Here is a 55404-nt window from a genome sequence, read left to right as displayed (position 1 = left end):
CGCGTCGCCGCGGATATAGGCATCCAGCGTGTCGTTCAGCATGCCCTGCACTTCGCGGGCCATACGTTTCAGCGCGACATCGGACCCGCTGATCACGGGCATGTCGACCAGCACAGATGTGCGTTTCGCAATGTTCTTGGCGTAGTCGCCGATCCGTTCCAGCGATGCAGCCAGCCGCAGCACGGTCAGGATCGACCGCAGATCTTTGGACACGGGCGCGCGCAGCGCGATGGTGCGCGCCGCAGCATCGTTGATTTCCAGTTCCAGCGCATCGATGGCCTTGTCGCCCTTGCGGACCTTTTCGGCCAGTTCCAGATCGCGTGTCGCCATTGCTTCTGCGGTCTGAAGAATCGCTTCTTCGACCATGCCGCCCATTTTCACGATCAGCGTCGTGATGGATTCAAGATCGCGGTCGTAGGCGGATGAAATGTGTTCTTGCTCGGACATTATGGCTCCTTCACCCGATCCGGCCGGAAATATAGCTTTCCGTGCGCGGGTCTTCGGGGTTGGTGAAAATCTTGTCGGTATCGCCGAATTCGACCATGTTACCAAGGTGGAAGAAGGCGGTCTTTTGACTGACGCGTGCAGCCTGCTGCATGGAATGTGTGACAATCACGACCGAATAGCTGCGGCGCAACTCGTCGATCAGTTCTTCGACCTGCGCGGTGGCGATGGGGTCCAGCGCCGAACAGGGTTCATCCATCAGCAAGACCTGTGGTTCTGTGGCGACGGCGCGCGCGATACACAGGCGTTGCTGCTGGCCCCCCGACAGACCCGTGCCCGGCTCGTGCAGGCGGTCCTTGACCTCTTCCCAGATCGCACCGCGCCGCAGGGCGCGTTCGACGATTTCGTCCATGTCGGATTTATTGCGCGCCAGACCGTGGATCTTGGGGCCATAGGCCACATTTTCATAAATCGACTTGGGGAACGGGTTCGGTTTCTGAAAGACCATTCCGACCTTGGCGCGCAGTTGGACGGGATCGACACTGGCCGCGGTGATGTCTTCACCGTCGATCAGGATCTGACCGGTGACACGCGCAATGTCGATGGTGTCGTTCATGCGGTTGATACAGCGCAGAAAGGTCGATTTACCGCAGCCCGACGGGCCGATAAACGCAGTGACAGTCTTGTCCTCGATCTCGACTGAGACGTCTTTGAGCGCGTGTTTTTCCGCGTAATAGACGTCGACGTTTTGGGCCGAGATCTTGATGGCTTCGGTCATTGATGTGTCTTTCATGTCAGGTCACCAACGGCGTGCGAAGGTGTTTCGCGGCGAGAATGCGGCGGTGTCCCGGTCTGCAGGAACCGCTGTGCCATTGATGATAGCCCGTTGCGCCGCCGCGATAAAGGCCGGGGCGACCGTTCTATCGTGCTGCAGATCTGGGCAGGAACCGTAACGGTCAACGCGCAGGCCAGCCCGTTTCAAAACCGCCAAAGCGTTATCCTGAGGAATAGCGATGGCCACATCAGCAATCGCGAGTAAGCTGATCATGATTTTTGTAAGCTCCGGCCGGTTTTGTGCAGCGATGCGTCACTGCATCCTTGTCGGGGTGGATCTATTGGCGATCGACAACGCTTTTGTGACAGATTTGTAAAAGTAATATGACACGGATCACCAAAACCTAATCGGCCAAGGGCAGAATGACCGTACAGGTTGTCCCCTGCCCCAGTGTGCTGCTGATCGTCAGCCGACCCCGGTGCCTGTTCAGAATATGTTTCACAATCGCCAGCCCCAGACCCGTGCCGCCCAGCCCGCGGCTGCGGTGCGAATCCACCCGGTAAAACCGTTCGGTCAGGCGTGGCAGGTGGTGTGGTGCGATCCCCCGGCCATAATCGGTGACATGCAATGCCAACCCGTCACCGCGCAATTTGCGAAAATGACTGGGCGGATCGATCCGCAGCGCGATCCGGCCCCCATCGCTGCCGTATTTCAACGCATTCTGCACAAGGTTCACAATGACCTGGCGCAGTTGATTGGAATCGCCCAGCACATGCACGCCGGCGCTTTCATCGCTAAGTGTCACACTTAACCCCGATTGTTCGATAACGGGACCAAGGTCTTCGAGTGTTGCGCTGACCAGCTGGCCAAGGTTGATGGCCGCATTTGGGCGCAGTCGTTCGTTTTCTTCCACGCGCGACAGCGAAAGCAGATCATCGACCAGTTGCGTCATGCGCGTCGTTTCGCGTTCCATGATGGCCAGAAACCGTTCGCGGGCCTGTGCGTCGTCGCGGGCCGCACCGCGCAGGGTTTCGATGAATCCCTGCAGCGCTGTCAAAGGTGTGCGCAGCTCGTGGCTGACATTCGCCACGAAATCGCGCCGTAGCTGACCCACATCATGGGCGGCCGTACGGTCGTCGAACGTCAGGATCAGGGTGCCTCGATGCGGTGTGATGGTAACACCCCACGTGGTGTCCCTTGCGCCGTCGCGTCCCAGAAACTGCGATTGCCGTGTGTTCTGGCTGCGAAATGCGTCCTCGATCGCATCCAAAAGCGGGGGTTGACGCAGCGCTGTGACATAATGACGGCCCGCCAGTCTTGGCCCCAGCACATCCGCCAACGATGGGCTGACCGCCGCCACGATCTGATCCGGGCCAATCAGCATGACCGGGACCGGAAGCGCATCGACGGGCACCGTTGCGGGCATCTGCTTATCCTATGGTCGCGGCGGCGACGGCGGTGCCCAGTTCGGCAATCAACAGGTCCGGATCTTCGACCCCGACAGAGACCCGAAAGAAACCTTCGCTGATCCCCAGTGCGGCGCGGCCTTCTGGCGTCAGGCCGCGATGGGACGAACTGGGGGGATGCGACAGCGTGGTGCCGATGTCCCCCAATGTCGGGGCAAAGGCGATCTGCGGTGCGGCCCGCGTCAGGGCGTTGGCGGCATCACGTCCGCCATGCAGTGCAAACGACAGCATGTTGCCGCCCTGCCCGTTCAGCAACGCCACCGCACGATTGTGGTCAGGATGGTCGGGGCGGGTCGGATACAGCACCCGCGCAACGCCCGGCATATCGGCCAAGGCATCGGCCAACAGCCGCGCATTATCCTGTGCCGCGCGGTAGCGCAGGTGGAATGAATGCAGCCCGCGTTCTGCCAGCCAGCAGTCAAAGGGGCTGGGTGTCAGGCCCCAAGTCACATTTGCATCGTTGATCTGCCGCCGCAGGTCCGGGTCTTGCGTTGCGACGTAGCCCAGCGTTGCGTCGGAATGCCCGGCCAACAGCTTTGTCACCGAATGCACCGTAATGTCCGCGCCCGCCACCAACGGCAGATACCCGGCGGGCGTGGTAAAGGTGTTGTCGACAACCAGCAGGATGCCCCGGTCCCGGGCCAGCGCGATAATTCCGTCCATGTCGGCCACGCGAATGGTGGGGTTTGACACCACCTCGACCAGAATCATGCGGGTATTCGGGCGGATGGCTGCGGCCATAGCGGCTGCATCCGTGGGGTCGGCCAGCGATGTTTCGATACCCAGACGCGGCAGGTCCTGCCCCATCAGGCGCAGCGAACGCCCATACAGCTGATCGCCGCCCAGCACATGATCGCCGGCTTTCAGCAGGCCCAGAAACACGGCCCCAATGGCCGACATGCCCGAACCGGTGACGATCCCGCCACCTGACGCAGGGTCCACCTGTTCCAGCATGTCGATCTTTTCGGCCAACACCTGCGCGTTGGGGTGTCCTTCGCGCGCATATGTATAACCGGACGCATCGGCATATTGCGCATCCAGCGCATCGGGGTCCGGCGACGCGTAGACGACACTGGGTTGCAGCGGTGTCACGACGGGGCGCGACACCGATGTCGGCCAAGCAGTACGGCGCACGATGGATGTGGGTCGGGTCATTTCAGTTCTTTCAGGTCTTTGGAAAAGCGCGCGGCGTTCTGGACATAATGCTGTGCCGACAGCCGCAGGCCAGCGATGGCCGCCTCATCCAACTGGCGCACGACCTTACCCGGTGCGCCCATGACAAGGCTGCCATCCGGGATCGTCTTGCCTTCGGTGATCAGCGCGCCCGCGCCGATCAGGCAGTTTTTGCCGATTACGGCCCCGTTCAGCACGGTCGCCCCCATGCCGATCAGCGTGTTATCGCCCAGCGTGCAGCCGTGCAGCATCGCCTTGTGACCGATCGTGCAGCCTGTGCCGATGGTCAGCGGGAACCCAACGTCGGTATGCAGCACGCTGTTTTCCTGAATGTTTGTATCCGCGCCGATGATGATGGGATCATTGTCGCCCCGGATGACCGCGCCGAACCAGATGTTCACACGCGCACCAAGTGTGACGCCCCCCATCACATGCGCGCCGGGCGCAATCCAGACATCAGGTCCGAGGTCAGGTGTCGTGTCGGCCAAGGTATAAAGGGTCATAGCGTGCGGTCCTCAAATTCGGATTGCAGGCGGCGCACCACGTCCAGCAGACCCGGCTGTTGCGCGCGGCGCAGACGTTCGGCGCTGATAATCGTTTTAAGCTGCGATTCGGTCGTGTCTAGATCGTCATTGACCAGCACATAGTCATAGCCGTCCCAGTGGCTGATCTCGTCCCAGCTTTTTTGCATCCGGCGGGCGATCACGTCGGGATCGTCCTGCCCGCGACTGACCAGACGTCGGTGCAATTCGGTAATCGACGGCGGCAGGATAAAGATCGACAGCACTGAATCCTGAAGATCGGAATTGCTGATCTGCTGCGCGCCCTGCCAGTCGATATCGAACAAAACGTCGCGCCCCGCCTCTATCGCGGTCTGCACCGGTGCTTTGGGGCTACCGTAGTAATTACCAAAGACGCGCGCATGTTCCAGCATGCCGCGATCATCGACGATCCGGCGAAATTCGGTTTCGGGCACGAAATGATAATCATGGCCATCGATTTCGCCTTCGCGCGGGGCGCGTGTCGTCGCAGAGACCGAAAAACGCAGACTGTCGTCCCAACGCATCAGGCGTTTGGCAAGCGTCGATTTGCCCGCCCCCGACGGTGAGGACAAGATGATCAACAGGCCGCGACGGGTCATTGGTTATTCCACATTTTGAACCTGTTCGCGCATGCGTTCCAACGCCGCTTTCATGTCGATCCCCAGTGCTGCAAGCGCGGCGTTCTGCGATTTCGAACACAGCGTATTCGCTTCGCGTAACATTTCCTGAATGATGAAATCGAGCTTGCGTCCCGCCGGTGCGTCGTCGTCGATCACATCCCATGCCGCAGCCACATGACTGTTCAGGCGGTCAAGTTCTTCGGTGACGTCTTGTTTTATCGCAATCAGCGCCAGTTCCTGCGTCAGTCTGGCGCCGTCGGCATCAGTGACTTCGCTCATCACGCGGGCATAAGCATCGCGCAATGCGCGGCGTGCGTCCTTTTCACGATCCTTCAACAAATCGCGCGCCCGCTCGACCAGCCCGTGGACATCATCCAGCAGGCCAGAAATCAGCTTTTGCAGGACCGCACCTTCGCTGGTGCGCATGGCGTTCAGATCAGCCAGCAATGGCCCGATATCAGTTGTCATCGCGGCGATCAGATCGGGGCTTGCGCCGCTGTCTGTTCCACCGGTCACGACCCCGCGCTGCGCCAGCACGTCGGCGGCGGTGGGTTGCGCCAGTGTGACGCCCAGTGAAAACGCGCGGTCCTGCACCAGATCCAGCGCTCGCAGGACCGAATCCAGCCGCTCCGCGTCGATCTGGACGACCGATCCGGCGGCGGTCTGGTTGACGTGCAAGGCCACGGTCACGGTGCCCCGATGCAGCGCCTTTTGCAGCGCTGTCCGCACGGTGGATTCCAGCCGTTCAAATCCGTCAGGCAAGCGCATCCGCAGGTCAAGACCCCGTCCGTTGACAGAACGGATATCCCAGCGCCAGCTTGCGGCATCGGTATTGCGGGCGCGTCCGGCGTAGGCGGTCATCGAATGAGTCATAGCGGGCCTTGCGGTGAAATCGTTTCCCCATCTAACGGGTCCGGACAGGCGGAAACAAGGGCATAGCCACCGACATGGGCCGTTAACCTGATGTTAGGAATTGAACTGAATGTGGCGCAGCGATGCATTAGTCTTGCCTTAATGTTGCCTGATTTACGCCTTGGAAATTCCACGATGACAAAGCTCACACTTTTGATGCCAGGATTGCGACCGGATCCCGATCCATACGTCAGCGACGCTGACAGGCTACTGGACGTGCTGGAAACGGATTGGCGCGCGATCAGTCGCACCGGCCCGATCCCGCGTCATTCCGATATTGATCCCCGTGCGCTGCACGCGGCCCTGCCCCATGCCTTTGTCGCAGCGCGGACGGCCGGGGGGGCGCTGCGCATTCGTGTGGCGGGTCAGGCGCTGCATGATCTGCTGCAGTTCGATCCGCGCGGCATGTCGGTGACATGCTTTTTCCGCGACAGGTCTGCATCCACGATGCTTGCGATGTTCGATGACATGCTGTCGACGCCTGCGATACTTGGCGTGGCGCTGACGGCATCGCGTGGTATTGCGCGGCGCAGTATCACCGCCCGGCTGCTGGCGCTTCCGTTGCGTGACACGCAGGGCCGGGTGACGCGACTGATGGGGGCCATTGTCACCGACAGGCCCGTGTCCCTGGGGGGCGTTCGGTTCGATCTGAACGAAACAGCGCCGATCCGCCACGATGTGTTGGGACATGCTTTTCCGGACCCTGCCCCCCCAAAACCGATCACGGGATTTCGGCCCCGACTGGTGGTCAACAACACCTGAGCGGCGATGCTCGCGCGCCCTTGTCCGGCTGCGAACCCGTCAGCGGTCAGTGCGGCCAAAACGGACCCGTCACACCGGACCAGTCCCATAGAAAAAGGCTCTTCAAGTCACCTTGAAGAGCCTTTATTTGTTGTCCCGATACCAGATCAGCTGGCTTTTGCATCCGCCATCGCGGTGCGTCGGTCGCGCAGTTGTTCAGCGACCAGGAACGCCAGTTCCAGCGACTGACTGGCGTTCAGGCGCGGGTCGCAGGCGGTGTGATAGCGATCCGAAAGATCTTCGTCCGTGACTGCACGGACGCCGCCTGTGCATTCGGTCACGTCCTGACCGGTCATTTCGAAATGGACGCCGCCGGGGATGGTGCCTTCGGCTTTGTGCACGCCGAAGAATTCCGTGACCTCGCGCAGCACACTTTCAAACGGACGCGTCTTGTAGCCGGTCGACGATTTGATCGTGTTGCCGTGCATCGGGTCACAGGTCCAGACGACATTGGCGCCTTCTTCTTCGACGGCTTTGATCAGGCGCGGCAGATGTTCGCCAACCTGCCCTGCCCCAAAACGTGCGATCAGTGTCAGGCGGCCCGCCTCGTTCTTGGGGTTCAGCGACGCCATCAGCGCCTTGAGGTGGCCAGAGGTCATCGTCGGCCCGCATTTCAGCCCGATCGGGTTGATGACACCCTTGCAGTATTCCACATGCGCGCCGTCAGGCTGGCGGGTGCGGTCGCCGATCCAGATCATGTGACCGGACCCAGCCAGCGTTTGGCCGGTCAGGCTGTCCACACGCGTCAGGGCTTCTTCATATTCCAGCAGCAGCGCTTCATGGCTGGTGTAGAATTCCACCGTCTTCAGTTCGTGGTTGGATTCCGATGTCAGACCGGCGGCTTCCATGAAATCAAGGGTGTCGCTGATCCGCGTGGCCAGATCGCGGTATTTCTCTGCCTCTGGCGCTTGGGTAAAGCCCAGCGTCCACTGGTGGACCTTATGCACATCGGCATAGCCACCGGTCGAAAAGGCGCGCAGCAGGTTCAGCGAGGCGGCGGCCTGAAGATACGCCTGTTCCATCCGCGCGGGATCGGGAATCCGGCTTTCAGGTGTGAAATCGAATCCGTTGATGATGTCGCCACGGTAGCTGGGCAATTCGGTGCCGTTCAGCGTTTCGGTGGGTGCAGAGCGCGGCTTTGCCATCTGGCCCGCCATGCGGCCCACCTTGACCACCGGAACCTTGGCGCCGTAGGTCAGCACCATCGCCATCTGCAACATGACCTTGAATGTGTCGCGGATCGTGTCTGCGCTGAATTCCGCAAAGCTTTCGGCGCAATCGCCGCCCTGCAACAAAAACGCGTCGCCGCGGCTGACCTTTGCAAGATGATCGCGCAGCCGACGTGCTTCGCCCGCAAAAACCAGCGGGGGATAACCGGCCAGCTTTGATTCCACGGCCTGAAGCGCTGCGGCATCGGTATAATCCGGCATCTGGACGCGCGGCTTTGCGCGCCAGTCGGATTTCGTCCAGTTGGTCATGTCATCCCCTTCCCCGCACAGCGGGACTTGCCTTACGGTCGCGGCTTATAACGCGCACGATCCAGAGGTCCAACGCAAATATAGGCCAGCGCCTCTTGTTTCCGGCGTCTGTCTGGCGTTTTGTCGCGGGAACATTTTTGGAGAGTGTACGGATGGGTCAGACGTCATCAAAGCGCGATATGGACGCAGATCAGCGTCCGCGGCACTTCGTCTTCGTCCTGCTGGATAATTTCACGATGCTTTGCTTTTCGGCGGCCATCGAAAGTTTGCGAATCGCAAACAGAACAGCCGGTCGCCAGCTTTATTCGTGGTCGATTCTGTCGGAAGGCGGGACAGAAGCGACCTGTTCCAACGGCTGCGTGTTCAAGGTGGACGGCGATCTGTCGGATCTCAGCCGGGATGACACGGTCATGTTGTGCGGCGGCCTCGACATTCAGGACGCGACAACCAAACGCCTGCTGAACTGGTTGCGCAAAGAGGCAAGGCGCGGTCTGTCCGTCGCCGGGTTGTGCACCGCAGGTTACACGATGGCGCGCGCCGGGCTTCTGGATGGCAAGCGGGCCACGATCCACTGGGAGAATCAGGACAGTTTCATCGAAGAATTCGAAGACGTGAACCTGACCAGATCGGTGTTTGTCATTGATGGTAACCGGATCACGACGGCGGGCGGCACGGCATCAATCGATCTGATGCTGAAAATCATTGCCGACGACTATGGCGAAGAAATGGCAAACACGGTCGCTGATATGCTGATCTATTCTTCAATCCGGACCGATCAGGACACGCAGCGGCTGTCTATTCCATCGCGGATCGGCGTGCGCCACCCAAAGCTGTCCCGCGTGATCCAGTTGATGGAAAGCAACATCGAGGACCCGATATCGCCCGCCCTGCTTGCAAGAGAGGTCGGCATGTCGACCCGCCAGCTTGAACGTCTGTTCCGGCGCTATCTCGCACGGAGTCCAAAGCGGTATTACATGGAATTGCGGCTGTCCAAGGCGCGCAACCTGCTGATGCAGACCGACATGACAGTCATCAACGTCGCACTCGCCTGTGGATTTGCCTCGCCGTCGCATTTTTCCAAATGCTACCGCGCCCATTACGACACCACCCCCTACCGCGAGCGTGGGGCACATGCGGCGCGACAGCCGGTCTGACTCTCGATCTTGCAATATGACGTAGCGTCAGCAACTTTGTGCTGCGCTAAAACAGGCGATTTTCCTGCTTTTGCGAAATATGCGGTCCAAATCGACACGTCGAAGGCGCTTCACATCTCCCGTGCGACTGTTAATGTTTGCCGATAAAAATAATCAACCGGGAGATTAAAGATGAATAAACTAATGATGGCTACCGCTGCGACCGCATTGTTCGCGGGACAGGCATTTGCTGCCGCGCATACCGGCGACGTCAAGATCGGGATCGTTCTGGGCTTTACCGGTCCGCTGGAATCCATCACCCCCGCAATGGGCGCTGGCGCGGATCTGGCAATTGCCGAAATGAACGAAGCAGGCACGCTGCTTGACGGTGCATCCGTGACAGCCGTGCGCGCCGATTCAACCTGTATTGACGCAGGTGCCGCAACCGCCGCTGCCGAAGGTCTGGTGACCGGCGAAGGCGTCAACGCGATCATGGGCGCCGATTGTTCCGGCGTGACCGGCGCGATCTTGCAGAACGTAGCGCGCCCGAACGGTATCGTGATGATTTCGCCGTCCGCGACATCGCCGGGCCTGTCGGACGCCGAAGATGACGGTCTGTTCTTCCGTACAGCACCGTCGGATGCACGTCAGGGCGTTGTGATGACCGATATCCTGAACGACCGCGGCATCACCGAAGTGGCGCTGACCTACACCAACAACGACTATGGCAAGGGTCTGGCTGACAGCTTTCAGGCTGCATTCGAAGGCGCTGGCGGCACCGTGACGATTTCGGCCGCACACGAAGACGGCAAGGGCGATTATTCGTCCGAAGTCGCGGCACTGGCTGCTGCTGGCGGTGAAGTGCTGGTCGTGGCCGGTTACACCGACCAAGGCGGCAAGGGCATCATCCAGAACGCGCTGGATACCGGTGCATTCGACACATTCGTCCTGCCCGACGGCATGGTCGGCCAGCAGTTGGTTGACGATATCGGTGACGGCCTGACCGGATCGTTCGGTCAGTTCCCCGGAACCGACAGCGCCGGTGCGGAAATTTTTCAGACGATGGCCGAAGAAGCAGGCTTTGACGGTACCGGCGCATTCGCACCCGAAAGCTATGACGCCGCTGCCCTGATCATGCTGGCCATGGAAGCTGCCGGGTCCAACCAGTCCAGCGATTTCAAAGATCACGTGATGGACGTGGCGAACGCGCCCGGCACGGAAATCTTTCCGGGCGAACTGGCAAAGGCTGTCGAATTGCTGAAAGCCGGTGAAGATATCGATTATGTCGGTGCGACCGCCGTGGAACTGATCGGACCGGGCGAATCCGCAGGCAACTACCGCGAGATCGAGATCCAGGACGGCGAAATCACGACCGTCAACTTCCGTTGATCCCCAGCCGGTCCGTCGCACACCTGCGACGGGCCGGCCAACCGATTGATTACCCATGATCACAGTTGAAAACCTGCGCAAGACCTTTGGTGGTTTCCACGCCGTCGATGGTGCATCCCTGACGATCGAAAAAGGCACAATCACCGGCCTGATCGGCCCGAATGGCGCTGGAAAAACGACACTTTTCAACGTGATCGCCGGTGTTCTTCAACCGTCCGCCGGTCGTGTAACGATGGCGGGCGAAGACATTACCGGTCTGGCGCCGCACGATCTGTTCCATAAGGGACTGTTGCGGACGTTCCAGATCGCACATGAATTTTCGTCAATGACCTGTCGTGAAAACCTGATGATGGTGCCGGGCAATCAGGCTGGTGAATCGCTTTGGAACACCTGGTTCGGCCGCAAACGCATTGCCAACGAAGAACGCGCCCTGCGTGCCAAGGCCGACGAGGTTCTGGATTTCCTGACCGTCAGCCATCTGGCCGATCATAAGGCTGGGCAGATTTCTGGCGGACAGAAAAAGCTGTTGGAACTGGGGCGCACCATGATGGTCGATGCCCGGATCGTGTTTCTGGACGAAGTCGGCGCCGGTGTGAACCGCACGCTTTTGAACACCATCGGGGACGCGATCCAGCGCCTGAACCGCGAACGCAACTACACATTCGTCGTGATCGAACACGATATGGATTTCATCGGACGCCTGTGCGACCCGGTCATCTGCATGGCCGAAGGCAAGGTGTTGGCGACCGGCACGCTGGACGAGATCAAGGCCAATGAACAGGTGATCGAGGCCTATCTGGGCACCGGGTTGAAGAACAAGGAACAGGTGGCCACCGCATGACCGACAACGCCTATCAGGACGATCGCGGCAACAAGGATCGGTCGATCACGAAACCCGGTGGCGGCACCGCACAGCCTGTCGCAAAGGGTGGTAAGTCCACTGCAGTCACGGGCAGCGCATTTCTGGTCGGTCAGGGAATGACCGGCGGCTATGGCAAGGGGCCCGACATTCTGCACGACTGCACAATCGCAGTGGATCCCGGCGAAATTGCCGTGATCGTTGGTCCCAACGGGGCCGGCAAATCGACAGCCATGAAAGCGATGTTCGGCATGCTTGATGTCCGTCAGGGCAGCGTCGTGCTGGACGGCGAGGATATTACCCGGCTCAGCCCGCAGGACCGCGTGGTCAAGGGCATGGGGTTCGTGCCGCAGACGCAGAATATTTTTACATCTATGACGGTCGAGGAAAATCTGGAAATGGGCGCGTTTATCCGGCGCGATGATTTACGTGATACGATGGCCCAGATTTACGACCTGTTTCCCATCCTGAAAGACAAGCGCAATCAAGCGGCGGGCGAATTGTCGGGCGGACAGCGCCAGCAGGTGGCCGTCGGCCGTGCGCTGATGACGAAACCAAAGGTTTTGATGCTGGACGAACCGACCGCCGGGGTCAGCCCCATTGTCATGGACGAATTGTTCGACCGCATCATCGAAGTGGCCCGCACCGGTATTCCGATCCTGATGGTGGAACAGAACGCCCGGCAAGCGCTTGAAATTGCTGACAAAGCATATGTGCTTGTGCAGGGTCGCAATGCCCATACCGGCACCGGCAAGGAACTGTTGGCCGACGATGACGTCCGCCGCAGCTTTTTGGGCGGATGACACAACCGATCATCAAAATGACGACCGGGCGCGCATTGCGTTGCCCGATTGGGGGACACTGAATGGAATTCTTGAACGGTCTGGTGTTTCTGACCAACTTCGTCATCATCCCGGCGACAGCCTATGGCGCGCAGCTTGCGCTTGGGGCTTTGGGGATCACGTTGGTTTACGCGATCCTGCGCTTTTCCAATTTTGCCCATGGCGACACCATGGCATTCGGCACGGCGGTCGCCATCAAGATCACGGCGGGGCTTGTCGCCCTTGGTGTGACACTGGGGCCGTTGCCCACCGCGCTGCTTGCGCTGCCCATTGCGATCATCGTGACCGGCTTGCTGCTGCTGGGCACGGATTGGCTGATCTACAAATTCTACCGCGAACAAAAAGCCAAGCCCGTGATCCTTGTCATTGTGTCGCTGGGCGTGATGTTCGTGATGAACGGGCTGACGCGCGTTTTCATCGGCGTGCGGGATATCCAGTTCACGGACGGCGCGCGTTTCGTCATTACCGTCCGCCAGTTCCGTGACGCCACCGGCCTTGACGAAGGGTTGGCGATCCGCACCACGCAGGCGATCACCCTTGTCACCGCGGTCATCGTGATGGCCGCGTTGTTCTGGTTCCTGAACCGCACGCGGACAGGTAAATCCATGCGCGCCTTTTCCGACAACGAAGATCTGGCGCTATTGTCAGGCATCGACCCCGACCGCGTCGTGCGGGTCACATGGCTGATCGTCGCCGCATTGGCGACGACGGCGGGTGTGCTGTACGGTCTGGATAAATCGTTCAAGGCGTTCACATATTTCCAACTGCTGCTGCCGATGTTTGCCGCCGCCATCGTTGGCGGGATCGGCAATCCGGTCGGCGCCATCGTGGGCGGGTTCCTGATCGCGTTTGCCGAAGTCACGATCACCTACCCGCTGAAAAAAGTCCTGACCTACTGGCTGCCCGAAAGCATGGCGCCAGAGGGTCTGGTCCAGCTGATGAGCGGTGATTACAAATTTGCCGTCAGCTTCATGATCCTGATTATCGTTCTGTTGTTCCGGCCCACCGGACTGTTCAAAGGGCAATCCATATGACCGATACCCTGCGCACCGGCCTGTTTACGGGTCTTGTCGTTCTGCTGATCGTCGGCACGGGCGTGCTGGACAACTGGAACTTGGCCCTGATCATCGTGAACTATGGGCTGATCTCGGCCATCATGGCGCTTGGCGTGAACCTGCAATGGGGTCTTGCGGGCCTGTTCAACGTCGGTGTCATGGGATTTGTCGCACTGGGTGGTCTGGCATCGGTCCTGATTTCGATGCCACCCGTGCCAGAGGCGTGGTCTGCGGGCGGTGTGCAGGTGCTGGGTGCCCTCGCCTTTGGTCTGGCCGTGATCGTGGCTCTGGTGGCAAGCTACAAGCGCACATCGGGCCGTTTGCGCGCCGGGTTGATGATCGTGTTGATGATCGCGGGCTTTTTCATCTTTCGTAGCATTTTCGACGCAGGCGTCGCCGCGATCGAATCTGTCAATCCGGCCAGCACCGGGTTTCTGGGTGGTTTGAATTTCGGTGGTGACAGTGGCCGCGACTGGCCATGGATCGTGGTGATCGGCTGGCCTGTCGGCGGGCTGCTGGCTGCGGGCGCGGCGTGGGTCATTGGCAAGACTGCACTGGGTCTGCGGAGCGATTATCTGGCAATTGCGACACTGGGCATTGCGGAAATCATCATCGCCGTGCTGAAAAACGAAAACTGGATGTCGCGCGGCGTGATGAACGTAATCGGCCTGCCCCGACCAGTGCCATATGAAACCGACCTGCAAGCCGATCCGGGCTTTGTCGAAGCAGCGGCCAATCTGGGTGTCGATCCTGTCACAGCGTCGACCATATCGGTCAAACTGGCCTATTCGGGTCTGTTCGGCGTGTTTCTGATCGTCCTGCTGATCTTGGCGCAGCGCGCATTGCACAGTCCCTGGGGCCGCATGATGCGCGCGATCCGCGACAACGAAGTGGCGGCAGAGGCGATGGGCAAGGACGTCACGCGCCGGCATTTGCAGGTCTTCGTCATAGGGTCCGCAATTTGCGGTCTGGCCGGTGCGATGATGACGACACTGGACGGGCAGCTAACCCCGGCCGGGTATCAGCCGCTGCGATTTACCTTTCTTGTCTGGGTCATGGTGATCGTCGGTGGGTCCGGCAACAATTTCGGTGCTGCCCTGGGTGGTATGCTGATCTGGTGGCTGTGGGTCGCAGTTGGTGAATATGGGCCTGACCTGATGGTCTGGGCTACCAGCGCGTTGTCCGACGACAGTGCCCTGCGTCAAAGCCTTGTCGATTCTGCGCCGCAAATGCGGTTCTTGGTGATGGGCACCGTTTTGCTGTTGATCCTGCGATTTAGTCCGCGCGGCATTCTTCCTGAGAAGTGACCCCTTGCCACTGCGGGGGGGCACGCCTATCTATGGGATGTCCTTCGGGACTATGGACATAAACGCGCTCGTAATAAGCGGATCGGACCCGGGGGCGGTACCCGGCGGCTCCACCAACATCTGGTCATTTGCCAGCGATGGGGCCGAAATAGGATCGACGAACGTCTAAAGGGGTATTGCTTTGTCTCGGTGAGTTACCACCGTTATCGGTACGCAAAAGCTAGTTGCAAATGACAACCATGCTCCGGTCGCAGTTGCCGCGTAAGCGGTACCTAACACCGAAAACTTAAGTCCCTAGGCTTTGCAGCTTAGGGCGGGGTTCGCAGGCACCTGGCAACAGAAGCCTGCACTACCCCCCCTTCAATCTAAGATTTCACGGTGATGACCTGCCACGGGTGCAGTTCCACCGTGCCGCCCAGTGCCGCGTCTGCGCCGTCAAACACATCCCGCCCTGTCAGAGCCAAAGCGTCCGGCACGTTATAGGTCACGGTTTGCGACGACATATTGCCGACCACGGATAGCTGGGCATCGTTCAAATGTCGCGCATACGCCATCACCTGCGGGTGCGCTTGGTCATGGGCGGTGTAGTCACCGAATTTCACCAGATCGGACGTGCGGCGCAATGCAGCCAGATCCCGGTAGCGCGCGAATACGCCATCGGGGTCGGTGCGATCATCTTTGGCGTTGATGGTGATGTGGTTGGGGTTCACCTCGATCCACGGTGTGCCTGTCGTGAAACCGGCCTGCGCGCCTGCGGTCCATTGCATCGGCGTGCGGGCATTGTCGCGCCCGTTGTCGTTGGCGCCCGCGATAAACGCATCGGGGTCCACCCCTTTTTCAGTCTGGATACGATGGAAATTCAGCGTTTCGACATCGCGGAACTGGTTGATATGGGTAAAATTCACGTTGGTCATGCCGATCTCTTCGCCCTGATAGATGTAGGGTGTGCCTTTCATCAGATGCAGCAGCGTTGCCAGACAGCGGGCGGACGCAACACGATGCGCCCCATCGTCCCCGTATTTCGACACCGCACGCGGCAAATCGTGGTTGCCCCAGAACAGCGAATTCCAGCCGTCTTCCGCACAGACCTTTTGCCATTTGCCCAGCGTGCGTTTCAAGCGCGGCAAATCGAACGGTCGTGGTTTCCATTTCCCCAATTCAGGGTCCCAGCCATCGATTACGTGTTCGAATTGGAACACCATCGACAGCTCCTTGCGGTCGCGTCCACAGTACAGCAGCGCATTGTCGGGGGTGGCCGACCATGTTTCGCCCACGGTCACGACATCGCGGCCTGCCAGCGTCTGCTCATGCATTTCCTGCAAATAATCATGCAGTTTTGGCCCATCGGCCGTAATTCCGCGGTCGATATCCTTGCCGATCAGGTCGATCACATCCATGCGGAACCCCGCAACGCCCCGGTCGAACCACCAGTTCATCATGTCATAGACGTCCTGACGCATGCGCGGGTTTTCCCAGTTCAGATCGGGTTGTTTGGGATCGAACAGGTGCAGGTAATACTGGCCGGATGCGTCATGAAACGTCCACGCCGGTCCGCCAAAGTTCGATTGCAAATCATCGGGCGGGCCGCCATCAGGGGCGGGATCACGCCAGACATAATAGTCGCGGTAAGGATTGTCGCGGCTTGCGCTGGCCTGTTTGAACCAGTCGTGTTCGTCAGACGTATGATTGACCACCAGATCCATCACGATGCCGATATCGCGTGCGCGTGCTTGGGCAATCAGATCGTCCATGTCGGACAGCGTTCCGAATTCAGGCGCAATGTCGCGGTAATCTGAAATATCATAGCCATTGTCCGCCATCGGTGACGCGAACACAGGCGAAAGCCAGACAAATCCGACGCCCAGATCGGACAGGTAATCCAGCTTTGACACGATGCCGGGGATGTCACCGATCCCGTCGCCGTTGCTGTCACAAAAACTGCGCGGATAGATTTGATATGCTGTGGCAGAGGCCCACCACGGGGCGTTATCGGGTTGCATAAGCACTCCTGTTGCTTGGACCCGGTTACCTGTTGTCGCACCCCCGCAAAGTCAAATTCCGGAAATCCGGCTTTCGCTACAGCCGCCAGCACTGCAGTATGACCAGATGCTGTGCCGCCTGATCCTGTGTCTGATGCCCCTGCCCGCGCTGGCATGTGATACCGCGCTGATGCTGACCATCGACGTCAGCAATTCTGTGGATGTGGCCGAATACCATTTGCAAACCGACGGTCTGGCCGACGCGCTGGCCGATCCTGATATCATTGATGCGCTGGTGCAGGGGCAGTCTGCGATAACGGTCGTGCAATGGTCCGGCATCGACCGTCAGGCGACCGTCATCCCATGGACCCGCATCCGCACGGCGCGCGATGTGGCCAACCTGTCGGTTGCAGCGCGGCTTCAGGATCGTGCTTTTGTCCTGTCGGACACGGCGCCTGCGCAAGCTGTGTTGTTTTCTTTACGCAATTTTTCTGCGGTGGCAGATTGCAAACGCCGCGTGATCGACATTTCCGGTGATGGCACACCCAACACCGACGGTGATATCGCCGCAGCCCGTCGGCAGGCGGAACGCGATGGTATCACCATCAATGCCATTGCCATCGAATCGATGGGCCTGACGATTACCAATTTCTACCGTAATCAGGTCATCACCCGCGACGGTTTCGTCATCACGGCCCGCAGGCACAGCGATTACCCCCGTGCGATCCGGGCAAAGATTTTGCGTGAACTGGCCCGCGTCATTGGCTAGGACCGCCCTTTCACTCTGGTCCGAATGCGATATGCTGGTCGAAAGAAATGCAAGGAACGGCCACGATGTCACAGAAAATCGACTACGGAAACCTGATGCACCGCGCCATGCGGACGTTAATCCGGGACGTTCTGGCCGACGTGCAGAAAACCGGAAAACTGCCCGGCGATCATCGGTTCATCATTACATTCGACACGCTGCATCCGGATGTGGAAATGGCCGATCACCTGTCAGACCGTTATCCCGGCGACATGACGATCATCATGCAGCATTGGTTTGAAAATCTGGATGTCGGTGACGAAGGGTTCGCTGTAACGCTGTCGTTCGGGAATGTGCCGGAACCGCTGTATATCCCGTATGACGCGATCACGACCTTTGCCGATCCATCGGTTGAATTTGGCCTGCGCTTTGAAACCCAGATCCCCGATGACGAAGATGAAGCCGACGAAGCACCGATGGCGGAACTGGCCGAAACAGAAGATGATGAACCGCGCAAGGACGCCGAAGTCGTCAGTCTGGACAAGTTCCGCAAGTAGCGTTGATCAGGGCTGTCCATCGGGCTACTGAAGGCCGTCGCATTCAGGAGGCCCGACATGACACAGACCCGCACGGAAACCGACAGCTTTGGCCCGCTAGAGGTCGCCGCCGACCGCTATTGGGGCGCGCAGACACAGCGTTCGCTGATGAACTTTCCCATCGGCTGGGAAAAGCAACCTGTCGCCATCGTGCGCGCGCTGGGTGTGATCAAGCAGGCCTGCGCACAGGCCAATGCCGCACGTGGCAAGCTGGATCAGGACAAGGCCGACGCAATGATCAAAGCCGCCAAGGAAGTGGTGGCCGGTGATCTGGACGATCATTTTCCGCTGGTCGTCTGGCAGACAGGGTCCGGCACCCAATCGAACATGAACGCCAACGAGGTGATCAGCAACCGCGCGATCGAAATCATGGGGGGCGAAATTGGGTCGAAAACACCGGTGCATCCCAACGATCATTGCAACATGGGCCAATCGTCAAACGACACGTTCCCGACGGCCATGCACATCGCCGTGGCGCGCACCGCCCATGATGTGCTGTTGCCCGGGCTGGAACACCTGCACAGCGCGCTCAAGGCCAAGCAGGCTGAATTTGAAGACATCATCAAGATCGGCCGCACGCATACGATGGATGCGACCCCGCTGACGCTGGGTCAGGAATTTTCCGGCTACGTGCATCAGGTTGCAATGGGTATCCGGCGGATCAAATCCGCACTGCCCGCCATCTATGAACTGGCGCAAGGCGGCACCGCCGTCGGCACCGGGTTGAACACGCCCAAGGGCTGGGGCGAAAAGGTTGCACGCGAAATCGCAGACATCACAGGTCTGCCCTTTGTCACTGCCCCCAATAAATTCGAGGCGCTTGCCGCCCATGACGGTCTGGTCGAAATGTCCGGGGCACTGCGCACGGTCGCCGGTTCGATCTACAAGATCGCCTGCGATATCCGCATGTTGGGGTCAGGCCCCCGCTGCGGGCTGGGCGAGTTGATGTTGCCGGAAAATGAACCGGGGTCTTCCATCATGCCGGGCAAGGTGAACCCGACCCAGGTAGAAGCGATCACACAGGTCTGCGCCCATGTCATGGGCAACGATGCCGCCGTCGGGTTTGCAGGCAGTCAGGGCCATTTCGAACTGAACGTGATGAAACCGATGATGGCATACAATGTGCTGCAATCCATGCAGCTTTTGGGCGATTCCGCTGTCGCGTTTACCGATAACTGCGTTGTGGGCATCCGGGCGGACCGGGACCGGATCGAACGCCTGATGCGGGAATCGCTGATGCTGGTGACGGCGCTGGCGCCGGAAATCGGCTATGACAATGCGACGACAGTGGCCAAGACCGCCCACAAAAACGGGACCACGTTAAAAGAAGAAGCCGTCAATCTGGGTTTTGTCGACGCGGAGACATTTGAACGTGTCGTGCGCCCCGAAGACATGATCGGCCCGAAATAACGCGGCATAGGTCAAGCACACAATCAGCTGTCGCGCGGATTAATTTGCGCGGCAGCCGCTTGCCGGAACTCCTGCAAACCGTCACCTTGATGCGAATGCTCGACAGGATTCCCCCCATGACATCAAAAGTGATTTCTCTGAACAAAGCGCGCAAAACGCGGGATCGGGCTGACGCCAAGGCGCAGGCCGACGAAAACGCCGTCCGGTTCGGGCGGACAAAGGCCCAGCGTCTGCTGGAAGCAGCACAAGCCGATCTGGCGCGAAAGCGGCTGGATCAATCGCAATTCGAAGAATGACCGACCGTCCGGACGGTCGCCCGGTCAAACATTCGCTGACACTGCGGGGTCATCGCACCAGCGTTTCGCTGGAACGTGAATTCTGGGACGCATTTCGACAGATGGCCGCAATGAGAGGTTTGGCCCTGAACGCTTTGGCTGCCCGGATCGATGCCAACCGCGGCGACGTCGGGCTGGCATCGGCGATTCGTGTCGCAGTGCTACGTGATTTGCAGGATCAGATCAGCGTTCAGCGCGATTGTTAGTTATCGTCTGCATGGCGTTTGAAGCAGCGCCGCCATCCCGATATTGTGCTGTGCGGGCGACCGGGCGGTAGGATTCAGGCGTCTTTGAATAGACCACAGATCCCGGATTAATGATTTCACGAATCCAGCCGATCGCTTTTGATGAAGAGCCCTTGGAAGGCGGAAACTGATGCGACATTTTCGTATCCCATATGACCTGCCCCCGGGTCAAAACGTACAATCTCGACCGTTCCGCGTCATGCGTTTTTCACAATCATGCTTTACTAGCCAAGAAGATGGCGCCAATCACGTTCCCGCACCGCGACTGTTTCCAAAGGACGATCAACCGTCACGTTTCGTGATTCGAAGCCACATGCCGGATTTTGTCCGAACTGTCAGATGTGCCACTGGAACTGGGGGGCGGTCAGTGACCAGTTCGAACCGATACGCCGCCAACATCTGTGCCAGCAGCACCACGCCTTCGATCATGGCGAATCCTGCGCCGGTGCAAACCCGTGGTCCTGCGGAAAACGGCATATAGGCCAGCCGCTGCTGTGCCTTGCCGTCGTCCGTGCGCCAGCGGTCGGGGTCGAACGCGTCCGGATTGTCCCAAATCCGCGTCTGCCGGTGCAGGTGCCAAGGCGACAGTACGATCTGCGATCTGCGTCGCACCTTGCGGGCGCGAAATACCTCAGCCTGTGATGCTTCACGGACCATCATCGGGACGGGTGGATACAGTCGCAGCGATTCCCGGAACACGTCGCGCGTGTCTTTCAGCGCCGACAGCGCTGCAAAGCTGCCGTCCCACGCCCGCGCCTCTGCCGCGACGCGATCCTGCCAATCGGGGTTCAGCGCCAGCAGATACAACGTCCAAGCGAGCGCCGCCGCCGATGTTTCATGCCCCGCCAAAAAGAAAATGGCGACTTGATCGACCATTTCGTCCAGATCGAATGTCTGCCCGGTCTGGGGGTCCGGCGTCGTCATGATCTTTGTGGCCAGATCGTCGGGCGCGCTGCCATCGGCGATCTGTGCCAGACGGGCACGGGTCATGTCCGTGATCAGCGTCCGTATCCGGCGCGCCGTGGTGCGCGTTTCAGACTTGAAAAACCGTGGCATCCAGCGCGGCCCAGGAATAAAGGCGGCAAGGTTCAAAATAGGTTGCGTGCGCTGATAGCGCCGGAATTCTTCAAAAACCTCTGCTGCGATACGATCCTCGATCGGGATGGAAAACAACGTCCGAAAGATCACATCGGCAGCGGCATGGCTGGTTTCAGGTTCCAGATCCTGTGGCGCGCCGTCTGCAAGCGGCGCCATCCGCACCACGGCAGCCCGTCCCGCCGCGACCATCGCCGGGAAGGTATCGCGCAGGCGTCCCCCTGCAAATGCGGGATCGATGATACGTCGCTGGCGTTTCCACGTCTCGCCATTTGTCAAAAAGACGGACTGTCCAAGCAGTGGCCGCAGCCCTGCGCTGATCCGGTCCGATTTCGGGAAATCGTCTGGCCGTTCTTTCAGTACCAAATCAATTAGTTGCGGATCGTTTATCATGTAACTGCGAAAGAACGGCGTACGGAATTCCGCCATCCACGCCCGATACAGCTTGGCAGGCTGCGCCGATAGAATATCGGCCCGGAACAGCCGCAGATACCGCCGCAACGATACATGTTCGGGTCGACTGTCGGGTTTGACCGGCTGTGTCACGTGGGGACTGATGTGAATTTCGACACCGCACGCGTGATCCGCGATGCAGACGGTTTGCGCCCCGCAAATCGCGTGCCCAATGTCATAGGCCCCGCCGTGATCCGAAAGTAATCGTAGTCACCGGGCCTGTCGAAAGCGCAGAGATACTGGAAATGGAGGCGGAAGAACTGCCACCGCAATTCCTGCCAGCGGGCGGGTGACAATGTCTGCGTAAAAGCCGCAGACACGATTAACGGCCATTTCTGATCCGGTGGTGCGACCCCCGATACGGCGACCGGATCACATAGCGCAAATGCGCATCCGTCCCCCGGCGCTGTCACATCGATCCACGGTATGTCCTGTCGGCTAAGATACGTCAGATCGCCGCGCAAGCGTTCCGCAGCGGGCAGAAAACTGACCATCGGCACCACCTGCCCCAGTGACAGAAACGACAGTGCCGGGCCATTGTGTGGCACACGACCGCTGCGATGCAGATCGGACAGGATCGACACGCCCAGATGCGCACCGGATGAATGACCCACAACCAGAACCTCGTCGACATCGCTGGTCAGGGCTGCTGCGATCAGATCGGCGAACTGGGCCATCCGGTGTTCCAAAGCCGGTGGGTTCGCACCTTTCCAGCGCGCCGAATAGCTGTAGTCATGCATCAGGTAATAGGCGTAGAACTTGTTGTCTTTCTTGCGAAACCAGCGCAGCACCACACCGACAATCATGACACCAACCATGCAGGCCACGAAAACCTGCGCGATGCCCGGCAATACGGGTCCGGTCAGCCACAGGGCCAGCGCCCCGGTGCCTGCCGCCAGAAAAAGTGCGACCAGCGCCTGCAGTAGCAACATGCCCACCGGATAAAGTGCGGCGATCACCGGCCCCTTGCGCAGTTTCATCAGGCCGCCCAAGGCCCCACTGCTGATATAGGTCCACGCTGTCTGCACCAGTTGGCCATAGGTTGCGGGAATCGAATTCGACATGCTGTCGCGCACGATATCCGACCAGACAAGCACGTCGATCTCGGTTTCGACCGCTCCGCCTTCGATCTGGGACGTAACCCGCCAGCCATAGGTTTCACCGCGGGGTTTGGGTCGCAGTGTCAGGTCATAGCCGCTGATCGCCGCCTGTGCCCGCCCTTCGGTCCGGTATAGCTCTCTGTATCGACGGGGATGAATCGGATCGTATCCGGGAATATAAAAAACCCGCCGCTGTCCGACCTGTTGATCTGGTGTCTTCATGGCCGCCCGCCGCTGTTTGCGCGATCATGGCACGAAATGGCGGCAAAATTAAGGATATTTACCCCACAAGGGCCAGCGCCGGGAACTGTTCCAACAGCCAGAAACTGAACGCCGTGAATTGCCCCGTCACCATCATCAGGCCGACGGTCCAAAGCAATAGCCCGGAAATCCGTTCGATCCGGTTGATATGCCGCTTCATGAACGCCATCGCGCCCTTGAGCCGGGGGAAAAAGGCCGCGACCAACAAAAACGGAATGCCCAGCCCCATCGCATAGGCTGCCAGCAGGATGGTGCCGCGCGAAATGCTTGCCTCTGACGCGGCCAAGCTGAGGATCGCGCCCAGGATCGGGCCTAAACAGGGCGTCCAGCCAAAGGCGAAAGCCAACCCCAGGACATAAGCCCCCAGTGCGCTGCCGCCTTTATCAGTCGTGTCCAAGCGCGCTTCTTGATCCAAAAACCGCAGGCGAAACACGCCGATAAAATGCGCGCCGAACACCATCACGACCGCACCGGCCACGGGAACGAACCAACCCTGCCATGCCAACAGCGCGCGGCCCAGTGTCGAAAACGCCATGCCCAGCAGCAAAAAGACGGTCGACAGGCCTAGCACGAACATCAGTGCGGCAACCATCACCTTGCGGCGGGCGTCGGCGGCTTCGTCCATCTGGGTCACACTGACGCCGCCCATGTAGGCCAGATAAGGCGGCACAATCGGCAAAACACAAGGACTGAGAAATGACAAAAGCCCGGCTGTCACCGCGATCAGGATCGCGGGCAAAAGGCTGGCATCCAACAGGGTCATGGGTTCCATCATGTGGACTGCTTAGCGTTGTTTGACAGCGCCGTCACGCCCTGCCGGTGTCACGTCGGCGTTTACAACCTGCAACATTCGCCCTACCCAAATGATATGAACCATGATGCTGATCTTGATGCCGTCGGGCTGCTGTGCCCGCTGCCTGTTTTGAAAGCGCGCAAGCGCCTGATCCCGTTGCAACCCGGTCAGGTATTGCGTGTGCGTGCCGACGATCCCGCCGCCGTTGTGGACGTGCCGCATTTCTGTGCAGAGGCGGGCCATACTTTGGTCGCCACGCAGGATGATGGACCCGTTCAGATTTATTACATCGCCAAGGGCGCGTAACGCAAAAGGCGGACCGTTTGGCCCGCCTTTCGTGTCTATCCCGGTTGCCCGATCAGCGACCCAGTGACCACCAGCCTTTGCGCCGTGGCTTTTTGTCGTCTGTATCACTATCGGCTGCATCCGCAGCAACGGGTTCCCGCTCTGGCTGGACTTCAGGCACCTCTGTGATGCCCTTCGTCTCTGGTGCCGGGTCTTGCGCTGCAGGCGCGGGCTCTGCCGGTGTCGCATCGGCTGGTTCCTGATCTGCCTGCGCAGGTGTCGCGGGCGCCGGATCAGGCTGGCTGGCAGCTGGCGGGCTATCATCGCTTTGTTGTGCCGCGGGCTGTTCAGCGGTCGGCGTCGCTTCATCAGCCGCTTGGGGCTTTTTCGCCCGGCTGCGTCGCTTTGGCTTTGGCTTTTCCGCAGCGGCATCTGCGGGTGCGTCAGCCGTTTCTGTCGCTGCGTCCCCGTCAGCCTTTGCCGCAGGCTTGCGCCGGGTGCGGGTCCGCTTTTTGGGCGCGTCCGATTCCGTTTCCGCAGCGGGGGCATCGGTGGATGCGTCGGGTGTCGCATCGGCCTGTGGTGCAGCTTCGGATGCTTCAACCGTCGACGCGTCGGTGTTCACCGATGCATCAGCCTTTGGCTTGCGACTGCGTGTCCGGGTGCGTTTGGGTTTTTCGGCAGGTGCATCATCGGCTGCGGTTGCCGCATCCGGTGTGGCGTCTGCTGTTTCCGCATCCGCACCGTTGTCGGCCCCATTCGCACTGTCGTTTGACGAATCGTCGTCCTGACGATCATCACCACCCTGTCCACCCCGCCGACGCCGACGCCGACGCCGCTTTTTGCGGGGTTGGTTTTCGGTATCGTCGGCCTGTGGTGTGGGTGCCGCAGGTGTAGCCACGGGCGCATCGGCTTCATCTTCTTCCGGCGTCTCCTCGACGATATCTTCGTCGTCATCCTCTTCGATCATGGCGGATTCGGCCTGCACGTAGGTTCCGGCTTCGGGCACCACGCGCGTCGCGCTTTTGAACTTGTCGATCGCAAATTCTGGAGAGATCAGTTTCAGATCGCATTCCACACGCACAGCCATGCCATAACGCGCTTCGATGGCGGCGATATGTTCGCGTTTGCCGTTCATCAAGAAGTTGGCGATGGACACGGGGGCCCGCACCAAGACTTCCTTGCTGCGACCGCGCACGCCTTCTTCTTCAAGCTGGCGGATGATGTTCAATGCGACGTTGTCGTCGGACCGTAACAGACCCGTGCCGTGGCAATGGACGCAGGGCTGCGTCGTCGCTTCCAGCATGCCGGGCCGCAGACGCTGGCGCGACATTTCCATCAGACCAAAACCAGAAATGCGACCGACCTGAATGCGTGCACGGTCGTTTTTCAGCTTGTCCTTGAACCGCTTTTCAACGGCGGCATTGTTGCGGCGTTCGTCCATGTCGATGAAATCGATGACAATCAGACCGGCCAGATCGCGCAGGCGCAACTGGCGGGCCACCTCGTCAGCGGCTTCAAGGTTGGTTTTCAGCGCGGTCTGTTCGATCGACCCTTCCTTGGTCGCCCGGCCAGAGTTCACGTCGATGGCCACCAGTGCTTCGGTAATACCGATCACGATGTAGCCGCCGGACGGCAGTTGGACCGTCGGGTTGAACATTCCCGCAAGATAGCTTTCGACCTGATAACGCGCGTATAGCGGCATCTGTTCGGCGTAGTGTTTCACGTTTTTGGCGTGGGACGGCATGATCATCTTCATGAAGTCCTTGGCCGTCCGGTAGCCTTCGGTTCCGGCAACGATCACTTCGTCGATATCTTTTGAATACAGATCGCGGATCGTCCGTTTGATCAGGTCGCCTTCTTCATAGATCTTGGCCGGCGCGGTGGATTTCAGCGTCAATTCGCGGATCTGTTCCCACATGCGCTGCAGATATTCGTAATCGCGCTTGATTTCCGTGCGGGTGCGTTGGCTGCCCGCCGTGCGGATGATAAGCCCGGCACCCTGCGGGACGTGCATTTCGCCCGCAATTTCCTTTAGCTTCTTACGATCGGCGGCATTGGTGATCTTGCGGCTGATCCCGCCACCGCGGGCGGTGTTGGGCATCAGGACACAATAACGTCCAGCCAGCGACAAATAGGTGGTCAGTGCGGCACCCTTGTTGCCGCGTTCTTCCTTGACGACCTGCACCAGCAGGATCTGACGGACTTTGATTACTTCCTGAATTTTATAACGCTTGGGGCGCGGCTTGCGGACCGGGCGCATGTCGTCATGGTCATTGTCGGCGACCTGTTCGATCCGGTCGTCCTTGTCCGCGGCATCGGGGCCGTCGTCGTCATTGTTGTCGCTGTCTTCGTCGGTATCGCCATTGTCAGCGTCGGTATCGTCTTCGTCGGCGGCAGGTGTGTCCACCGGGGTTTCCCGGCCCCGTTCCATCGGGCTGGACCCTTCGTCATCGTCGGACAGGTCGATGGTTTCCATCCCGGCGATTTCGACGTCTTCGGTTGAAACGGCATCATCGCCAGACACGTCTTCGGCCACGGCGTTGCGTGACCGGCGGCGGCGCGGTGCGGATGTTTCTTCTTCGTCTTCGGCGGCTTTCAGGCTTTCGGCGTAAGCGCGCTCTTCCTCGATCAGGGCCTGACGGTCAGCCACGGGAATTTGGTAGTAGTCGGCATGAATTTCCGAGAACGCAAGGAACCCATGGCGATTTCCGCCGTAATCCACGAAAGCAGCCTGCAACGACGGTTCGACCCGTGTGACTTTGGCCAGATAGATGTTCCCAGCAAGCTGTCGCTTGAACTGGCTTTCGAAATCAAATTCCTCGACTTTGTTTCCATCCACCACAACGACGCGGGTTTCTTCCGCGTGCGTGGCGTCGATCAGCATTTTCTTTGGCATAGTATCCATTCGCATGACGCCAAAGGCCGGACCCGGGGGGTGCGGCGGATTGGGGATCATGTCTGTTAAGGGCGAGCCGCGCCGTGCCGACCGCAGCGCCCCAAGGGGCTGTCTGGTTCGGTCCGTGGTCACAAGCGCGTTGCATCGCGTTTCTTCTCCGACCCGCTTGGGGCCTGTTCAGGTGCCCGATCTGGTTTGTGAACCGACCAAGGGCGTTCTTCTGATCCTGTCTGGATCAAATCAGCTGCATCGGCGTTGCGCCGTCTACAGAGAATCTCACCGGGCCTTTGCACAAAGCGTCATGGCAACAACCCGTAACCCTTCATAAGGGGGGACCATGTCATAAGACAATCACAAAGTGTGGGCAGCGTTCTGTCGTGGCTTAAACCTAAATCCGATCCGCGCAACCTGTCGTGCCACTGTCAGCAGCAAGGTGAGCGCTGCAGGGCCGACAAATGCCAATCGCGCACGCAAAAACATATTCGGTCGTTGCGTTGCATCAGACGCATCCGCACCGACCGAACAAGCCCATCGCGCCCGCCTGCCGTCAGATATAATCCGACCGTTGCAATTGATATTTTGCCATCTTTTCGTTTAACGTGCGGCGCGGCAGGCACAATTCTTCCATCACGGCGACGATGCTGCCCTTGTGACGGCGCATGGTGTTGTCGATCAGCATCCGTTCAAACGCTTCGACAAATTCCTTCAATGGCTTGCCTTCGGTCGTCATCGCCGGGCGCAGGCCGTCGTCATCATCGCTGTCGGTCATCAGCAGCGACGCAATTGACCCCGACCCGCGCCGGTTTTGCAGCACAGCGCGTTCGGCCACGTTGATCAACTGACGCACGTTGCCGGGCCAAGGGGCTTGCAGCAGTTGCGCGGCTTCCTGTGCGCTGACCTGCGGCGCATCACAGCCGTATTCGTCTGCGAATTGTTCGGACAGATGGGTGAATAGTGTCAGGATGTCTTCGCCACGCTGGCGCAGTGGCGGCACCACGATCCGCATGGCAGAAATCCGGTAATACAGGTCCGGCCGCAGCACGCTTTCGCAGGTCTTGTCCTGTTCTTGCAGGTTACAGATGGCCACCAGCCGGGTTTCGGCGGGCGTGCCCTGTTCGTTGATGGCCGTCAGCAGGCGTGATTGCTGGGCGTGGGTCAATGCCTCTATGTCTTCCAGGACCAGCGTGCCGCCGCGCGCCTCTTCCATCGCGGGGATGGGTTCGCCTTCACCTGCGGGGCCGAACAGGCGACGGTTCAGGCTGTCTTCGTCGAATGCGGAACAGGCGAGCAGCACGAATTTGCGCGCCGACCGCGCGCCGACGGCGTGCAGCGCGTGGGCGACCAGCGTTTTTCCGGTGCCGGTTTCGCCTTCGATCAGGACGTGACCGTCGGCCTGCCCCAGATCCAGGATGTCCTCTTTGAGCCGTTCCATCGGGCCTGACGAACCGACCAGTTTTTTCATCAACGACGATCCGTCCGACAATTCACGTCGCAAGGCCCGATTATCCAGCGTCAACCGACGCGCATTGCAGGCCTTTTTTGCCAGTTCTGTCATCCGGTCGGGATTGAACGGTTTTTCCAGAAAATCGAACGCGCCAAAACGCATGGCTTCCACCGCCATCGGTACGTCGCCATGACCGGTGATCATGATGACCGGCAACGCGGAATCGACGCCGCGCAGTTTTTTCAGGAACTGCATGCCGTCCATGCCCGGCATCTTGACGTCGCTCACGACGATGCCGGCAAAATCCGCACCCAGCACGCTCAGCGCGTCTTCGGCGCTGGCGTAGGCTTCTGTTTCGAACCCGGACAACGCAAGCCATTGGCTGATCGACTGCCGCATGTCCTTTTCGTCGTCCACAATCGCAATCTTCATTGCTTTACTCATCGGTCTTGTCCTTATTCTGCGGCTTTCATGGCCGACTTGAGCAGGGGCAACTGCACTTCGAACACTGCCCCGCCGTGTGCACCGTTGCGCGCGATCATCCGCCCGCCAAGATCGTTCACGATCCCGGACGAAATCGCGAGTCCAAGCCCGACACCGTCGCCGGGCTGTTTCGTTGTGTAAAATGGCTCGAACAGTTCATCGAGATCCTCGATCCCCGTGCCGTTGTCGCGCACCGTCAGGGTGACGGTTTCACCCACCGCAAGAATGACGTCGATACGCGGCTCATCTGCCGTCTTGGTCGCATCCAGCGCATTGCGCAGCAGATTGATGATAACCTGTTCCAGACGCAGACGGTCGCCAAAGATCATGGCCGGCCCGCTGGGCAATGTCCGGCTGATTTCAACGTCGCGCGTTTTCAATTGCGGTTCCATCAGCGACAGCGCCGATGATACCGCCGCACGGGCATCGACTGCTTCAAACGCATCCGACCCCTTGCGCGCATATGATTTCAACTGTCGCGTAATCGCGCCCATCCGGTCGATCAGATCGTCGATCCGCTGGAACGATGACAGCGTTTCTTCGGGGCGTCTGCGCTGCAACAGCAGACGCGCCCCCGCCAGATAGGTTTTCATGGCGGCCAGTGGCTGGTTCAATTCGTGACTGACCGCCGCCGACATTTCACCCAAGGCGGCCAGCTTCGATGTCTGCTCGACCGTCTGCTCTGCGACTTGCAGGCTGCGTTCCATCTGCTTGCGGGCGGCGATTTCACGTTGCAGCGCCGCGTTCAGCGCCCGCAATTCGTTCGATTCCTGTTCATAGACGGCCACCCGCGTCGCCGCGCGGCGCGATGCATACCAAAACAAAAGCGCCAGCAGGATCGCAAAGGCCATGACTTCCAGCGCAAGCACGCCGTTCACCCGTTCGCGCACGCTGGCGTAGCTGGTGAAATTGACCATGCGCCAGCCCTGAAACGGCACCCTTGCTTCGCGGCGCAGCACGGCCTCGCCCCGGAAATAGGCATCAATGGGCAGTTCGGTCCAGTCTTCGGTCGCGCGCAACGCGCGTTCAATGGCCCCCGTCGGCGGTTCCAGTTCCAGGGCGACCGATTCCTGTTGGCCGCGCCAGCGCGGTTCTGTGGACAGGATGATCAACCCTTCGCTGTCGGCAACATAAACAGCATCCGACACCCCGACCCAGCCGCGTTCGATCTTCGCCAGATCGACGGCGACCACGATGACGCCCAAATTACCGGCGTTCGAATCCAGCCTGCGCGAGTAAATGAAATTGTACCCGCCCTGCGCAGTTTCGCCCCGCGTGAACACGGTGGCATTGCTGCGCATCGCGTTGACGAACTGGGGTGCATTGCGGAATGTTTCGCCCAGACGTTGCCGTTCAGTGGCAGCGACAACGCGGCCGTCACGATCCAGCAGCATCAGCGACGCCGCGCCGATTTCATCGACAAACGACAACAACCGCTGAGTAGAAAGCGAGAAATCGCCGCTTTCCAACGCGCTGATCAAGGCGGGGTCGCGCGCCAACAGTTGCGGAACAATCGAATTGCGCTGCAATTCGCTCATCAGGTTGGCGACGAACAGGGTCAGACGCACCTCTGCCCGGTTACGGGTGGATTCGGTAAAACGTTCGGTCAGCAACAGGTTGGTGACATAGATCGTCCCTGCCCCAGCCAGACACAATGCCAGCACAGCAAAGCGCAAGCGCCAGCGGACAAGCGCCGCGCGGACGGTCTGGATTGGCACGCGTTTCATGACGTTTAGATAGGACTGTGCCCGCGGTGCGGCAAGCGGCCGCTTAGGCGTCGGCAAGTTGCCGCACAAGGCCACGGAACAGCGACACGCCAGCTGTATTCCCCGTGGCGGCATCCACAGCCCGTTCGGGATGCGGCATCATGCCAAGCACGCGGCGGTTTTCCGACAGGATTCCTGCGATGTCGTTTTGGCTACCGTTGAAATTCGCGCCATAGGTGAACGCGACCCGGTCGGTGTCGACCAGCGCACGCAACGTGTCGGCATCGGCAAAATAGTTACCATCGTGATGCGCGACCGGCAGGCTGATGATCTCGTCAGCATCGTAAGCTTCGGTAAACACACTGTCAGTCGTGGCCACACGCAACGGTGTCGTCTTGCACACGAACGTCAGGCCCGCATTTCGCATCAGCGCCCCGGGCAGCAGACCCGTTTCGGTCAACACCTGAAATCCGTTACAGACCCCCAGCGCATATCCGCCACGATCCACATGCGCCTTGAGCGCGGCACAAACGGGGCTGTTGGCCGCAATCGCCCCGCAGCGCAGGTAATCACCAAACGAAAAACCGCCCGGCACCGCCACCAGATCGACATCCCCGATGTCGGCGTCCTTGTGCCAGACCATGCGCACATCCGCGCCCACCGCGCGCAAGGCGTCCGCCATGTCACGATCACAGTTGGACCCCGGAAAGACGATGACAGCAGCTTTCATGACAGTATCCTTTGTGGGGCCGTAGGCGCGTCCGGCCGATGCGCCGGACGGTGTGGGTGGGAACAAAATTTGCATTGCGCGGCATGGGGGGCTGTCATCGCCCTATCCATGTCGGCGGCGCAGTTCATCAGGCGATGTCGATCCGGTAGGATTCGATGACTGTGTTCGCCAGCAGCCGGTCGCACATGTCCGCGATCTGCGCTTCGGTCGTGCCGTCGGCCAGATCCAGTTCAATCACCTTGCCTTGACGCACACCGTTGACGCCGTCGAACCCCAGCGCGCCCAAGGCGTGGCGGATCGCCTCTCCTTGGGGGTCGAGGACACCATTTTTCAGCATGACATGCACTTTGGCTTTCATCGGGAAATCCTTAGTTGATCAATGTAGGCTTGGGGCGGTGGGTGACATTGCTGGGCAGAACGCCCAAACGCCGCGCCACTTCGGTATAGGCATCCGACAGCGACCCCAGATCCTGACGGAACACGTCCTTGTCCAGCTTCTGCCCGGTTTCCACGTCCCACAGACGGCAGCTGTCGGGGCTGATTTCGTCGGCCACGACAAGCCGCATGAAATCGTTGTCCCAGATGCGGCCGATTTCGATTTTGAAATCGATCAGCTTGATGCCGACACCGAACATCACACCTGACATGAAATCATTGACCCGCAGCGCCATGCTGACAATGTCGTCCATATCCTGCTGCGACGCCCAGCCGAATGCGATGATGTATTCCTCGGGCACCAGCGGATCGCCCAGCTTGTCGTCTTTCAGGCTGAATTCCACGATGGGGCGCGGCAAGGTGGCACCTTCTTCCATGCCCAGACGCTTGGCCATCGACCCGGCGGCAAAGTTGCGCACGATCACTTCGAGCGGGATGATTTCCACCTGACGGATCAGCTGTTCGCGCATGTTCAGACGCCGGATGAAATGCGTGGGAATGCCGATATTGCCCAATCCGGTCATAAAGAATTCGGACAGGCGGTTGTTCAGCACACCCTTGCCTTCGATCACGTCTTTCTTGGCGCCGTTACCTGCGGTGGCGTCATCCTTGAAGTACTGGACAAAGGTGCCGGGTTCCGGGCCTTCGTACAGAATTTTCGCCTTGCCTTCGTAGACCAGTTTACGACGTGCCATGGGTGCCCCGCAGTATTAGCCGCGCCGCGTATTGGGCGCGCGTGGCCGCGTCTTACGACACCGCCCCCTTGCGGGCAAGCGGGTCGGACTGCATATCTAATCCTATACAACCGCAAAACAGGGGATGATCTGTCCATGGCCAGCATGAAAGAGCGTGAAAACGCCTTCGAAAACAAATTCGCCCACGACGCTGAAATGCAGTTCAAGGCAGAAGCACGTCGCAACAAGCTGTTGGGCCTGTGGGCGGCAGAACTGATGGGCAAGTCCGGCGACGACGCGCAGGCCTATGCCAAAGAGGTCATCAAATCGGATTTCGAAGAAGCAGGTGACGAAGACGTGTTCCGCAAGGTGCGCGGCGACCTGCCCGCCGAGACGTCTGACGCAGAAATCCGCGCCAAGATGGCGGAACTGGCCGTGGTCGCCAAATCACAACTGCTGGACGAACAGGGCTGATATTGCCGCCCGTCCGCAAGCCGGATAGAACACATTCAACGGGGCATCGGTGACGCCGGTGCCCCTTTTTGGTATTGAGGGAATGACAATGACCACAGCTTTTGCGGACATGCTTGCACAGCGCGACTGGATTCTGGCCGATGGCGCGACCGGCACGAACCTGTTCAACATGGGCCTGTCATCTGGCGATGCGCCAGAGATGTGGAATGTCGATCATCCCGAAAAAATCACGGCCCTGTATCAAGGCGCTGTCGATGCCGGGTCCGACCTGTTTCTGACCAACACGTTCGGCGGCAACGCCAGCCGGCTGAAACTGCACGATGCCCAAGGTCGCGTGATGGAACTGAACCGCGCCGCTGCCGAACTGGGCCGCAACGTCGCCGACAAATCCGATCGCACCATCATCGTTGCGGGGTCCGTTGGGCCAACGGGCGATATCATGGCCCCGATGGGCAGCCTGACCCATGAAATCGCAGTCGAAATGTTCCATGAACAGGCCGAGGGTCTGAAAGCAGGCGGTGCAGACGTGCTGTGGGTCGAAACCATTTCCGCATTCGAAGAATACAAGGCCGCTGCCGAAGCGTTCCGTCTGGCCGACATGCCGTGGTGCGGCACCATGAGCTTTGACACCGCAGGACGCACCATGATGGGTGTCACCAGCCGCGACATGGTCAAATCCGTGGGCAAGCTGGATTACCAACCACAGGGATTTGGTGCCAACTGCGGCACAGGCGCGTCTGATTTGCTGCGCACGATCCTAGGCATGGCCGACGCAGGGCCGGACCTGCCGCTGATTTCGAAGGGCAACGCAGGCATCCCGAAATATCACGACGGTCATATCCACTATGACGGCACACCGGAACTGATGGCGGATTATGCCGAACTGGCCCGCAACTGCGGCGCCAAAATCATTGGCGGCTGCTGTGGCACGACGCCCGAACACCTGCGCGCGATGCGCAACGCACTGGAAACCCGATCCAAAGGCGCGCGCCCTACGCTGGACGACATTACCGCAGCCTTGGGTGCGTTTTCGTCCGAAAGCGACGGCACCGACGGGAATGGACCGGTCCGCGCCGAACGTCGTGGACGGCGCAGGCCCTGACCGCGCGGCGGGATCAATCGAACAGCGACATCTGATCGCCGGGCTTTGGCGGCACCTTGAACAGGTCCGTGCGTAGCGGCGACAGCTTGCGGTCCAGCCCCAGCCGCTTTGCGGCCAGATCGAACCGCTGTTTCATCAGCCGGGCCCATTCGCCCTGCCCCGTCATCCGCTTGCCGAATTCGGGGTCGTATTCCTTGCCGCCGTGCAATTCACGCACCCGTGCCATGACGCGGGCAGCGCGGTCAGGGTACGCCTGTGACAGCCATTCACGAAACAGGCCCGCGACCTCGCGCGGCAGGCGCAGCACGATGGACGACGCGGCGACCGCACCCGCGTCGGCTGCAGCGGTCAGAATCTTTTCCAGCTCGTGGTCGGTCAGCGCAGGCACGATGGGCGACACCATCACGCGCACATCGATCCCGGCATCCGTAAGCTGGCGGATGGCCCGCAGCCGCGCCGCAGGATGCGGCACGCGTGGTTCCATCGCGCGGCTGGTCGCGGGGTCAAGCGTCGTAATGGATATGCCGACCCGCACCAGCCCCTTGGCCGCCATAGGTGCCAGGATGTCGATGTCGCGGGCGATCAGCGCACCCTTGGTGACGATCCCGACCGGATGATTGAAATCCGACAGCACGTGCAGGATTTGCCGCATGATCCGGCGGTCACGTTCTATCGGCTGATAGGGGTCGGTGTTGGTCCCGATGGCGATCGTTTTCGGCACATAGGACGCGGCTGACAATTCCCGACGCAGCAGGTCAGGTGCGTCGGGGCGGGCGATCAGACGGGTTTCAAAATCCAGCCCCGGCGACAGGCCAAGATAGGCATGACTGGGCCGCGCAAAGCAATAAATGCAACCATGTTCGCAACCGCGATACGGATTGATCGACCGGTCAAAACCGATGTCGGGCGATGTATTACGCGTGATGACGCGGCGCGGGCGTTCGTCGGCAACAGTCGTGCGCAATACGGGCGGCGCATCATCCGACGGCCAGCCGTCGTCGATGGCCTGCGTCGCCAGACGGTCAAACCGATTGTCCGGGTTGGTCAGCGCCGCCCGTCCGGGCGTGCGAAACGGCAAAGGTACGGCATCATCCATGCGGCAAATATAGAACATAAAGGGAACAGCCGCAATCACGTCGGCGCGACCCTGTGATGTGTCGTTATTCGCCACGTGACACGCCCCCACCTGCCGCATAGAGTTCCGGAAACGCTCAACTTCTTGTGCACAAGGGCCAGCCAATATGTCCGACGACGACGAAATCATCCTCTCAGACCTGAACGACGAAGACCTTGTCGCCCAGATGTTCGACGACCTTTATGACGGCATGAAGGAAGAAATTGAGGAAGGCGTGCGAATCCTGCTGGATCGCGGGTGGCAGCCTTATGAAATCCTGACCAATGCACTGGTCGGCGGCATGACCATCGTGGGTGCCGATTTCCGCGACGGTATCCTGTTCGTGCCAGAGGTGCTGCTGGCCGCCAACGCGATGAAGGGTGGCATGGCCATCCTGAAACCGCTTCTGGCCGAAACCGGGGCACCGCGCGTCGGCAAGATGGTCATCGGCACAGTCAAGGGCGACATCCACGACATCGGCAAGAACCTTGTCGGCATGATGATGGAAGGTGCCGGGTTCGAAGTGGTCGATCTGGGTATCAACAACGCGGTCGAAACCTATCTGGAAGCGCTGGAAACCGAAGGTCCGGACATTCTGGGCATGTCGGCCCTGCTGACAACCACAATGCCCTATATGAAGGTCGTGATCGATACGATGATCGAAAAAGGTCTGCGTGATGATTACATCGTTCTGGTCGGTGGCGCGCCCCTGAACGAAGAATTTGGCAAAGCCATTGGTGCCGACGCTTACTGCCGTGACGCGGCTGTGGCCGTCGAAACTGCAAAGACATTCATGGCCCGTAAGCACAATCAAGCCGCCGCGCACTGATCTGCTTTTGGTTGTGGCGAACATTGGGTAGACAGGTGTTGGGAATGCCGTCAGGCTATCGTTGTTACCTGTGGAATTATGCCATGCCTATCCAACTGTTCGCCCTTCTGATTGCAGTCGTCATCGCCCTGTCGGTGCTGACGGTTTGGATCGCGAACTTCTCGGTCGGTTGGGCGCTGATGCCAGCACTCGCAACGGTGGGTCTGGTGTTGACAGTGCTGACACGCCTTCCGCGCTGACCTTGCGTGACCGCGATCTGACCAATGATGGCCTCGCGCCCTTGGGGCACGGGCGGGTCTTGTTGCTTGCCTGCGGTGCCCTGGCGCATGAAATCGTGGCCCTGAAACGATTGAACGGCTGGGACCATCTCGATCTGCAATGTCTGCCTGCAATCTGGCATAATCATCCAGAACGTATTGTGCCTGCCGTCCGTGATATCGTTGCGGACAAACGCGATGCCTACGACCGAATCCTGGTCGTTTATGCCGATTGCGGCACAGGTGGACAGTTGCAGGCCGCTTGCGACGATTTGGGCGTCAGCATGATACCCGGCCCCCATTGCTATAGTTTTTTCGAAGGCAACAACCGATTTGCCGCGCACGCGGATGAAATCACGGCGTTTTATCTGACGGATTTCCTGACCCGGCAATTCGACGCTTTCGTGTGGAAACCGCTGGGTTTGGACCGCCACCCCGAACTTCTGGATATGTATTTCGGACATTACGAAACGCTGGTCTATTTGGCACAGACCAATGCGCCGGATCTGACCGACCGGGCCCGAATGATCGCAGATCGTATGGGGCTGACGTTTGAACGTCGGTTTAGCGGATATGGCGATCTGGCAGACGCGTTGGCAAACGCCTGATCAGGCGCCGCCGGTCGCCTGAATCCGTTCCACCATCGCGCGCAGCCCGTTCGACCGCTGTGCCGACAGGTGATCATTCAGACCCAGACGTTCCAGTTCAGCGCGCGCATTGATCCGGGGCACGTCACCCATCGGCACACCGTCATACAAGGTGCCAAGCACCGCAATCAGACCGCGGACGATCATCGCGTCGCTGTCACCCCGAAAATGATAGGTTCCGGCCTGCGGCGCGGGCACCAGCCAGACCTGACTAGCGCAGCCATCAACCTTGGTGGCGGGAACTTTCAGCGCGTCTTCCAACGGCGGCATCGCTTTGCCCATGTCGATCACGTGACGATACCGGTCTTCCCAGTCGTCCAGAAATTCAAACGTATCAACAAGCTCTTCGAATGCGGCAGTGGCCATGACGTACTCCTGTGTGTCATCCCACATCTAGGGACGATGACACAAAACGTCTAGCGGGGCACCGTAATCACACGCGCACCATCGACCGCCAAAGCGACCTTGCCTTCGGTCAACAGGATGGCGTCGCGGCCAAACACCTCTTTGCGCCAGCCTTTCAGTGCGTCCATATCGCGCTGCCCGGCGGCCAGTGCGTCCAGATCGGCGGATGACGCGATCAGCTTTTGTGCCACATCGGTTTCTTCGGATTTCGCCTTGAGCAGCACCCGCAGCATGTCTGCAATCGCAGGATTGACCTGTAGTTTGTCCGCACCGCCCGGCACTTTTGGCAACCGATCCTGCGGCACGGCCTGCCCCCTGCGCACAGCGTCAAGGATTCCCTGAGCAATGTCGCCCTTGCGGGCTTCGCGTTGCAGCAGACGGGACCGGGACAGATCGTTGTCGTCCGCTGGTTTGGTGGATGCCAGTTCGACCAGCGCGTCGTCCTTGTAGACCCGGTTGCGCGGGATATCCCGCATCTGGGCATAGGTTTCGCGGAATTTGGCCAGTTCGCGCACGATCGCCAGAAACCGGCCTGACGTGGTGCGGGTCTTGATCCGTTTCCACGCCGTTTCGGGATCGGACGTATAGGTCGCCGGATCGTTCAGAACGGCCATTTCTTCCTGCACCCATTTTTGCCGACCGGTGCTGCGCAGACGTTCGGACAGCACTTCGTAGATGTCGCGCAGATAGGTCACATCCCCCAAAGCGTATGTTTTCTGTGCATCTGTCAGCGGACGCCGCGACCAGTCGGTAAACCGACTGGATTTGTCCAACGGTGCCTTTGCAATCTTGCGGACCAGTGTTTCGTATCCGGCTTGGTCGCCATAGCCGCAGACCATTGCCGCGACCTGCGTGTCGAACAACGGCGATGGAATCACCTGCGCATCGACCCAAAAGATTTCCAGATCCTGACGCGCGGCGTGAAATACCTTTACCACGCCTTCGTCACGGAACAGATCATACAGCGGTTCCAGCGACAGCCCATCTGCCAGTGGGTCGACAAGCACGGCGTCGTCGCCGTTTTCATCGCGGTAAGCCAGCTGCACGAGGCACAGTTTCGAATAATAGGTCCGTTCGCGCAGAAATTCCGTATCAACCGTCACATAAGGGCGCTTTGCCGCTTCGGTACAGAATGCGGCAAGGTCTGTCGTCGTTGTGATGGTCTGCATGTCGCCTCGGCATGATATTGGCCTTGCGGCACAAAAATTGTTGCCCCTGCCTACGGGATCGTCAACGATTCGGAAAGTACGCTCAATCGCGGGCGTCGATCAGCACCGGTGTCGGGTCGTCGGTCAGGAACCGGCGCAACACTGCGGGATAAAGCCTGTGTTCCAGCGGCAGCAGACGTTCAGCCAGACTTGCCGCGCTATCGTCCGCGCGGACCGACAGCCGCGCCTGCCCCAGCACTGGCCCATCGTCCAGATCGCCGGTCACAAGATGCACGCTGGCCCCGTGTTCTGTATCGCCCGCTTCGAGCGCGCGGGCATGGGTGTGCAACCCTTTGTATTTGGGCAAAAGCGACGGATGGATGTTCAGCATCCGCCCCTGCCAGCGATGCGTGAATTCAGATGTCAGGATCCGCATGAAACCCGCAAGACAGATCACGTCGATTTTTGCAGCGGTCAGTTCGGCGTTGATCGCATCCTCGAACGACAGACGCCCGACATGGTCGCGGTGATCGACAACAGCCGTCGGAATGCGCAGCGCGCTGGCTTTTAACAGCCCGCCCGCCTGCGGCACGTTGGACAGCACCAGTTTGGGGCGACCGGGGTGATCGCCCGTCATGTCACGGGCCAGCGCCACCATATTCGATCCCCCGCCAGAGATCAGCAGCGCGACATTTTTCATGCAAGCGTCCCGGCATAGCGCACGCCGGCACCTTCCGTGACATGCCCCAGACGGTGCACCCGTTCGCCTGCCTCTGTCAGCAAGGCTGTCAGGGCATCCGCGCAGTCGGCATCAACCACCAGCACCATGCCGATTCCGGCATTGAACGTCTTGAGCATTTCTGCGGTTTCGATTTTGCCGGTGCGGGACAGCCATTCGAAAACAGGCGAAAGCGGCCACGCGCCCAGTTCGATATCCACCCCCAGATCATCCGGCAGCACGCGCGGCAGGTTTTCTGTCAGCCCGCCGCCTGTGATATGGGCCAGCGCATGCACGCCGCCCGCCCGGATCGCGGCAAGGGCCGGTTTTACATACAGCCGCGTCGGCGCCAGCAGCGCCTCGCCTAGCGTGCCGGTGCCGAACGGGCTGTCGTCAGACCAGCTTAGCCCCGCGTGATCGACGATCCGGCGCACCAGCGAATACCCGTTGGAATGCACGCCATCACTGGCCAGCCCCAGCAAAACATCGCCCTGCGCGACGCCAGCGGGCAGATCGGCACCGCGTTCCATTGCACCCACGCTGAAACCCGCCAGATCAAAATCGCCGCCGTGGTACATGCCCGGCATCTCGGCCGTCTCGCCGCCGATCAGGGCACAGCCTGCCAGCGCGCAGCCCTCGGCGATGCCTGCGATGATGCGGGTTGCAGCGTCCAGTTCCAGCTTGCCGGTCGCAAAATAATCCAGAAAAAACAGCGGCTCCGCACCTTGGCAAACAAGGTCATTGACGCACATGGCCACCAGATCGATCCCGATGGTGTCGACATGGCCTGTGTCGATGGCGATCCGCAGCTTTGTGCCGACACCATCGGTCGCCGCCACAAGGATGGGATCATTGTAGCCTGCAGCCTTGAGATCGAACAGCGCGCCAAAGCCGCCCAGCCCCGCCATGGACCCCGCGCGTTGCGTCCGCTTTGCCGCTGGTTTGATGCGTTCCACCAACGCATTGCCTGCATCGATATCGACCCCTGCCTGTGCATAGGTCAGCCCGTTCTTGGTCATGTCTGGTCCCCGATCCGCTTTGTCCGCGAGGTAAACCAAGACGCGTCCCTGTGCAATGTAGCAACACCACTGCAATGATCGGCGAGTTGTTGCCGAATTTAGGAAACTTTTAGCGCACTAGGACGTTTCTCAGACATGATGACACGTACAATGACATATATTGCAGCGGCATTTGCCGTTTCCGCCCTGCCCGCGATGGCAGAGGTCATACCGCTTGTGCCAACCGATGGCACGCTGGATGGACCGTATGTGGACGCGCCAAAGCAGGCGTCTTTTTCAGACGCACCTTTGACGCAAGCTGACATTGCCGTCCTGGCCGACCTGGACGGCAACCCCGACGTGTTCAGCGCATCAGAAAATGAAATGATCACGCTGCTGACAGAAATCCTGATCACACAACCCATCGACAACTGATGCTTGACCGCGTGCGCTGAATGACTATTCAGACCACAGCGGGCCTGTAGCTCAATTGGTTAGAGCAGAGCGCTCATAACGCTTTGGTTGCGGGTTCAAGTCCTGCCGGGCCTACCAAATTTCCGCAAATACCAACAACAGACGTCAGCCCGTTACGGGCCAAAAACGCTGCGTGTCTGTTTGGTATAGATGGTGGTCCGTGCTGGATTCGAACCAGCGGCCTCTGCCTTCGGAGGGCAGCGCTCTATCCAGCTGAGCTAACGGACCGTTGTTGCCGCTATAGCGCCGCGCACCCGGCCCCGCAACGGCAAATCAGGCAAAAAGTTCGTGGCACAATTCCAACGCGTCGACCAGCACGTCGACTTCTGCCCGGGTGTTGTACACACCAAAGGACGCGCGGCAGGTCGCGGGCACGCCCAGATGATCCATCAACGGCATGGCGCAATGAGATCCTGCGCGCACAGCCACGCCTTTTTTGTCCAGCACCGTCGAGATATCGTGCGCATGGGCCGCACCTTCGATCTTGAACGAAAAGATCGCGGCCTTGCCGGGCGCATTGCCCTGCACCTGCAGCCAGTTCAATCCGCGCAAACGGTCCTGCGCATAGTGGCACAGATCGGATTCGTGGCGCGCTATATTGTCCATGCCCACGTCCATCATCCACTCTAACGCCACGCCCAGCCCGATGGTTTGGACGATTCCGGGCGTGCCGGCTTCGAACATCATGGGCGGATCGTTGTAGGTCACGGTGTCGCGCGCGACCTCGCGGATCATGTCGCCGCCCCCCAGAAACGGGCGCATTTCCTTCATCCGGTCGGGATGCACCCAGATCGCCCCGGACCCCGACGGACCATACAGCTTGTGACCCGTGATCGCATAAAAATCGCAGCCGATATCCTGCACGTCGACCTTCATGTGAACGGCAGCCTGTGAGCCATCGATCAGGACGGGAACGCCTTTTTCATGGGCACCCGCGCAGATGGATTTCACATCAACGACTGTACCCAACACATTGGAAAGATGCGTGATTGCCACAAGCTTTGTTTTCGGACCGATCGCATCAAGCACAGCTTGCGGGTCCAGCACGCCATCGGCATCGCAATCGACCCACTTGATCACGACACCCTGCCGTTCGCGCAAAAAATGCCACGGCACGATATTGGCGTGATGTTCCATGATCGACAGCACGATTTCATCGCCGGGCTGCAAACGCGGTGCGGCCCAGCCATAGGACACCATATTGATGCCTTCGGTCGTGCCTGAATTCAGGATGATGTCATCTTCGGACCCAGCGTTCAAAAATCGCGCGATCACGCCGCGTACGGATTCGTACCGGTCTGTCGCCAGATTGGACAGAAAATGCAGGCCACGATGAACGTTGGCGTATTCTTCGGCATAGCCGCGTGTCACCGCGTCGATAACGATCTGCGGTTTCTGTGCGGATGCGCCGTTATCCAGATATACCAGTGGCTTGCCGTTCACCTGCCGGGACAGGATCGGGAACTGCGCGCGTATTGCGTCGACGTCGAACATCAGATGGATCCCCCTTGGACCCCGACGCCAATCAGCGTCAGAAAAATTGCGATGCCAAAGGAAAATCCAACGACTCCTAAGGCGACGGTGCCCAAAGACTTCAGCAGGCTGTCAAAACCGTGCAGCACATTCACGAAATGCAGCAACGCGAACAACAGCCATGCCATGCCGATCAGGGCAAGAAGACCGGACACCGGTGGCAGCACCAGTAGAAACACTGTCTGCACGGCCTGGATAACCAATCCGATGCCCTGCCACCATGCGACCAACAGTACCGTCTGATCCAGCCGCCCCGTTCCACCCAGCATGCGGCCGGTCAAATAGATCGCAAAAATCAGTACCGTCAGCGACGACATCAGCACGATCGACAACACAAAGGGTGTCATCACATCAGCCGCGACAGCGCCCATGCTGATCAATCCACCGACAGACACAAGCAGCGTGCTGACAATGGACACCAGCACGATCATCGACCAGACCGTGCCGCGTGACAGTGTGTATCGCATCAGCATCCGCGACACGTCCGCTGGGTTGAAAAGCGACCACTTGATGAATTCCGTTGATGTCACTTTTCAGCCTCGCGCAGGGTTTGCAGCCACAGATAACCAAAGCCGATCAGCCATGCTGCGCCGACAAATTGCGTGCCGGACACCGGCCCCAGAAAACCGGCCATCAGTCCATACAGCAACAGCAGAGGCACACTGGACAAAAGCGACCAGAACAACGCCAGCCGCGCGGAATAGAAACTGCCAGCACCACCCAGAACCTTTGCGATCAGATGGCTGAGGGCCGCCAGACCATACAAGGCCAGCGGCCAGACCATGAGCCATGCAAAAAGCTCGTATGTCATCAGTTGTGACAGGTCCGGCGGTTCGGTGCCCGGCGCGATTTCAAACCCTGCGGCCCGCCGCGTCAGCCGCGGCCACTGCGCGATGAAAACCAAAAGACAGAACACGATCAGATAGGCAACCGCGCGATCCTCTCGCTTGCCTTGGTCCAGCAGCTCTCGCATGACGCGGCGCGGCGCGCGCCACGTGCGCAGAATATCGGTCGTGACGGCCATCAGCCTGCGTGGCGATCCAGCCAACCGGCCAGCCGGTCGCGCAGATCGTCAGCCAATGCGTCGTCTTCGATTTCTTCTAGTGCTTCAGCCAGAAACGCCAGTGTCAGCAGGTTCGTCGCCTGCTTTTCCGGCACACCGCGCGAGCGCAGGTAGAACAACGCCTCGTCGGAAATCGCGCCAGATGTGGACCCGTGCGAACAGGCCACATCGTCGGCATAGATTTCCAATTCCGGCTTGGCCAGAAACTGGCTGTCGCCGTCCAGCAGCAAGGACTGGCTGATCTGGTAGCCATCTGTTTTCTGCGCGCCTTGCTTCACAAGGATCTTGCCTTGGAACACGCCGACTGCACCGTTGCGCAGCACCTTTTTGAACACCTGACGGGATTCGCATCCAACGGCGTCATGTGTGATGAAAATCGTGTCGTCATGGACAAAATTGTCACCGTCACCGACGCAGGCACCCGCCACATGGGCAATCGCATCGTCGCCCAGAATCTCGATCACGCAATCGTTGCGCGTCAGGATGCCGTTCAACGACAGGGTAAAGGATTTGAACGTCGATTCAGCACCGATGCGGGCAAAGGTATGGGTGTTCATCCGGCGCTGGTGGTCGCGGCCTTGCTGTCGGACGTGATGGAATGTGCCACCATCCGCAACCGACACTTCGGTCACTGTCGACAGGCGCGCCGCAGCCGATCCTGTTTCCAGCAATGTGACCTGCGCGCCGGTTTCGACGCGGATGACATGGTGCAGCACCACGTCGGCATCATCCGACGAACGGCGATATCGCAGGCAAACGGGGCGCGCCACGTTTCCGGTGGCCCGGATCAGCACGCCGTCTGTGGCTGTGGCGGTGTTCAGCGCAGCCAAGGGACGTTCCACGGGGGTCTGGCCCGCCGTTTCCAACGCACCATACAGATCGCGCGCCCAATGCAGGTCTTGCGCATCGGCAAGGCGCGAAATCTCGATCCCTTCGCCAGCCAGATCGTCGGACGCATCCGCATCGAACACACCGTCCACGAACACCAGCGTCAGCGCGCCGGAACCGGAAAACAGTGCATCGTCGTCGTCCAACACGTCAGCGGGTGCCGCATCGACAGCGACCAATGCGGAAGGGTCGGTAAATTTCCAGTATTCATCGCGCCGATGTGGCAGACCCATTGCAGCGGTGCGGTCCATCGCATCCGTCCGCGCCGCGCGCGCCCATGCGGGCCCGTCCGGCACATTGACAGCGCCTAGTCGCGCGTCGGTCGCGTCCTGTTTGGGTTTTGGCAAAGCCATCAGTCAGCCTCCGCCAGCAAGTCGGCGTAACCGTTGTTTTCAACTTCCAGTGCCAATTCCGGGCCACCCGATTTGATGATGCGGCCATTGGACATGATGTGGACCACGTCCGGTTTGATATGGTCCAGCAGGCGCTGGTAGTGCGTGATGACCAGAAAGGCGCGACCTTCGGACCGCAGCGCGTTCACACCGTCCGCGACCAGTTTCATCGCATCGACATCAAGACCAGAGTCGGTCTCGTCGAGGATGCACATTTTCGGTTCCAGCATCGCCATTTGCAGGATTTCGTTGCGCTTTTTCTCGCCGCCGGAAAAACCGACGTTGACGGGACGTTTCAGCATTTCTGCGTCGATCTTCAGATCCTTGGCGCGCGCGCGTACTTCTTTCAGAAACTCACCCGCTGTCAGTTCGTCCTGGCCGCGCGCCTTGCGCTGTGCGTTCACGGCGGTCCGCAAGAATGTCATATTACCGACGCCGGGGATTTCGACCGGATATTGGAACGCCAGAAACAGGCCGGCGGCGGCGCGTTCTTCGGGTTCCATGTCCAGCAGATCGGCACCGTCAAGCGTCGCTGTGCCGCCCATGACCTTGTACCCGTCCTTGCCGGACAGAACATAGGACAGGGTGGATTTGCCGGACCCGTTCGGACCCATGATCGCATGGACTTCACCTGCGTTCACTTCCAAATCGACACCCTTCAGGATGGATTTGTCTTCTTCTTCAAGATCGACCTTCAGGCCTTTGATATTCAGCATATTTTCTTCCTTTTCGTAAGGCGCTGCACGCCCTGTCATTTCTAGCTCAGCGACACGGCCGTCCCGGACACCGACACCATCAACATACTGTCGCCGACAACTTCGTAATCCAGATCGACACCGACCACGGCATCGGCCCCCTTGGCGCGGGCTTCATCTTCAAGTTCGCGCATTGCGATGTCGCGCGCGTGCTTCAGCTTGTTTTCATATGATCCTGATCTTCCGCCAATCACGTCGGTGACAGAGGCAAAGAAATCACGGACGAAATTTGCGCCCATGATCGCTTCGCCCACAATCAACCCGTGATAGGCGGTGATCGTCCGGCCCTCTATGGTCGGGGTCGTGGTGACGATCATCCGACAGACCCTTCGAGTGAAATCGCCACCAGCGCCTGTGCTTCCATGGCAAATTCCATCGGCAAGGCTTGCAGCACTTCCTTGCAGAACCCGTTCACGACCAAAGCAACCGCCTCTTCTTCGTCCATCCCGCGCGAGCGGCAATAGAACAGCTGATCGTCGTCCACCTTGGATGTGGTCGCTTCGTGTTCCACCCGGCTCGAGTTGTTCTTGACCTCGATATAGGGAACCGTGTGCGCGCCGCATTGCGACCCGATCAACAGACTGTCGCACTGGGTATAGTTGCGCGACTCCTTGGCCTTGGGATGCATCGACACCAGCCCGCGATAGGTGTTTTGCGCATGGCCCGCGCTGATCCCCTTGGACACGATGCGCGACTTGGTGCGCTTGCCCAAATGGACCATCTTCGTCCCGGTGTCGGCCTGCTGATAGTTGTTGGCGATGGCGATGGAATAGAATTCGCCTTGGCTGTCGTTGCCGCGCAGGATGCAGGACGGATATTTCCACGTCACGGCAGAACCGGTTTCGACCTGTGTCCACATGACTTTGGACCGGTCACCGCGGCAATCCGCCCGCTTCGTCACAAAGTTATAGATGCCGCCCTTGCCGTTCTCATCACCGGGATACCAGTTCTGGACGGTGGAATATTTCACTTCGGCGTCTTCTTCGATGATGATTTCCACAACCGCCGCGTGAAGCTGGGCCACGTCGCGTTTGGGTGCGGTGCAGCCTTCAAGATAGCTGACGTAGCTGCCTTTGTCCGCGATGATCAGCGTGCGTTCGAACTGGCCGGTGTTCTCGGCGTTGATCCGGAAATAGGTCGACAGTTCCATCGGGCAGCGCACACCGGGCGGCACGTAGACGAAAGACCCGTCCGAAAAGACAGCCGAATTCAGCGTGGCATAGAAATTGTCCGACGGCGGCACGACGGTGCCAAGGTATTTCTTGACCAGTTCGGGATGTTCGCGGATCGCTTCGGAAATCGAACAAAAGATTACGCCGGCCTTTTTCAGCTCTGCCTGAAAGGTCGTCCCGACGGACACGGAATCGAACACCGCATCCACAGCGACCTTGCGTTCGGGCAGTTCGTTTTCGGCACCTTCGACACCGGCCAGAATGGCCTGCTCTTTCAGCGGGATACCCAGTTTTTTGTAGGTCTCCAGAAGCTTGGGATCGACCTCGTCCAGCGACTTGGGTTTCACTTCCATGCTTTTGGGACGCGCATAGTAATACAGGTCCTGAAAATCGATATCGGCCAGCTTCAGCATCGCCCAGTTCGGCACGCGCATGGTTTCCCAGCGTTCAAAGGCCGACAGACGCCAATCGGTCATCCAATCGGGTTCTTCGTTCTTGCTGGAAATCAGTTTGACGATATCGGGATTTACGCCCTTGGGCGCGTATTCCATTTCGATGTCGTCGTCGTTCCAGCCGTATTTATACGCACCAGAGAGCTGGGCCACCGCATCGACGGTTTCCTGATCGACACCTTCCTTGACCTCGACTTGATCCAAAGCAGTCATATCTTTACCTCTCTTGCGGCGTCACGCCGCTTGCATTCGTTTGACCTTGGCGCCCCATGCATCTGCAAAGCGCAAGACCGTGTCCTGTGTCGTATCGGCCCCCAAAGAGACCCGCAGCGCGCAGGCTGCGTCGTTGTCCGCGAAACCCAGCGACTGAAGCACCCGGCTGGATTTGACCTTGCCGCTGGAACAGGCCGACCCGGCCGATACGGCAAAGCCTGCCAAATCCATCGTCATCACCTGCGTTTCGCCCTTCCAGCCGGGCGTGACAAAGCAACTGGTATTCGGCAGCCGCGCACGGTCATTCCCTACAAAAATAGTCTGCGAAGACGCCGCCGCAATGGCCTTTTCTAGAATATTTCTAAGTTCCGCAACCCGCTGCCAGACACCATTGGTCAATTCGACCTGTGCGGCCGTCGCCGCAGCAGCCATGCCTGCGATGGCAATCACGTTTTCAGTGCCGGACCGGCGGCCCATTTCCTGACCGCCCCCTTTGATCTGCGCGGCGATATCGGAACCTTTTGGCACGATCAGCGCCCCCACACCCTTGGGGCCACCGAATTTATGCGCAGACAAAAACACCTGTCCCACGCGGGACCAGCCATAGGCAAATGGCACGCGCCCAAAGGCCTGTGTGATGTCGCTGACCGCCAAACCCTGCGGCAAATCCTGCAAAATTCCGGTTTCGGAATTGGCAAGCTGAATGGTGGATATCGCGGGGTCGTCGGTCAGGACTGCACCGTCTGTCACAGTCAGCGACACGTCGCACCATGCGCGCACCGCTTCGTGTTCGATACCTGCACACCGCAGATTGCGTCCAGCCATCGCCAGTGCCGCGGCCTCTGTCGATCCTGACACGAACACGATATCGGCGTTTGTCGCGCCGACGGCGTCGGCGATCTGGGCGCGCGCACGTTCCACCAGCCCCTTGGCCGCACGGCCTTCGGCATGGACCGACGACGGGTTGCCCACCACGTCCATCGCGGCCACCATCGCGGCCCGCGCTTCGGGGCGCAGTGGCGTCGTCGCGTTATGATCCAGATAGCTGCGTGTCATGGCTTCTTTTGGCTGGGCTATGCAAAACTTGTATTCTGACTGGCGGCGTCAGGCTTCGTCGACGACCTCGAACAGGGCGGGAACGGCCGGACAGGGTGCCATGGCATTGCCCACCACATCCGACAGGCGGGTTTGGTGCAAAAACACATAGACATGGGCGCTTAGCCCTTCCCATAACCGATTGGTCAGGGATTGCGCACGACTGCCAGAGGCCCCGCCAGACGCGCCTGCCCCCTTGTGCATCGCACTGACGGTTTCATCCACGGCACCCAGAATATCAGAGACGCGGATGTCCGATGCCGCGCGTGCAAGACGGTAACCGCCACCCGGCCCACGTACCGATTCCACCAATTCCGCCCGCCGCAATTTTACGAACAACTGTTCGAGGTAAGGCAAAGAGATATCCTGACGTTTGGAAATTTCCGTCAGGTTAATAAGCGTCCCCTGCGGCTGGAGTGCCAGATCGGCAAGCGCGACCATTGCATAGCGGCCCTTGGTGCTTAGCTTCATAAAATCTCCCGACCGACCCAAAAGTCGCAAATTCATTGACGAAAAGGTGTAGCCTGATTAGGTCACGTCAACCCACGTGGCCCCATGGCCATGGATTTAGAATAGTTCTAAGGTGGTGCGGGACCAACGTCAAGCGCCCCCTCCCAACGCAGCAAAGGCCAAGATGCCCGAAGTCATTTTCCCCGGACCCGAAGGTCGCCTCGAAGGCCGTTATCACCCCCAAAAAGACCGTGACGCCCCCATTGCCATCGTTTTGCATCCGCACCCGCAGTTCGGCGGCACGATGAACAACAAGGTCGTCTATAACCTGCACTACGCTTTTTATCAGATGGGGTTCACCGTTTTGCGGTTCAACTTCCGCGGTGTCGGGCGCAGCCAAGGCGAATACGACCAAGGCATCGGAGAGTTGTCTGACGCCGCATCTGCGCTGGATTACCTGCAATCGATGAATTCCAATGCGAAACATTGCTGGGTCGCTGGATTCAGCTTTGGCGCGTGGATCGGGATGCAACTGTTGATGCGTCGGCCGGAAATCACCGGTTTTATCAGCGTCAGCCCACCTGCGAATATGTACGACTTCAGCTTTCTGGCACCCTGCCCGTCTTCTGGCTTGGTCATCAACGGGGCAGCCGACCGTGTGGCACCGCCCGCCGATACGGTCAATCTGGTCAACAAGCTTCATGACCAGAAAGGGATCACCGTCACCCACGAAGTCGTCGAGGGTGCGGGCCATTTCTTTGAAGATCCGCATATGGACCCGATGATTGAAAGCGTGCAGACTTATGTGCGCCGTCGTTTGACGGAAAATACGCGCTGATGGCATCTTATGTCGAAGAGGTCGCCAACGAGTTGGCGGCCAAAGCGCTGGCGGACGAGGCGCGCACCGGTGACATCAAGATCGTCGATCAGGTTGCGGAAATTCTGGGGGCGTCATCCCAGACGCTGCAAGAAAGCTATATGACGTTCATCCGGGTGCGACGCGCTGAAAAACGTGCGCGCGACCTGCTGGCCACCCGCGAAGCGCGCGACACCGCGTAACACTTGTGGTGTGGCCCACCCGGCCACACCTAAGGTGCGCGGTCCCGTAACGTCGGAGAAATTTCAGTGTCACGATTGTCCGGCCTATGTGACCGCAACCGATTCCGGTCTGCCTGGGCCGCGCTTGCGATTCTGTCCGCGATCCTGATTGCCCCCGTTTTGTTGCAGGACAACGCGGACCGCACGGATGGCACCGGACAGCTTGATCTGACGGCGAACGCCGTGACGGTGCTGTTCCAATGGGGCTATGCCGGATTGGTTGTGTTTACGGTCTGGCTGATGGGCTGGCTGCGATCATCCAGTCTGATTGGGCGTTCGGACCCTGCGGGTCTGCGTCTGTTTTCTTGGTTCCTCGTGCCGCTGGGTCTGTTTTATCTGGCGATCCTGTCAGCGGCGGTGCGCTTTCCTGCCGACGCCGATGTCATTCCCACCCTGATCTGGACGCTTTTGTTTGCCATGGGCATCGGCGTGAGCGAAGAGGTGATGTTTCGCGGGATCCTGATGCATGGTCTGCGGGCACGCTACAGCGCAGGCCGGGCGCTGTTGATCTGTTCCGCCGTGTTTTCGGTGGCCCATGTCGCCAATACCCTATCGGGCCAGTCGGCAATTTTGACACTGAACCAGGTGGCTTTTACATTTGCATTCGGGGCGCTGCTGGGGGCCATCACGTTGCAGACCGCATCGTTGTGGCCCGCGATCGTGTTGCACGGGTTGTGGAACACGGTCGCGCTGTCCGCCATGCAGATCGAAGACCCGATGCAGGCATCCGATCCGGCCACTGCCGCACCGCTCGGCCCGGTCATCACTTGGGGCAGCACCGCGACATTTGCGGCGTTTGTGGCGGGTGTCGGTTGGCTGGCGCTGGTCGTTTTCCGGCGTTGGCGGGTCCGCACAGCGACGGCGGGCCGCCGCCCGCCACCACTGCCCACACGCGAATGACACTATACAACAGCAACAGAGGGGCGTAGGGCGCGCCCAACCGCCGACCGAAAGACAGCACCCATGACCGATATGATCCCGACCCTGGCCCGCGCCCTGGCGCAACAAGGCTATGACAGCCTGACCCCCGTGCAAGAGGCGGTCACAGACCCCACGCTTGTCGACGATGATCTTTTGGTCAGCGCACAGACCGGATCGGGCAAGACCGTTGGTTTTGGCCTGGCCATCGGCCCGACCATTCTGGCAGAGGACGGCACATTCGGCCCAGCCGGACGTCCGCTGGCGTTGATCGTGGCCCCGACCCGCGAACTGGCGATGCAGGTGAAACGCGAATTGACGTGGCTTTATGCACCCACCGGCGCCGTGCTGGCATCCTGCGTGGGTGGCATGGATGTGCGCGACGAACGCCGCGCACTGGATCGCGGCGCGCATATCGTCGTGGCCACACCGGGCCGGCTGCGCGATCACATCACGCGCGGCAACATCGACCTGTCGGACACCCGCGCCATTGTACTGGACGAAGCTGACGAAATGCTGGACCTTGGTTTTAAGGAAGATCTGGAATTCATTCTGGGCGAAGCGCCTGCCACACGCCGGACGTTGATGTTTTCGGCAACCGTGCCGCCGATGATCGAACGGCTGGCAAAGGATTACCAGACCGATGCGAAACGCATCGTGACGGCATCCAAGGAAAAGCAGCATTCCGACATCGAATACCGCGCTTTGAGCGTGGCACAGCACGACGCCGACAATGCCATCATCAACCTGCTGCGGTTCTACGAGGCGCCCAACGCCATCGTATTCGCCAACACGCGCGCAATGGTCACCCGCCTGACGACACGCTTGTCGAACCGCGGGTTTGCCGTTGTTGCACTGTCGGGCGAGCTGTCGCAACAGGAACGCAGCCATGCGCTGCAAGCGATGCGCGATGGGCGTGCGCGCGTCTGCGTGGCGACCGACGTTGCTGCACGCGGCATCGACCTGCCGAATCTGGAACTGGTCATCCACGCGGAACTGCCGACCAATGCCGAAATTCTGCTGCACCGGTCGGGGCGTACAGGCCGCGCGGGCCGCAAGGGTGTCAGCGCCATGATCGTGCCGCCCAAGATGCTGCGCCGCGCGCAAAACCTGCTGAACTGGGGCAAGCTGAACGCCGAATGGGCCAAGGCTCCTTCGGCGGACGAAATCCTGCAAAAGGACGAAGAACGCCTGCTGGCCGACGAAATCTGGTCCGAAACCTTTACCGAAGCTGAAACCGCATTTGCCGCGCGCCTGCTGGAATTGCATTCTGCCGACCAGATCGCCGCCGCCTATCTGCGTCTGTATCAGGGTCGCCAATCCGCCCCCGAAGACCTAAGCGAAGCACCGACACCCGGTGCGCCGCGCGCTGACCGTCCCCCGCGCGAACCCAAAGAAGCCTTTGGCCCGTCAAAATGGTTCCGCGTCAATGTGGGCCGCGACCAAAAGGCCGAAGCGCGCTGGCTGCTGCCGATGCTGTGCAAGGCGGGCGACATCACGAAAAAGGAAATCGGCGCGATTCGCATTCAATCCGATGAAACCTTTGTGGAAATTTCGGAACCCGCAGTTGCAGGATTCCTGAAATCGGTCGGGTCCGACATGAGTCTGGAAAATCAGGCAAAGCTGGAACCGGTCGATGGTGTGCCAAACCTGGGCAGCCGTGGCCCGCGCCCGTCAAAGCGTGATCATGACGCGTCGCCGCAAGACAGCAAACCGCGCGCAGACAAACCGCGTTATGACAAACCGCGTGACAGCGCGACACCGCCGCCATCGCGGCAGGAAGACGTGGCCGCCATCGCACCGCGTAAACCCCGCGCAAAACCTGAACGCCGCGATTATGACGGCGCGGTCACCCCGGCCAAGCCACGCGCAAAAGCCGTCTGGAAAGACAAGGGATCGTCAGACGCCCCGGCCAAAAAACCCTATGCCCCCAAAGGCGACGGCAAGCCGTATCAGGGCAAATCCGACGGCAAACCGGGCTACAAAGGCAAGTCAGAAGGCGCTGGATACAAAGGCAAATCCGATGGCAAACCCGGCTACAAGGGCAAGTCAGAGGGCGGCGCGGGCTACAAAGGCAAATCCGATGGAGCCGGTTTCAAAGGCAAGTCTGGCCCTGCTGGACCAAAACCCAAACCCAGTGCGTCTGATACGTCGAAACGATTCACGCCGCCGGGTGGCAAGCCTGCCGGCCCACGCAAGGGCGGTGCTGCGCCGCTGAAACGGTCGGGCCCAAAGAAGAAATAGGACCGAATCGACACAGTATTTGCATAAACCGCAGTCATCCGAACACTGAACCCTAATTTAATTTGGTTTTGCGGTTTTCTTCGCGCAGGCTTTGCGTGGGGGAGACAGCGACCGAAAGAGACCATCATGGCGACCCAACTGAACACCCCCCTGAAGAACACGACCGAAAAACCGCAATCCCATCAAAAAGAAACAAGCGTCATCAAGCGCGTGGCCACGCAGGCAGGGTCCGCGACGGTGACCTATACATTTCAGGATTTTGCCAGCATCTGACCGCGTTGGTCAGCCGTCTGGCTGGGCTGTTCATATGGGTCTGATCGGGAACCAAAGCCACGCTCGCGCATTGGTGAGGTGACACCGAAAAGGAGACCCCTATGGACCTTGTCCGCATTATTCTGTCTATTATCCTGCCGCCGCTTGGCGTGTTTATGCAGGTCGGCATTGGCAAGCATTTCTGGATCAATATCGTCTTGACGATTCTGGGATACATCCCCGGTATCGTGCATGCGATCTGGATCATTGCACGTACGCCGGACAAATCATCGCTATGACGGATCACGAAACCCGGCTTCAAAGACTTGAAAAGATGTCTGTGCAGTTGGATTCGGCGTTTCGCATTCCGGTGATCGGCATGCGGGTCGGCTGGGATGCGATCATCGGCCTGATCCCAGGAATCGGTGACACGCTGATGATGGTCCCGGCCCTGATGATCATTGCCGAAGCCAAACGTTTGGGCGCTGCATCGCATGTTGTGGCGCGCATGGGTCTGAACACAGCCATGGACGTGCTGATCGGGTCGATCCCGATCGTCGGCGATCTGTTCGACGCCCGGTTCAAGGCCAACCGGCGCAACGTCGCGATCTTGCGCGCGCATCTTTACGAAAAAGGGACCGTGCCGCATCGGCACAGTCCCCTTCAAACGGCATGAATTGGCGGACCTTCGGGTCCGCCTTTGTCGTATCAGCCGACCAGTTCAAGACCAGAGAAGAAAAACGAGATTTCTTCTTTTGCGGTTTCCGGTGCATCAGACCCGTGGACAGAATTTTCACCGACGGATTCCGCGAACTCCGCGCGGATCGTGCCGGGGGCTGCGTCTGCGGGGTTAGTCGCGCCCATGACTTCGCGGTTTTTCGCAATGGCGCCTTCGCCTTCCAGCACCTGCACGACGACCGGGCCGGATGCCATGAACTCGGTCAGCTCGCCAAAGAACGGACGTTCGGCGTGGACTTCGTAGAATTTGCCTGCTTCGGCCTGGCTCAGGTGGATGCGCTTGGATGCGATGACGCGCAGGCCAGCGTCTTCGAACTTGGCGACGATCTTGCCGGTCAGGTTCCGCTTGGTCGCGTCGGGTTTGATGATGGACAGTGTGCGTTCAACAGCCATGATAGCCTCTTTCAAAATGGTTTGCGTTTGTGACGGCGCACTAGCACGCGACCGGCAGACTGAAAAGCGCGCAATCGCGTACGCTTGCTCCGCCTTGGCCCTGCCCTAGGTCAATAATCACAAACCGTTTACCAAGGGGTGCCAGCATGACGCTACTCGTCGATTTCCTTAACAATGTCCTGTGGGGCTACGTTCTGGTCTATGGTCTGCTGGGGGTCGGAGTGTTTTTCACGATCCGTCTGGGGTTTATCCAGTTCAGGCATTTCCCCGAATATTTCCGCGTCATCATCGGGTCCAACAACACATCTGCCGAAGGCATCTCTCCGTTACAGGCGTTGACGATCTCGTTGGCCAGCCGGGTCGGTACGGGCAATCTGGCGGGCGTCGCGGTCGCCATCTATCTGGGCGGTCCGGGTGCGATATTCTGGATGTGGATGGTGGCCCTTGTGGGCATGGCCACAGCCTATGCCGAAAGCACGCTGGCCCAGCTTTACAAGGTCCGCAACGCTGACAGCCAGTATCGGGGCGGACCTGCGTTCTACATGGCCAACGGGGTCGGCAGCCGCGCCATGGGCTATGCGTTTTCCGTCTGTCTGATCCTGTCGTTCGGGCTGATCTTTTCCGCAGTCCAGTCCAATTCGATATCGGAATCAATGACCGAAGCGTTCAACATCCCCGGTATCGTCACGGGGTTGGTTATCGCGGGCCTTGCCGGAATCGTCATTTTTGGTGGCATCCGGTCCATCGCGCGGGTCGCCGAAAAAATCGTGCCCGCCATGGCCGGTATTTATCTGCTGGTGGCGCTTTACGTGCTGGTCATCAACATCACCGAAGTGCCCGCAATGCTGGCGTTGATCGTCCAATCAGCATTCGGGTTCGAACAGGCGGCGGGCGGGTTCACCGGCGGTCTGATGGCCGCCCTGATGAACGGCGTAAAACGCGGATTGTTCAGTAACGAGGCCGGGATGGGGTCCGCCCCCAACATCGCGGCAACTGCGGTGCCTGACCCGCACCACCCGTCCAGTCAGGGGCTGGTGCAAGGTCTGGGCGTGTTCATCGACACGCTGGTGATCTGCACTGCGACCGCGCTGATGATCCTGCTGTCCGGGGCCGTG

61 protein-coding genes, 2 tRNA genes and 1 other RNA gene (1 of these 64 cut by a window edge) are annotated in these 55404 nt (G+C 59.6%); 29 read left to right on the top strand and 35 right to left on the bottom strand.

Translation table 11 applies throughout. The features are described 5' to 3' along the window. From phoU to GZH79_RS11070, 7 genes are all read right to left on the bottom strand, one after another. Positions 1-447 carry the 5' portion of a phosphate signaling complex protein PhoU gene (gene phoU, locus GZH79_RS11100; protein ID WP_211643842.1) on the bottom strand. 267 nt of this gene lie to the left of the window's left edge, so the window shows 447 of its 714 coding nt (coding positions 1-447); its start codon is at positions 445-447; the stop codon falls past the left edge of the window. Positions 448-457: 10 nt separating this feature from the next. After that, positions 458-1237: a phosphate ABC transporter ATP-binding protein PstB gene (pstB, locus tag GZH79_RS11095; protein ID WP_211643841.1), complete on the bottom strand. Its 780-nt coding sequence runs from the start codon at positions 1235-1237 to the stop codon at positions 458-460. A 385-nt stretch (positions 1238-1622) separates the two neighbouring features. Beyond that, complete coding sequence (locus GZH79_RS11090) at positions 1623-2645, bottom strand: ATP-binding protein (RefSeq protein WP_211643840.1); 1023 nt, start codon at positions 2643-2645, stop codon at positions 1623-1625. 4 nt (positions 2646-2649) lie between these two features. Next, positions 2650-3840 (bottom strand): aminotransferase class I/II-fold pyridoxal phosphate-dependent enzyme, encoded by a 1191-nt coding sequence (locus tag GZH79_RS11085; RefSeq protein WP_211643839.1) that lies wholly within the window; start codon positions 3838-3840, stop codon positions 2650-2652. Beyond that, complete coding sequence (locus tag GZH79_RS11080) at positions 3837-4361, bottom strand: gamma carbonic anhydrase family protein (RefSeq protein ID WP_211643838.1); 525 nt, start codon at positions 4359-4361, stop codon at positions 3837-3839. Before GZH79_RS11080 ends, GZH79_RS11085 begins: the two co-directional genes overlap by 4 nt. Further along, on the bottom strand, positions 4358-4999 hold the full coding sequence (gene gmk / locus GZH79_RS11075; protein ID WP_211643837.1) for a guanylate kinase: 642 nt from the start codon (positions 4997-4999) through the stop codon (positions 4358-4360). The genes GZH79_RS11080 and gmk overlap by 4 nt, the downstream gene beginning before the upstream one ends. A 3-nt stretch (positions 5000-5002) precedes the next feature. After that, a complete protein-coding gene (locus tag GZH79_RS11070) occupies positions 5003-5893 on the bottom strand; it encodes a YicC/YloC family endoribonuclease (protein WP_211643836.1) in 891 nt (296 codons plus the stop codon). A gap of 174 nt (positions 5894-6067) precedes the next feature. On the opposite strand from GZH79_RS11070, the gene GZH79_RS11065 reads away from it, so the two are divergent. Beyond that, positions 6068-6694 (top strand): PAS domain-containing protein, encoded by a 627-nt coding sequence (locus GZH79_RS11065; RefSeq protein WP_211643835.1) that lies wholly within the window; start codon positions 6068-6070, stop codon positions 6692-6694. A gap of 146 nt (positions 6695-6840) precedes the next feature. Here the strand turns inward: GZH79_RS11065 and GZH79_RS11060 are convergent, their stop codons facing one another. Continuing rightward, positions 6841-8211: a class II 3-deoxy-7-phosphoheptulonate synthase gene (locus GZH79_RS11060; protein WP_211643834.1), complete on the bottom strand. Its 1371-nt coding sequence runs from the start codon at positions 8209-8211 to the stop codon at positions 6841-6843. Positions 8212-8390: 179 nt separating this feature from the next. Here GZH79_RS11060 and GZH79_RS11055 point away from each other — a divergent pair, with 179 nt between their 5' ends. The 7 genes from GZH79_RS11055 (at position 8391) to ssrA (ending at position 15147) form a co-directional block, all read left to right on the top strand. Further along, on the top strand, positions 8391-9365 hold the full coding sequence (locus tag GZH79_RS11055) for a GlxA family transcriptional regulator (RefSeq protein ID WP_249219117.1): 975 nt from the start codon (positions 8391-8393) through the stop codon (positions 9363-9365). 171 nt (positions 9366-9536) lie between these two features. Beyond that, complete coding sequence (locus tag GZH79_RS11050; RefSeq protein ID WP_211643832.1) at positions 9537-10733, top strand: ABC transporter substrate-binding protein; 1197 nt, start codon at positions 9537-9539, stop codon at positions 10731-10733. Between the two features lie 55 nt (positions 10734-10788). Continuing rightward, positions 10789-11574: an ABC transporter ATP-binding protein gene (locus tag GZH79_RS11045; RefSeq protein ID WP_211643831.1), complete on the top strand. Its 786-nt coding sequence runs from the start codon at positions 10789-10791 to the stop codon at positions 11572-11574. Next, positions 11571-12395, top strand: coding sequence for an ABC transporter ATP-binding protein (locus tag GZH79_RS11040; protein WP_211643830.1), 825 nt, complete (start codon positions 11571-11573; stop codon positions 12393-12395). Before GZH79_RS11045 ends, GZH79_RS11040 begins: the two co-directional genes overlap by 4 nt. A gap of 62 nt (positions 12396-12457) precedes the next feature. Further along, a complete protein-coding gene (locus tag GZH79_RS11035) occupies positions 12458-13468 on the top strand; it encodes a branched-chain amino acid ABC transporter permease (protein WP_211643829.1) in 1011 nt (336 codons plus the stop codon). Continuing rightward, positions 13465-14796: a branched-chain amino acid ABC transporter permease gene (locus tag GZH79_RS11030; protein ID WP_211643828.1), complete on the top strand. Its 1332-nt coding sequence runs from the start codon at positions 13465-13467 to the stop codon at positions 14794-14796. The genes GZH79_RS11035 and GZH79_RS11030 overlap by 4 nt, the downstream gene beginning before the upstream one ends. After that, positions 14797-15147: a transfer-messenger RNA gene (gene ssrA, locus GZH79_RS11025) on the top strand. 14 nt (positions 15148-15161) lie between these two features. Here the strand turns inward: ssrA and GZH79_RS11020 are convergent. Then, positions 15162-16796 carry an alpha-glucosidase gene (locus tag GZH79_RS11020; protein WP_211643827.1) on the bottom strand — a complete coding sequence of 545 codons (1635 nt, stop codon included), beginning with the start codon at positions 16794-16796 and terminating at the stop codon, positions 15162-15164. A 106-nt stretch (positions 16797-16902) separates the two neighbouring features. Between GZH79_RS11020 and GZH79_RS11015 the strand changes: the two genes are divergently transcribed. The 5 genes from GZH79_RS11015 to GZH79_RS10995 all read left to right on the top strand — a co-directional run bounded on the left by GZH79_RS11015 (position 16903) and on the right by GZH79_RS10995 (position 20070). Beyond that, positions 16903-17544: a DUF1194 domain-containing protein gene (locus GZH79_RS11015; protein ID WP_211643826.1), complete on the top strand. Its 642-nt coding sequence runs from the start codon at positions 16903-16905 to the stop codon at positions 17542-17544. Between the two features lie 65 nt (positions 17545-17609). Next, on the top strand, positions 17610-18080 hold the full coding sequence (locus GZH79_RS11010; protein ID WP_211643825.1) for a ClpXP protease specificity-enhancing factor SspB: 471 nt from the start codon (positions 17610-17612) through the stop codon (positions 18078-18080). Positions 18081-18137: 57 nt separating this feature from the next. Then, complete coding sequence (gene fumC, locus GZH79_RS11005) at positions 18138-19529, top strand: class II fumarate hydratase (protein WP_211643824.1); 1392 nt, start codon at positions 18138-18140, stop codon at positions 19527-19529. 116 nt (positions 19530-19645) lie between these two features. Beyond that, positions 19646-19825, top strand: coding sequence for a DUF4169 family protein (locus tag GZH79_RS11000; protein WP_211643823.1), 180 nt, complete (start codon positions 19646-19648; stop codon positions 19823-19825). Beyond that, positions 19822-20070 carry a ribbon-helix-helix domain-containing protein gene (locus GZH79_RS10995; protein ID WP_211643822.1) on the top strand — a complete coding sequence of 83 codons (249 nt, stop codon included), beginning with the start codon at positions 19822-19824 and terminating at the stop codon, positions 20068-20070. Before GZH79_RS11000 ends, GZH79_RS10995 begins: the two co-directional genes overlap by 4 nt. On the opposite strand, the gene GZH79_RS10990 is transcribed toward GZH79_RS10995, so the two are convergent. The 4 genes from GZH79_RS10990 to GZH79_RS10975 form a co-directional block, all read right to left on the bottom strand. After that, entirely contained in the window at positions 20048-20248 is a 201-nt protein-coding gene (locus tag GZH79_RS10990) for a hypothetical protein (protein WP_211643821.1), read from the bottom strand. The two genes, GZH79_RS10995 and GZH79_RS10990, sit on opposite strands and share 23 nt — an antisense overlap. 143 nt (positions 20249-20391) lie before the next feature. Beyond that, positions 20392-21750 carry a cytochrome P450 gene (locus tag GZH79_RS10985; protein WP_349291189.1) on the bottom strand — a complete coding sequence of 453 codons (1359 nt, stop codon included), beginning with the start codon at positions 21748-21750 and terminating at the stop codon, positions 20392-20394. After that, the gene (locus GZH79_RS10980) at positions 21747-22979 is read right to left on the bottom strand and encodes a hypothetical protein (protein WP_211643820.1); all 1233 of its coding nucleotides are present in this window, start codon (positions 22977-22979) and stop codon (positions 21747-21749) included. Before GZH79_RS10980 ends, GZH79_RS10985 begins: the two co-directional genes overlap by 4 nt. 58 nt (positions 22980-23037) lie before the next feature. Continuing rightward, positions 23038-23790: a cytochrome c biogenesis protein CcdA gene (locus tag GZH79_RS10975; protein ID WP_249219129.1), complete on the bottom strand. Its 753-nt coding sequence runs from the start codon at positions 23788-23790 to the stop codon at positions 23038-23040. 96 nt (positions 23791-23886) lie between these two features. On the opposite strand from GZH79_RS10975, the gene GZH79_RS10970 reads away from it, so the two are divergent. Further along, positions 23887-24117, top strand: a complete 231-nt coding sequence (locus GZH79_RS10970) for a sulfurtransferase TusA family protein (protein ID WP_211643818.1) — start codon at positions 23887-23889, stop codon at positions 24115-24117. 52 nt (positions 24118-24169) lie between these two features. Here GZH79_RS10970 and GZH79_RS10965 read toward each other — a convergent pair whose 3' ends face one another. The 6 genes from GZH79_RS10965 to purC form a co-directional block, all read right to left on the bottom strand. Further along, positions 24170-26995, bottom strand: coding sequence for a ribonuclease E/G (locus GZH79_RS10965; RefSeq protein WP_211643817.1), 2826 nt, complete (start codon positions 26993-26995; stop codon positions 24170-24172). Positions 26996-27542: 547 nt separating this feature from the next. Beyond that, a complete protein-coding gene (locus tag GZH79_RS10960; RefSeq protein WP_211643816.1) occupies positions 27543-28883 on the bottom strand; it encodes a sigma-54 dependent transcriptional regulator in 1341 nt (446 codons plus the stop codon). Positions 28884-28894: 11 nt separating this feature from the next. After that, positions 28895-30649 carry an ATP-binding protein gene (locus GZH79_RS10955; protein ID WP_211643815.1) on the bottom strand — a complete coding sequence of 585 codons (1755 nt, stop codon included), beginning with the start codon at positions 30647-30649 and terminating at the stop codon, positions 28895-28897. Between the two features lie 43 nt (positions 30650-30692). Then, positions 30693-31358 (bottom strand): phosphoribosylformylglycinamidine synthase subunit PurQ, encoded by a 666-nt coding sequence (gene purQ / locus GZH79_RS10950; protein WP_211643814.1) that lies wholly within the window; start codon positions 31356-31358, stop codon positions 30693-30695. A 127-nt stretch (positions 31359-31485) separates the two neighbouring features. Further along, the gene (gene purS / locus GZH79_RS10945) at positions 31486-31716 is read right to left on the bottom strand and encodes a phosphoribosylformylglycinamidine synthase subunit PurS (protein WP_211643813.1); all 231 of its coding nucleotides are present in this window, start codon (positions 31714-31716) and stop codon (positions 31486-31488) included. A gap of 10 nt (positions 31717-31726) precedes the next feature. Next, positions 31727-32488 (bottom strand): phosphoribosylaminoimidazolesuccinocarboxamide synthase, encoded by a 762-nt coding sequence (gene purC / locus GZH79_RS10940; protein ID WP_211643812.1) that lies wholly within the window; start codon positions 32486-32488, stop codon positions 31727-31729. A gap of 135 nt (positions 32489-32623) precedes the next feature. On the opposite strand from purC, the gene GZH79_RS10935 reads away from it, so the two are divergent. Together GZH79_RS10935 and bmt are read left to right on the top strand one after the other, a co-directional pair. Continuing rightward, positions 32624-32941 carry a DUF1476 domain-containing protein gene (locus GZH79_RS10935; RefSeq protein ID WP_211643811.1) on the top strand — a complete coding sequence of 106 codons (318 nt, stop codon included), beginning with the start codon at positions 32624-32626 and terminating at the stop codon, positions 32939-32941. A gap of 88 nt (positions 32942-33029) precedes the next feature. After that, positions 33030-34043, top strand: a complete 1014-nt coding sequence (gene bmt, locus GZH79_RS10930) for a betaine--homocysteine S-methyltransferase (RefSeq protein WP_211643810.1) — start codon at positions 33030-33032, stop codon at positions 34041-34043. A gap of 13 nt (positions 34044-34056) precedes the next feature. Here bmt and GZH79_RS10925 read toward each other — a convergent pair whose 3' ends face one another. Continuing rightward, positions 34057-35139, bottom strand: coding sequence for a PA0069 family radical SAM protein (locus GZH79_RS10925; protein ID WP_211643877.1), 1083 nt, complete (start codon positions 35137-35139; stop codon positions 34057-34059). 145 nt (positions 35140-35284) lie between these two features. Between GZH79_RS10925 and GZH79_RS10920 the strand changes: the two genes are divergently transcribed. The 3 genes from GZH79_RS10920 (at position 35285) to GZH79_RS10910 (ending at position 36851) form a co-directional block, all read left to right on the top strand. Next, complete coding sequence (locus GZH79_RS10920; protein WP_211643809.1) at positions 35285-35986, top strand: B12-binding domain-containing protein; 702 nt, start codon at positions 35285-35287, stop codon at positions 35984-35986. Positions 35987-36069: 83 nt separating this feature from the next. Next, positions 36070-36225 (top strand): hypothetical protein, encoded by a 156-nt coding sequence (locus tag GZH79_RS10915; RefSeq protein WP_211643881.1) that lies wholly within the window; start codon positions 36070-36072, stop codon positions 36223-36225. After that, positions 36222-36851: a DUF1638 domain-containing protein gene (locus tag GZH79_RS10910; RefSeq protein WP_211643876.1), complete on the top strand. Its 630-nt coding sequence runs from the start codon at positions 36222-36224 to the stop codon at positions 36849-36851. Before GZH79_RS10915 ends, GZH79_RS10910 begins: the two co-directional genes overlap by 4 nt. Here the strand turns inward: GZH79_RS10910 and GZH79_RS10905 are convergent, their stop codons facing one another. From GZH79_RS10905 to purM, 4 genes are all read right to left on the bottom strand, one after another. Continuing rightward, on the bottom strand, positions 36852-37256 hold the full coding sequence (locus GZH79_RS10905; protein ID WP_211643808.1) for a SufE family protein: 405 nt from the start codon (positions 37254-37256) through the stop codon (positions 36852-36854). A gap of 50 nt (positions 37257-37306) precedes the next feature. Further along, positions 37307-38464 carry a ribonuclease D gene (gene rnd, locus GZH79_RS10900; protein WP_211643807.1) on the bottom strand — a complete coding sequence of 386 codons (1158 nt, stop codon included), beginning with the start codon at positions 38462-38464 and terminating at the stop codon, positions 37307-37309. Between the two features lie 82 nt (positions 38465-38546). Beyond that, positions 38547-39143: a phosphoribosylglycinamide formyltransferase gene (purN, locus tag GZH79_RS10895; protein WP_211643806.1), complete on the bottom strand. Its 597-nt coding sequence runs from the start codon at positions 39141-39143 to the stop codon at positions 38547-38549. Continuing rightward, positions 39140-40180, bottom strand: a complete 1041-nt coding sequence (purM, locus tag GZH79_RS10890) for a phosphoribosylformylglycinamidine cyclo-ligase (RefSeq protein WP_211643805.1) — start codon at positions 40178-40180, stop codon at positions 39140-39142. Before purM ends, purN begins: the two co-directional genes overlap by 4 nt. Positions 40181-40315: 135 nt before the next feature. Here purM and GZH79_RS10885 point away from each other — a divergent pair, with 135 nt between their 5' ends. Beyond that, a complete protein-coding gene (locus GZH79_RS10885) occupies positions 40316-40594 on the top strand; it encodes a hypothetical protein (protein WP_211643804.1) in 279 nt (92 codons plus the stop codon). 40 nt (positions 40595-40634) lie between these two features. After that, positions 40635-40711 (top strand) — tRNA-Ile (locus tag GZH79_RS10880). 73 nt (positions 40712-40784) lie between these two features. Here GZH79_RS10880 and GZH79_RS10875 read toward each other — a convergent pair. The 10 genes from GZH79_RS10875 to GZH79_RS10830 form a co-directional block, all read right to left on the bottom strand. Beyond that, a tRNA-Arg gene (locus GZH79_RS10875) sits at positions 40785-40861 on the bottom strand. 45 nt (positions 40862-40906) lie between these two features. Further along, complete coding sequence (locus GZH79_RS10870; protein WP_211643803.1) at positions 40907-42127, bottom strand: cysteine desulfurase; 1221 nt, start codon at positions 42125-42127, stop codon at positions 40907-40909. Continuing rightward, positions 42127-42696 (bottom strand): Yip1 family protein, encoded by a 570-nt coding sequence (locus GZH79_RS10865; protein ID WP_211643802.1) that lies wholly within the window; start codon positions 42694-42696, stop codon positions 42127-42129. Before GZH79_RS10865 ends, GZH79_RS10870 begins: the two co-directional genes overlap by 1 nt. After that, positions 42693-43190 carry a YIP1 family protein gene (locus tag GZH79_RS10860; protein WP_211643801.1) on the bottom strand — a complete coding sequence of 166 codons (498 nt, stop codon included), beginning with the start codon at positions 43188-43190 and terminating at the stop codon, positions 42693-42695. Before GZH79_RS10860 ends, GZH79_RS10865 begins: the two co-directional genes overlap by 4 nt. Beyond that, positions 43190-44470 carry a SufD family Fe-S cluster assembly protein gene (locus GZH79_RS10855; protein WP_211643800.1) on the bottom strand — a complete coding sequence of 427 codons (1281 nt, stop codon included), beginning with the start codon at positions 44468-44470 and terminating at the stop codon, positions 43190-43192. Before GZH79_RS10855 ends, GZH79_RS10860 begins: the two co-directional genes overlap by 1 nt. Next, positions 44470-45225 carry a Fe-S cluster assembly ATPase SufC gene (sufC, locus tag GZH79_RS10850; RefSeq protein ID WP_211643799.1) on the bottom strand — a complete coding sequence of 252 codons (756 nt, stop codon included), beginning with the start codon at positions 45223-45225 and terminating at the stop codon, positions 44470-44472. Before sufC ends, GZH79_RS10855 begins: the two co-directional genes overlap by 1 nt. Before the next feature lie 41 nt (positions 45226-45266). Beyond that, positions 45267-45581 carry a heavy metal-binding domain-containing protein gene (locus GZH79_RS10845; RefSeq protein WP_211643798.1) on the bottom strand — a complete coding sequence of 105 codons (315 nt, stop codon included), beginning with the start codon at positions 45579-45581 and terminating at the stop codon, positions 45267-45269. Then, entirely contained in the window at positions 45578-47101 is a 1524-nt protein-coding gene (sufB, locus tag GZH79_RS10840; RefSeq protein ID WP_211643797.1) for a Fe-S cluster assembly protein SufB, read from the bottom strand. Before sufB ends, GZH79_RS10845 begins: the two co-directional genes overlap by 4 nt. A gap of 21 nt (positions 47102-47122) precedes the next feature. Beyond that, on the bottom strand, positions 47123-48157 hold the full coding sequence (locus GZH79_RS10835) for an aminotransferase class V-fold PLP-dependent enzyme (RefSeq protein WP_211643796.1): 1035 nt from the start codon (positions 48155-48157) through the stop codon (positions 47123-47125). 48 nt (positions 48158-48205) lie between these two features. Beyond that, entirely contained in the window at positions 48206-48667 is a 462-nt protein-coding gene (locus GZH79_RS10830) for an Rrf2 family transcriptional regulator (RefSeq protein ID WP_211643795.1), read from the bottom strand. A gap of 163 nt (positions 48668-48830) precedes the next feature. Here GZH79_RS10830 and GZH79_RS10825 point away from each other — a divergent pair, with 163 nt between their 5' ends. The 7 genes from GZH79_RS10825 to GZH79_RS10795 all read left to right on the top strand — a co-directional run bounded on the left by GZH79_RS10825 (position 48831) and on the right by GZH79_RS10795 (position 53834). Then, positions 48831-49484, top strand: a complete 654-nt coding sequence (locus GZH79_RS10825; protein WP_211643794.1) for an alpha/beta hydrolase — start codon at positions 48831-48833, stop codon at positions 49482-49484. Then, on the top strand, positions 49484-49705 hold the full coding sequence (locus GZH79_RS10820) for a hypothetical protein (RefSeq protein WP_211643793.1): 222 nt from the start codon (positions 49484-49486) through the stop codon (positions 49703-49705). Before GZH79_RS10825 ends, GZH79_RS10820 begins: the two co-directional genes overlap by 1 nt. Before the next feature lie 66 nt (positions 49706-49771). Continuing rightward, on the top strand, positions 49772-50644 hold the full coding sequence (locus GZH79_RS10815) for a type II CAAX endopeptidase family protein (RefSeq protein ID WP_211643792.1): 873 nt from the start codon (positions 49772-49774) through the stop codon (positions 50642-50644). A 72-nt stretch (positions 50645-50716) separates the two neighbouring features. Further along, on the top strand, positions 50717-52906 hold the full coding sequence (locus GZH79_RS10810; protein WP_211643875.1) for a DEAD/DEAH box helicase: 2190 nt from the start codon (positions 50717-50719) through the stop codon (positions 52904-52906). A 126-nt stretch (positions 52907-53032) separates the two neighbouring features. Next, entirely contained in the window at positions 53033-53179 is a 147-nt protein-coding gene (locus GZH79_RS10805; protein WP_211643791.1) for a hypothetical protein, read from the top strand. A 101-nt stretch (positions 53180-53280) separates the two neighbouring features. Continuing rightward, entirely contained in the window at positions 53281-53457 is a 177-nt protein-coding gene (locus tag GZH79_RS10800) for a YqaE/Pmp3 family membrane protein (protein ID WP_211643790.1), read from the top strand. Then, complete coding sequence (locus GZH79_RS10795) at positions 53454-53834, top strand: DUF4112 domain-containing protein (protein ID WP_211643789.1); 381 nt, start codon at positions 53454-53456, stop codon at positions 53832-53834. Before GZH79_RS10800 ends, GZH79_RS10795 begins: the two co-directional genes overlap by 4 nt. 32 nt (positions 53835-53866) lie before the next feature. Here GZH79_RS10795 and ndk read toward each other — a convergent pair whose 3' ends face one another. Then, positions 53867-54289, bottom strand: coding sequence for a nucleoside-diphosphate kinase (gene ndk / locus GZH79_RS10790; RefSeq protein ID WP_211643788.1), 423 nt, complete (start codon positions 54287-54289; stop codon positions 53867-53869). 146 nt (positions 54290-54435) lie between these two features. On the opposite strand from ndk, the gene GZH79_RS10785 reads away from it, so the two are divergent. Continuing rightward, the coding region (locus GZH79_RS10785) for a sodium:alanine symporter family protein (RefSeq protein WP_249219115.1) at positions 54436-55404 on the top strand (969 nt) is incomplete at its 3' end.

The sequence above is a fragment of the Loktanella sp. SALINAS62 genome, from assembly GCF_018263905.1.
GTDB lineage: Bacteria > Pseudomonadota > Alphaproteobacteria > Rhodobacterales > Rhodobacteraceae > Loktanella.
The sequence above is the reverse complement of the archived record's forward strand: the minus strand, read 5'-3'. Positions and strand labels throughout refer to the sequence as shown.

What these genes read in the sequence shown, in the direction of transcription:
- GZH79_RS10855 (WP_211643800.1), bottom strand. Translation starts at nt 44,470, where the DNA reads ATGGCTTTGCCAAAACCCAAACAGGACGCGACCGACGCGCGACTAGGC.
- sufB (WP_211643797.1), bottom strand. Translation starts at nt 47,101, where the DNA reads ATGACTGCTTTGGATCAAGTCGAGGTCAAGGAAGGTGTCGATCAGGAA.
- GZH79_RS11055 (WP_249219117.1), top strand. Translation starts at nt 8,391, where the DNA reads ATGGACGCAGATCAGCGTCCGCGGCACTTCGTCTTCGTCCTGCTGGAT.
- GZH79_RS11040 (WP_211643830.1), top strand. Translation starts at nt 11,571, where the DNA reads ATGACCGACAACGCCTATCAGGACGATCGCGGCAACAAGGATCGGTCG.
- purC (WP_211643812.1), bottom strand. Translation starts at nt 32,488, where the DNA reads ATGGCACGTCGTAAACTGGTCTACGAAGGCAAGGCGAAAATTCTGTAC.
- GZH79_RS10845 (WP_211643798.1), bottom strand. Translation starts at nt 45,581, where the DNA reads ATGATCGTCACCACGACCCCGACCATAGAGGGCCGGACGATCACCGCC.
- GZH79_RS10920 (WP_211643809.1), top strand. Translation starts at nt 35,285, where the DNA reads ATGTCCGACGACGACGAAATCATCCTCTCAGACCTGAACGACGAAGAC.
- GZH79_RS11010 (WP_211643825.1), top strand. Translation starts at nt 17,610, where the DNA reads ATGTCACAGAAAATCGACTACGGAAACCTGATGCACCGCGCCATGCGG.
- GZH79_RS10955 (WP_211643815.1), bottom strand. Translation starts at nt 30,649, where the DNA reads ATGAAACGCGTGCCAATCCAGACCGTCCGCGCGGCGCTTGTCCGCTGG.
- GZH79_RS10810 (WP_211643875.1), top strand. Translation starts at nt 50,717, where the DNA reads ATGATCCCGACCCTGGCCCGCGCCCTGGCGCAACAAGGCTATGACAGC.
- fumC (WP_211643824.1), top strand. Translation starts at nt 18,138, where the DNA reads ATGACACAGACCCGCACGGAAACCGACAGCTTTGGCCCGCTAGAGGTC.
- GZH79_RS11050 (WP_211643832.1), top strand. Translation starts at nt 9,537, where the DNA reads ATGAATAAACTAATGATGGCTACCGCTGCGACCGCATTGTTCGCGGGA.
- GZH79_RS11020 (WP_211643827.1), bottom strand. Translation starts at nt 16,796, where the DNA reads ATGCAACCCGATAACGCCCCGTGGTGGGCCTCTGCCACAGCATATCAA.
- GZH79_RS11090 (WP_211643840.1), bottom strand. Translation starts at nt 2,645, where the DNA reads ATGCCCGCAACGGTGCCCGTCGATGCGCTTCCGGTCCCGGTCATGCTG.
- GZH79_RS10995 (WP_211643822.1), top strand. Translation starts at nt 19,822, where the DNA reads ATGACCGACCGTCCGGACGGTCGCCCGGTCAAACATTCGCTGACACTG.
- pstB (WP_211643841.1), bottom strand. Translation starts at nt 1,237, where the DNA reads ATGAAAGACACATCAATGACCGAAGCCATCAAGATCTCGGCCCAAAAC.
- GZH79_RS10805 (WP_211643791.1), top strand. Translation starts at nt 53,033, where the DNA reads ATGGCGACCCAACTGAACACCCCCCTGAAGAACACGACCGAAAAACCG.
- GZH79_RS11065 (WP_211643835.1), top strand. Translation starts at nt 6,068, where the DNA reads ATGACAAAGCTCACACTTTTGATGCCAGGATTGCGACCGGATCCCGAT.
- GZH79_RS10970 (WP_211643818.1), top strand. Translation starts at nt 23,887, where the DNA reads ATGAACCATGATGCTGATCTTGATGCCGTCGGGCTGCTGTGCCCGCTG.
- GZH79_RS10870 (WP_211643803.1), bottom strand. Translation starts at nt 42,127, where the DNA reads ATGTTCGACGTCGACGCAATACGCGCGCAGTTCCCGATCCTGTCCCGG.
- GZH79_RS10960 (WP_211643816.1), bottom strand. Translation starts at nt 28,883, where the DNA reads ATGAGTAAAGCAATGAAGATTGCGATTGTGGACGACGAAAAGGACATG.
- GZH79_RS10965 (WP_211643817.1), bottom strand. Translation starts at nt 26,995, where the DNA reads ATGCCAAAGAAAATGCTGATCGACGCCACGCACGCGGAAGAAACCCGC.
- purN (WP_211643806.1), bottom strand. Translation starts at nt 39,143, where the DNA reads ATGAAAAATGTCGCGCTGCTGATCTCTGGCGGGGGATCGAATATGGTG.
- bmt (WP_211643810.1), top strand. Translation starts at nt 33,030, where the DNA reads ATGACCACAGCTTTTGCGGACATGCTTGCACAGCGCGACTGGATTCTG.
- GZH79_RS10980 (WP_211643820.1), bottom strand. Translation starts at nt 22,979, where the DNA reads ATGAAGACACCAGATCAACAGGTCGGACAGCGGCGGGTTTTTTATATT.
- GZH79_RS10915 (WP_211643881.1), top strand. Translation starts at nt 36,070, where the DNA reads ATGCCTATCCAACTGTTCGCCCTTCTGATTGCAGTCGTCATCGCCCTG.
- sufC (WP_211643799.1), bottom strand. Translation starts at nt 45,225, where the DNA reads ATGCTGAATATCAAAGGCCTGAAGGTCGATCTTGAAGAAGAAGACAAA.
- GZH79_RS11060 (WP_211643834.1), bottom strand. Translation starts at nt 8,211, where the DNA reads ATGACCAACTGGACGAAATCCGACTGGCGCGCAAAGCCGCGCGTCCAG.
- GZH79_RS10800 (WP_211643790.1), top strand. Translation starts at nt 53,281, where the DNA reads ATGGACCTTGTCCGCATTATTCTGTCTATTATCCTGCCGCCGCTTGGC.
- purQ (WP_211643814.1), bottom strand. Translation starts at nt 31,358, where the DNA reads ATGAAAGCTGCTGTCATCGTCTTTCCGGGGTCCAACTGTGATCGTGAC.
- GZH79_RS10935 (WP_211643811.1), top strand. Translation starts at nt 32,624, where the DNA reads ATGGCCAGCATGAAAGAGCGTGAAAACGCCTTCGAAAACAAATTCGCC.
- GZH79_RS10825 (WP_211643794.1), top strand. Translation starts at nt 48,831, where the DNA reads ATGCCCGAAGTCATTTTCCCCGGACCCGAAGGTCGCCTCGAAGGCCGT.
- GZH79_RS11085 (WP_211643839.1), bottom strand. Translation starts at nt 3,840, where the DNA reads ATGACCCGACCCACATCCATCGTGCGCCGTACTGCTTGGCCGACATCG.
- GZH79_RS10830 (WP_211643795.1), bottom strand. Translation starts at nt 48,667, where the DNA reads ATGAAGCTAAGCACCAAGGGCCGCTATGCAATGGTCGCGCTTGCCGAT.
- GZH79_RS10835 (WP_211643796.1), bottom strand. Translation starts at nt 48,157, where the DNA reads ATGACACGCAGCTATCTGGATCATAACGCGACGACGCCACTGCGCCCC.
- GZH79_RS11070 (WP_211643836.1), bottom strand. Translation starts at nt 5,893, where the DNA reads ATGACTCATTCGATGACCGCCTACGCCGGACGCGCCCGCAATACCGAT.
- GZH79_RS10860 (WP_211643801.1), bottom strand. Translation starts at nt 43,190, where the DNA reads ATGGCCGTCACGACCGATATTCTGCGCACGTGGCGCGCGCCGCGCCGC.
- GZH79_RS11035 (WP_211643829.1), top strand. Translation starts at nt 12,458, where the DNA reads ATGGAATTCTTGAACGGTCTGGTGTTTCTGACCAACTTCGTCATCATC.
- purS (WP_211643813.1), bottom strand. Translation starts at nt 31,716, where the DNA reads ATGAAAGCCAAAGTGCATGTCATGCTGAAAAATGGTGTCCTCGACCCC.
- GZH79_RS11015 (WP_211643826.1), top strand. Translation starts at nt 16,903, where the DNA reads ATGCTGTGCCGCCTGATCCTGTGTCTGATGCCCCTGCCCGCGCTGGCA.
- GZH79_RS10795 (WP_211643789.1), top strand. Translation starts at nt 53,454, where the DNA reads ATGACGGATCACGAAACCCGGCTTCAAAGACTTGAAAAGATGTCTGTG.
- GZH79_RS10905 (WP_211643808.1), bottom strand. Translation starts at nt 37,256, where the DNA reads ATGGCCACTGCCGCATTCGAAGAGCTTGTTGATACGTTTGAATTTCTG.
- purM (WP_211643805.1), bottom strand. Translation starts at nt 40,180, where the DNA reads ATGACCAAGAACGGGCTGACCTATGCACAGGCAGGGGTCGATATCGAT.
- GZH79_RS10975 (WP_249219129.1), bottom strand. Translation starts at nt 23,790, where the DNA reads ATGGAACCCATGACCCTGTTGGATGCCAGCCTTTTGCCCGCGATCCTG.
- gmk (WP_211643837.1), bottom strand. Translation starts at nt 4,999, where the DNA reads ATGACCCGTCGCGGCCTGTTGATCATCTTGTCCTCACCGTCGGGGGCG.
- GZH79_RS11080 (WP_211643838.1), bottom strand. Translation starts at nt 4,361, where the DNA reads ATGACCCTTTATACCTTGGCCGACACGACACCTGACCTCGGACCTGAT.
- GZH79_RS11030 (WP_211643828.1), top strand. Translation starts at nt 13,465, where the DNA reads ATGACCGATACCCTGCGCACCGGCCTGTTTACGGGTCTTGTCGTTCTG.
- GZH79_RS10990 (WP_211643821.1), bottom strand. Translation starts at nt 20,248, where the DNA reads ATGTCGCATCAGTTTCCGCCTTCCAAGGGCTCTTCATCAAAAGCGATC.
- ndk (WP_211643788.1), bottom strand. Translation starts at nt 54,289, where the DNA reads ATGGCTGTTGAACGCACACTGTCCATCATCAAACCCGACGCGACCAAG.
- rnd (WP_211643807.1), bottom strand. Translation starts at nt 38,464, where the DNA reads ATGCAGACCATCACAACGACGACAGACCTTGCCGCATTCTGTACCGAA.
- GZH79_RS10925 (WP_211643877.1), bottom strand. Translation starts at nt 35,139, where the DNA reads ATGGATGATGCCGTACCTTTGCCGTTTCGCACGCCCGGACGGGCGGCG.
- GZH79_RS10885 (WP_211643804.1), top strand. Translation starts at nt 40,316, where the DNA reads ATGATGACACGTACAATGACATATATTGCAGCGGCATTTGCCGTTTCC.
- GZH79_RS10820 (WP_211643793.1), top strand. Translation starts at nt 49,484, where the DNA reads ATGGCATCTTATGTCGAAGAGGTCGCCAACGAGTTGGCGGCCAAAGCG.
- GZH79_RS11000 (WP_211643823.1), top strand. Translation starts at nt 19,646, where the DNA reads ATGACATCAAAAGTGATTTCTCTGAACAAAGCGCGCAAAACGCGGGAT.
- GZH79_RS11045 (WP_211643831.1), top strand. Translation starts at nt 10,789, where the DNA reads ATGATCACAGTTGAAAACCTGCGCAAGACCTTTGGTGGTTTCCACGCC.